The sequence below is a fragment of the Burkholderia sp. BDU5 genome (genome assembly GCF_001522845.1).
Classification (GTDB): domain Bacteria; phylum Pseudomonadota; class Gammaproteobacteria; order Burkholderiales; family Burkholderiaceae; genus Burkholderia; species Burkholderia mayonis.
The window spans coordinates 57,672-115,342 of sequence record NZ_LOWC01000067.1; the positions used below are offsets into that span (position 1 = coordinate 57,672).

General features: G+C 65.5%; 45 protein-coding genes and 2 pseudogenes (2 of these 47 cut by a window edge). 16 read left to right on the forward strand and 31 right to left on the reverse strand.

What is annotated here, in order from left to right; genetic code table 11:
- From hutG to WS69_RS33250, 6 genes are all read right to left on the reverse strand, one after another.
- On the reverse strand, positions 1–589 hold the 5' portion of the coding sequence (gene hutG, locus WS69_RS12500; protein ID WP_059471078.1) for a formimidoylglutamase. It extends 350 nt beyond the left edge of the window; the window shows 589 of its 939 coding nt (coding positions 1–589); the start codon lies at positions 587–589; the stop codon falls past the left edge of the window.
- Positions 586–1,353: an amino acid ABC transporter ATP-binding protein gene (locus WS69_RS12505; protein ID WP_059471079.1), complete on the reverse strand. Its 768-nt coding sequence runs from the start codon at positions 1,351–1,353 to the stop codon at positions 586–588. The genes hutG and WS69_RS12505 overlap by 4 nt, the downstream gene beginning before the upstream one ends.
- Complete coding sequence (locus WS69_RS12510) at positions 1,350–2,018, reverse strand: amino acid ABC transporter permease (RefSeq protein WP_059471080.1); 669 nt, start codon at positions 2,016–2,018, stop codon at positions 1,350–1,352. The genes WS69_RS12505 and WS69_RS12510 overlap by 4 nt, the downstream gene beginning before the upstream one ends.
- Positions 2,019–2,035: 17 nt before the next feature.
- Positions 2,036–2,791 (reverse strand): transporter substrate-binding domain-containing protein, encoded by a 756-nt coding sequence (locus tag WS69_RS12515; RefSeq protein WP_059471081.1) that lies wholly within the window; start codon positions 2,789–2,791, stop codon positions 2,036–2,038.
- A gap of 34 nt (positions 2,792–2,825) precedes the next feature.
- Positions 2,826–3,575, reverse strand: coding sequence for an IclR family transcriptional regulator (locus tag WS69_RS12520; RefSeq protein ID WP_059471155.1), 750 nt, complete (start codon positions 3,573–3,575; stop codon positions 2,826–2,828).
- A 163-nt stretch (positions 3,576–3,738) separates the two neighbouring features.
- Positions 3,739–3,987, reverse strand: coding sequence for a hypothetical protein (locus tag WS69_RS33250; protein ID WP_156438091.1), 249 nt, complete (start codon positions 3,985–3,987; stop codon positions 3,739–3,741).
- A gap of 1,221 nt (positions 3,988–5,208) precedes the next feature.
- Between WS69_RS33250 and WS69_RS12525 the strand changes: the two genes are divergently transcribed.
- Positions 5,209–6,147, forward strand: coding sequence for a LysR family transcriptional regulator (locus tag WS69_RS12525; protein ID WP_162499018.1), 939 nt, complete (start codon positions 5,209–5,211; stop codon positions 6,145–6,147).
- A gap of 269 nt (positions 6,148–6,416) precedes the next feature.
- On the opposite strand, the gene WS69_RS12535 is transcribed toward WS69_RS12525, so the two are convergent.
- From WS69_RS12535 to WS69_RS12570, 8 genes and pseudogenes are all read right to left on the reverse strand, one after another.
- A complete protein-coding gene (locus WS69_RS12535; RefSeq protein ID WP_059471084.1) occupies positions 6,417–7,331 on the reverse strand; it encodes a catechol 1,2-dioxygenase in 915 nt (304 codons plus the stop codon).
- A gap of 45 nt (positions 7,332–7,376) precedes the next feature.
- Positions 7,377–8,348 (reverse strand): quinone oxidoreductase family protein, encoded by a 972-nt coding sequence (locus WS69_RS12540; protein WP_059471156.1) that lies wholly within the window; start codon positions 8,346–8,348, stop codon positions 7,377–7,379.
- 28 nt (positions 8,349–8,376) lie between these two features.
- Positions 8,377–10,245 (reverse strand): asparagine synthase (glutamine-hydrolyzing), encoded by a 1,869-nt coding sequence (asnB, locus tag WS69_RS12545; RefSeq protein ID WP_059471085.1) that lies wholly within the window; start codon positions 10,243–10,245, stop codon positions 8,377–8,379.
- Between the two features lie 44 nt (positions 10,246–10,289).
- Positions 10,290–11,774: a 4-hydroxyphenylacetate 3-hydroxylase family protein gene (locus WS69_RS12550; protein WP_059471086.1), complete on the reverse strand. Its 1,485-nt coding sequence runs from the start codon at positions 11,772–11,774 to the stop codon at positions 10,290–10,292.
- Between the two features lie 25 nt (positions 11,775–11,799).
- On the reverse strand, positions 11,800–12,711 hold the full coding sequence (locus WS69_RS12555) for a TauD/TfdA dioxygenase family protein (protein WP_059471087.1): 912 nt from the start codon (positions 12,709–12,711) through the stop codon (positions 11,800–11,802).
- Positions 12,708–13,766 carry an L-tyrosine/L-tryptophan isonitrile synthase family protein gene (locus tag WS69_RS12560; protein ID WP_059471088.1) on the reverse strand — a complete coding sequence of 353 codons (1,059 nt, stop codon included), beginning with the start codon at positions 13,764–13,766 and terminating at the stop codon, positions 12,708–12,710. The genes WS69_RS12555 and WS69_RS12560 overlap by 4 nt, the downstream gene beginning before the upstream one ends.
- Positions 13,767–14,380: 614 nt before the next feature.
- Positions 14,381–14,845, reverse strand: a pseudogene (locus tag WS69_RS12565) (GH92 family glycosyl hydrolase); the annotation flags it as partial.
- The gene (locus WS69_RS12570; protein WP_059471090.1) at positions 14,835–16,751 is read right to left on the reverse strand and encodes an SMP-30/gluconolactonase/LRE family protein; all 1,917 of its coding nucleotides are present in this window, start codon (positions 16,749–16,751) and stop codon (positions 14,835–14,837) included. The gene WS69_RS12570 and the pseudogene WS69_RS12565, both read right to left, overlap by 11 nt.
- On the opposite strand from WS69_RS12570, the gene WS69_RS12575 reads away from it, so the two are divergent.
- A complete protein-coding gene (locus WS69_RS12575; protein WP_156438093.1) occupies positions 16,744–17,064 on the forward strand; it encodes a hypothetical protein in 321 nt (106 codons plus the stop codon). The two genes, WS69_RS12570 and WS69_RS12575, sit on opposite strands and share 8 nt — an antisense overlap.
- A gap of 65 nt (positions 17,065–17,129) precedes the next feature.
- Here WS69_RS12575 and WS69_RS12580 read toward each other — a convergent pair whose 3' ends face one another.
- On the reverse strand, positions 17,130–17,495 hold the full coding sequence (locus WS69_RS12580) for a nuclear transport factor 2 family protein (protein WP_059471092.1): 366 nt from the start codon (positions 17,493–17,495) through the stop codon (positions 17,130–17,132).
- 464 nt (positions 17,496–17,959) lie between these two features.
- Between WS69_RS12580 and WS69_RS12585 the strand changes: the two genes are divergently transcribed.
- Positions 17,960–18,721: an SDR family oxidoreductase gene (locus WS69_RS12585; RefSeq protein ID WP_059471093.1), complete on the forward strand. Its 762-nt coding sequence runs from the start codon at positions 17,960–17,962 to the stop codon at positions 18,719–18,721.
- Between the two features lie 372 nt (positions 18,722–19,093).
- Here WS69_RS12585 and WS69_RS12590 read toward each other — a convergent pair whose 3' ends face one another.
- Both WS69_RS12590 and WS69_RS12595 read right to left on the reverse strand, forming a co-directional pair.
- The gene (locus WS69_RS12590) at positions 19,094–19,534 is read right to left on the reverse strand and encodes a hypothetical protein (RefSeq protein ID WP_059471094.1); all 441 of its coding nucleotides are present in this window, start codon (positions 19,532–19,534) and stop codon (positions 19,094–19,096) included.
- 442 nt (positions 19,535–19,976) lie between these two features.
- The gene (locus WS69_RS12595; RefSeq protein ID WP_059471095.1) at positions 19,977–21,008 is read right to left on the reverse strand and encodes a fatty acid desaturase; all 1,032 of its coding nucleotides are present in this window, start codon (positions 21,006–21,008) and stop codon (positions 19,977–19,979) included.
- A gap of 293 nt (positions 21,009–21,301) precedes the next feature.
- Here WS69_RS12595 and WS69_RS12600 point away from each other — a divergent pair, with 293 nt between their 5' ends.
- Positions 21,302–22,126, forward strand: coding sequence for a phosphate/phosphite/phosphonate ABC transporter substrate-binding protein (locus WS69_RS12600; protein WP_059471096.1), 825 nt, complete (start codon positions 21,302–21,304; stop codon positions 22,124–22,126).
- A 242-nt stretch (positions 22,127–22,368) separates the two neighbouring features.
- On the opposite strand, the gene WS69_RS12605 is transcribed toward WS69_RS12600, so the two are convergent.
- The gene (locus WS69_RS12605; RefSeq protein WP_059471097.1) at positions 22,369–23,271 is read right to left on the reverse strand and encodes a LysR substrate-binding domain-containing protein; all 903 of its coding nucleotides are present in this window, start codon (positions 23,269–23,271) and stop codon (positions 22,369–22,371) included.
- A gap of 181 nt (positions 23,272–23,452) precedes the next feature.
- Between WS69_RS12605 and WS69_RS12610 the strand changes: the two genes are divergently transcribed.
- The 8 genes from WS69_RS12610 (at position 23,453) to WS69_RS12645 (ending at position 34,527) form a co-directional block, all read left to right on the forward strand.
- Positions 23,453–24,634, forward strand: coding sequence for a M20 aminoacylase family protein (locus WS69_RS12610; RefSeq protein WP_059471098.1), 1,182 nt, complete (start codon positions 23,453–23,455; stop codon positions 24,632–24,634).
- Between the two features lie 39 nt (positions 24,635–24,673).
- Positions 24,674–25,996 carry an MFS transporter gene (locus WS69_RS12615; protein ID WP_059471099.1) on the forward strand — a complete coding sequence of 441 codons (1,323 nt, stop codon included), beginning with the start codon at positions 24,674–24,676 and terminating at the stop codon, positions 25,994–25,996.
- Positions 25,997–26,151: 155 nt separating this feature from the next.
- Positions 26,152–28,797: a glycoside hydrolase family 15 protein gene (locus WS69_RS12620; protein ID WP_059471100.1), complete on the forward strand. Its 2,646-nt coding sequence runs from the start codon at positions 26,152–26,154 to the stop codon at positions 28,795–28,797.
- A complete protein-coding gene (locus WS69_RS12625; RefSeq protein WP_442854900.1) occupies positions 28,794–29,138 on the forward strand; it encodes a hypothetical protein in 345 nt (114 codons plus the stop codon). The genes WS69_RS12620 and WS69_RS12625 overlap by 4 nt, the downstream gene beginning before the upstream one ends.
- 497 nt (positions 29,139–29,635) lie before the next feature.
- Positions 29,636–30,886, forward strand: a complete 1,251-nt coding sequence (locus WS69_RS12630; RefSeq protein WP_059471101.1) for an ROK family protein — start codon at positions 29,636–29,638, stop codon at positions 30,884–30,886.
- Positions 30,873–32,426: a sugar ABC transporter ATP-binding protein gene (locus tag WS69_RS12635; protein ID WP_059471102.1), complete on the forward strand. Its 1,554-nt coding sequence runs from the start codon at positions 30,873–30,875 to the stop codon at positions 32,424–32,426. The genes WS69_RS12630 and WS69_RS12635 overlap by 14 nt, the downstream gene beginning before the upstream one ends.
- Positions 32,427–32,468: 42 nt before the next feature.
- A complete protein-coding gene (locus tag WS69_RS12640; protein WP_059471103.1) occupies positions 32,469–33,503 on the forward strand; it encodes an ABC transporter permease subunit in 1,035 nt (344 codons plus the stop codon).
- 76 nt (positions 33,504–33,579) lie between these two features.
- Positions 33,580–34,527 carry an ABC transporter substrate-binding protein gene (locus WS69_RS12645; protein WP_059471104.1) on the forward strand — a complete coding sequence of 316 codons (948 nt, stop codon included), beginning with the start codon at positions 33,580–33,582 and terminating at the stop codon, positions 34,525–34,527.
- 215 nt (positions 34,528–34,742) lie between these two features.
- On the opposite strand, the gene WS69_RS12650 is transcribed toward WS69_RS12645, so the two are convergent.
- A complete protein-coding gene (locus tag WS69_RS12650) occupies positions 34,743–36,122 on the reverse strand; it encodes an FAD-containing oxidoreductase (RefSeq protein ID WP_059471105.1) in 1,380 nt (459 codons plus the stop codon).
- A gap of 527 nt (positions 36,123–36,649) precedes the next feature.
- On the opposite strand from WS69_RS12650, the pseudogene WS69_RS12660 reads away from it, so the two are divergent.
- Both WS69_RS12660 and WS69_RS30890 read left to right on the forward strand, forming a co-directional pair.
- A pseudogene (locus tag WS69_RS12660) lies at positions 36,650–37,101 on the forward strand (GGDEF domain-containing protein); the annotation flags it as partial.
- 113 nt (positions 37,102–37,214) lie between these two features.
- Positions 37,215–37,388 (forward strand): ATP-binding cassette domain-containing protein, encoded by a 174-nt coding sequence (locus WS69_RS30890; RefSeq protein WP_231747128.1) that lies wholly within the window; start codon positions 37,215–37,217, stop codon positions 37,386–37,388.
- 516 nt (positions 37,389–37,904) lie between these two features.
- Here the strand turns inward: WS69_RS30890 and WS69_RS12665 are convergent.
- From WS69_RS12665 to WS69_RS12700, 10 genes are all read right to left on the reverse strand, one after another.
- Positions 37,905–38,930, reverse strand: coding sequence for a methyltransferase (locus tag WS69_RS12665; RefSeq protein ID WP_059471107.1), 1,026 nt, complete (start codon positions 38,928–38,930; stop codon positions 37,905–37,907).
- A 124-nt stretch (positions 38,931–39,054) separates the two neighbouring features.
- Positions 39,055–39,450 (reverse strand): nuclear transport factor 2 family protein, encoded by a 396-nt coding sequence (locus WS69_RS12670; protein ID WP_059471108.1) that lies wholly within the window; start codon positions 39,448–39,450, stop codon positions 39,055–39,057.
- A gap of 24 nt (positions 39,451–39,474) precedes the next feature.
- Positions 39,475–40,473 carry an NAD-dependent epimerase/dehydratase family protein gene (locus WS69_RS12675; protein ID WP_418230162.1) on the reverse strand — a complete coding sequence of 333 codons (999 nt, stop codon included), beginning with the start codon at positions 40,471–40,473 and terminating at the stop codon, positions 39,475–39,477.
- A gap of 20 nt (positions 40,474–40,493) precedes the next feature.
- On the reverse strand, positions 40,494–43,301 hold the full coding sequence (locus WS69_RS12680; protein ID WP_059471109.1) for a non-ribosomal peptide synthetase: 2,808 nt from the start codon (positions 43,299–43,301) through the stop codon (positions 40,494–40,496).
- 248 nt (positions 43,302–43,549) lie between these two features.
- Entirely contained in the window at positions 43,550–43,729 is a 180-nt protein-coding gene (locus WS69_RS33255; protein ID WP_156438095.1) for a hypothetical protein, read from the reverse strand.
- 222 nt (positions 43,730–43,951) lie between these two features.
- The gene (locus WS69_RS33260; protein ID WP_156438097.1) at positions 43,952–44,209 is read right to left on the reverse strand and encodes a hypothetical protein; all 258 of its coding nucleotides are present in this window, start codon (positions 44,207–44,209) and stop codon (positions 43,952–43,954) included.
- A 263-nt stretch (positions 44,210–44,472) separates the two neighbouring features.
- Positions 44,473–45,675, reverse strand: coding sequence for a sugar diacid recognition domain-containing protein (locus WS69_RS12685; RefSeq protein WP_059471110.1), 1,203 nt, complete (start codon positions 45,673–45,675; stop codon positions 44,473–44,475).
- A gap of 65 nt (positions 45,676–45,740) precedes the next feature.
- Entirely contained in the window at positions 45,741–47,195 is a 1,455-nt protein-coding gene (gene pyk / locus WS69_RS12690; RefSeq protein WP_059471111.1) for a pyruvate kinase, read from the reverse strand.
- 73 nt (positions 47,196–47,268) lie between these two features.
- Entirely contained in the window at positions 47,269–48,435 is a 1,167-nt protein-coding gene (locus WS69_RS12695; RefSeq protein ID WP_059471112.1) for a glycerate kinase family protein, read from the reverse strand.
- A 70-nt stretch (positions 48,436–48,505) separates the two neighbouring features.
- Entirely contained in the window at positions 48,506–49,831 is a 1,326-nt protein-coding gene (locus WS69_RS12700; RefSeq protein WP_059471113.1) for an MFS transporter, read from the reverse strand.
- A gap of 337 nt (positions 49,832–50,168) precedes the next feature.
- Between WS69_RS12700 and WS69_RS12705 the strand changes: the two genes are divergently transcribed.
- Positions 50,169–52,580 (forward strand): DNA polymerase II, encoded by a 2,412-nt coding sequence (locus WS69_RS12705; protein ID WP_059471114.1) that lies wholly within the window; start codon positions 50,169–50,171, stop codon positions 52,578–52,580.
- A gap of 470 nt (positions 52,581–53,050) precedes the next feature.
- On the opposite strand, the gene trhA is transcribed toward WS69_RS12705, so the two are convergent.
- Complete coding sequence (gene trhA, locus WS69_RS12710) at positions 53,051–53,671, reverse strand: PAQR family membrane homeostasis protein TrhA (RefSeq protein ID WP_025990539.1); 621 nt, start codon at positions 53,669–53,671, stop codon at positions 53,051–53,053.
- 1,291 nt (positions 53,672–54,962) lie between these two features.
- Here trhA and WS69_RS12715 point away from each other — a divergent pair.
- The gene (locus WS69_RS12715; protein ID WP_059471115.1) at positions 54,963–56,660 is read left to right on the forward strand and encodes a M4 family metallopeptidase; all 1,698 of its coding nucleotides are present in this window, start codon (positions 54,963–54,965) and stop codon (positions 56,658–56,660) included.
- Between the two features lie 831 nt (positions 56,661–57,491).
- On the opposite strand, the gene WS69_RS12720 is transcribed toward WS69_RS12715, so the two are convergent.
- A protein-coding gene (locus tag WS69_RS12720) for a cupin domain-containing protein (RefSeq protein WP_059471116.1) crosses the window boundary here: on the reverse strand, positions 57,492–57,671 show its 3' portion. The gene runs 1,038 nt beyond the window's last position; only the last 180 of its 1,218 coding nucleotides appear in the window; its start codon lies beyond the right edge, outside the window — the gene reads right to left on this strand; it ends in the stop codon at positions 57,492–57,494.

A 57,671-nucleotide genomic window follows, 5' to 3' on the forward strand; every position in this document is an offset into this window, starting at 1 on the left:
TATTGGCCAGATCGCTGATGCCGAGGCAGACATAATCGAAAGCGAGCCCTCGAGCGGCGCAATCGCAGGCGATCTGATCGAACGGCGTACCCGAATTTGCAGGACGCGCCTGCCGCAGATCGAAATGCGCGTCGAAATTCACGATCGTCAGACGACGCGCGCCGCCGTCGCCGAGCCACGCGCGCAAGCCGCCATACGTGCCCCACGCGACCTCGTGGCCACCGCCGAGCACGAGCGGCCGCCCGCCGCAGGCGAGCGTCTCGCACACCACCTTCGCGAGCTCGGCCTGCGCGCCCTCCAGATCGCCGTTGTCGCAGACCACATCGCCCGCATCGCGCAACGTCACCGCCGGCTTGGCCGGCAGGCCCGCCAGCGCGCGGCGCAACTCCCCGGGCCCGTGCGCGGCGCCGACGCGTCCCTTGTTCCGCCGCACGCCTTCATCCGAGCCGAAGCCCACGATCACCGCCGCATCGCTTGACAGGGCCGCGCCGGTGAAGGGCTCGATCTGATCGAACAAGCGCCGGGTGTCGCCGGGCTCCCCGTCGTCGGAACGGCCGCGCCAGACCCCGTTATCGAACGGCGCCTTCATGCACGCGACAACACGGCTTGCAGGAAAGCGCGCGTGCGCGGCTGCGATGGCGCGGAGAAGATTTCCGAAGGCGGCCCGGCCTCGACGATCGCACCGCCGTCCATCACCACCACCACATCCGCGACTTCCTTCGCAAACCCCATTTCGTGCGTCACGACCACCATCGTCATGCCTTCGCTCGCGAGCAGTTTCATGACTTGCAGTACTTCGCCGACGAGCTCCGGATCGAGCGCCGAAGTCGGTTCGTCGAACAGCATGACGCGCGGCTGCATCGCCAGCGCCCGGGCGATCGCGACGCGCTGCTTCTGGCCGCCCGACAGGCTCGCCGGCATCACGTGCGCCTTGTGCGCAAGGCCCACTTTCTCCAGCAGCGCCAACGCGCCCGCTTCGGCATCGGCCTTGCTCACGCCGCGCAGCATGCGCGGGCCCACGGTGATGTTGTGCAAGACGGACAGATGCGGAAACAGATTGAACGACTGGAACACCATGCCGACTTCGGTGCGCAACGCATTCAGCGAGCGTTCGCCGAGCATCGCGCCGCGATCGATGAGACGATGGCCGCAGATGTCGATGGTGCCGCCTTCCGGTTGCTCGAGGCCGTTGCAGCACCGCAAGAAGGTGCTCTTGCCCGAGCCGCTCGGCCCGATGACGACCACCACCTGTTGCGGCTGGATGTCGAAGTCGATGCCGTTCAGCACGACGTGCGAACCGAACGACTTGGTCAGGCCACGGATCCGGACGATGGGTTCGGACGTCTTGTTCATTGCACCATTCCTCCTGCACGCAGGCGCCGCTCGACGCGATGCAGCGCGTAATTGGTCGCCTGGGTCAGCACGAGATAGACCAACGCGATGGCCAGATACACTTCGAGCGATCGGTACGACACGCTGATGATCTTCTGGCCTTCATGCATCAGATCGTCGATCGTCAGCAGCGACACGAGCGCCGAATTCTTGATGAGCGCGATGAACTCGTTGCCGAGCGGCGGAATCATGCGGACGATGGCTTGCGGCAGGATGATCGTGCGCATCGCCTGCCCCGACGACATGCCGATCGAGCGGGCCGCCTCCATCTGGCCGCGATCGACCGACTGGATCGCGCCGCGCACGATCTCCGATACGTAGGCAGCCGAATAGAAACCCAGCCCGAGCATCCCGCACACGAAAGCGGGCAGCAGAATGTTGAATTGGGGCAAGCCGAAGAACAACAGAAACAGTTGCACGAGCAGCGGCGTGCCGCGAAAGAACGTCAGGTAGGCGGTGCAAAAGCCGTAGACGAATCGCCGCTGCGGCGCGAGCCGCCCGATGCCGATCAGCAGCCCGAGCACGCAGCTGAGCGCGAGCGCGGCCGCCGTCACTTCCACCGTGACGAGCGCACCATGCGCAATATCCGTCCAGCCGGCGATCACCGGCGAGAAATCGAGTTCCATGTGCGTGACTCGGCCGGTTATTGCGCGCCGGCGCCGAACCACTTGCGGACGATCGCCGCATACGTGCCGTCGGCCTTGATCTTCGCCAACGCGGCGTCGAGCGCGGCCTTCAATTGCGGCTCGTCCTTGCGCACGGCGATGCCGTACTGCTCGGTCGTCAGCGGCTTGTCGAGCACGCGGAAGCCACCGCGCGTACGGACCAGCTGATAGGCGGCCGGCTTGCCGGTGACGGCGGCATCGGCGCGGCCGATGCCGACGAGGTCGAACATTTCCTGGTTCTTTTCCACTTCGACGCGCGTGATCTGCGGGAAGTTGTCGCGCAGGAAGTTCACCGACTTGGTGCCCACCTGCACCGACACCTTCTTGCCGCTCAGATCGGCCACCGTCTTGATCGGCGAATCGCGCTTCACCAGCGCGACGAGACCGCCCGCGTAGTACGGGCCGGCGAAATCGACGACCTTGGCGCGCTCGTCGGTGATGTATATCGCCGAGATCGCCGCGTCGAAACGATGCGCGATCAGGCCGGGAATCAATCCCTTGAAGTCGATGTCCGTCCACTGCACGCTCTTGCCCATTGCTTTGGCGAGCGCATTCATCATGTCGATGTCGAAGCCGGTTCGCACACCGTTTTCGGTGTACTCCATCGGCGCGAACGTGGCGTCGGTCGCCACGCGCAAAACGTCAGGGGTTTGCGCCGCGGCGTTGCCGCAAAAGCCGGCGAAGGTGGTCGCCAGCGCGAAGCAGGCAAGGGACAGCAGACGTTGCAATTTCATCGAAAAACTCCTTTGAGGCTCGGGGTGAGACGGATCATTCGGCTTGCAGATGCAGGGAAATCGCGCGAGCGGTTCGCAGCGTCCCGTCGATGAACTGGCTTTCGCGGCCGATCGCGCGCGTCGAAGGCGCCATCAGCGTGATCGACGCGGAGCTGCTCACGCCACGCCATGTGCGATGGAATATCGGCGCGCTGACGCCCCAGACGCCGGGGTCGACCTCGCTATCGCTCACCGCATAGCCCTGCGCGCGAATCCGCTCCAGTTCGGCTTCGATGGCCGCGCGCCCGGCGCGGTCGCCGGCGAATACCGAGTCCAGCACTTCGCTGCGCGCGTTCTCCGCCATGAAGGCCAGCAGCGATTTCGCCGACGCGCCCGCCTTCAGCGGCACCGCGCGGCCCTTTTCGAACGAGCAGCGCAGCGACTGCTCGCTGTCGACCCTGTCGAGGCACATCGCCTGATTCTTCACCGCGACGACGAGCCCGACGCTCTCCTTCGACGCCCGTGCGAGCTGCTGCATCTCCATGCGGCTCGCTTCGACAAGCATCGAGTTGACGTCGAAGCCGAGCGCAAGCTGAAGACTGATCGGACCAGGCGCATAGTGCCCCGTATGTTCAGCGACGAAGCCCCAGCGCTTGAGCAACGCGATCTGCCGATACAGCGTGCTTTGCGCGAGCCCCGTGACGCCCTGCAGATCCTTCACCGACATGGCCTTGCCATGGCTCGCAAGCGCGGCCAGCACGAGCAGCACGCGCTCCGCACCAGTGACTGTGGTTCCTGAATTCACGACGAAAGCAATGCATGTGACAACGAAGTCAGCATGCCAGACCACTCTCAAAAATTAAAACCGAATTTCCCATGAAACGGGAATGGGATGGAGGGGTTTTCCCTCGCATGAAGCGAGATCGCGTTCCGCGCGCGCGGAACGTGAAGCAGCGCGCGCCGACGGCTCATGCGCAGCGGCCCATGGCGACGTGAGAGGCCGGATTGATGTGAAGAAAACGCGGCGAAATCGGCACGGCGACAGCCCGTCGATCAGCCGGAATCGCGTCCGCCGGACGGGCGGCGGCCAATACCGCCGCGCGCCGTCGATGCCTGTCATCGCTGGCCGGCAACCCGACATCTGCATTCAATATGTCGACACGCATCGCATCGCCGCGCCGATCGCATCGCCTGGCCCGTTGCGCCGACATGTTCATGTGCGACGTCGCGGCACGCTCGATTCACTTCCTGCGCGCCGCAATGGAGACGGGGCATTGCGCGAGCACGTGGCGCTCGCGCCTCCACCGCCTCCACCGCCTCCGCTTCGATCGGCCATTCCTGATCGCTCATCACGCCCGTCAAATGACGGACTGCTTTCGACATCGCCGATGTGTATTTTAAGCACGCATCAAATGGATCTCGCATTCACGTTATTAGTAACCCAAAGAGAACCGAATCACAATAACGATTCGTTCCCGTCAGTAACCTGCGGGTAATTTAATTCCAAAATAAGACCAGTCTCTCGGCCACCCAAGATCAAGATTTCCACATTTATCCGAACAGGATGAATTCCGCCGAGTTCGACCGAAATCACGCCATTTTTATCCGAATTCACTGTCTCACGCCCCATACCGTAGCGGTATCCCGCGTCCACACGCCATCGCGGCGCAGGTCTTGCACCGCCTGCCGCACCGCCGCTCCACCTCGAGTCCGGCGCATCGTCCGCGCTTAAAAACCACCCTCGCGGCATCACACGCCAAACATGAAGGCGCCGTAAAGGATTGAAGAAGCCGAAACAATGAATCGATTCAGTCCCAGTCGATTTGTAATTTTTCGTCAGCGATCGAGGCGATATCTTAGAGATAGTCGTCTCAGACAAAATTATTTACCATTCTTTTATTAAGATCTTAAGTCAGCTATGGAATACTGGCGGCGATGGCTGTAAAGCGTATGCGAGGGAGCATGAATTCTGCGAAATTTGATTGCTGCTGCATCGCATTGCCTTGCCGATGAACCGATTTCCGCAAGTGAAAAACAAGGGCTGCGATGAATTCTGGCTCGCTTGGATCCTCTTTCGTGGTTCGAGCATGCAAAGGAGGACGAATTTGACGGTCGTAGCCCATCGCCGTCGCGGCGACGCCGATCGCCTGATTCGCGCCGTGCCGCCGACGGCGACGCGCACGTCGGCAGCCTCGGTCCGCGACGAGCGGATCGCGCGCGGTCGCGCGCATCCCATTGCCCGCCCGACGTCGCGCCCTCCCACGATACTCCCCGACGGCACATGCCGCATGCGTCGGAACAGCCATCGTCCAGATCCAGCACCGGGTTCATGCCGCCTTATTGCAATGCAATGCCGTTGCGACATCGGCGCTCCGTCCGCAGCAGGACGGGTGCGCCGCCCGGTATTTCGAAACATGACCGTTCTTGAGGTGGGAAATATGTCCGAGGCGGGGATAAGAAATTTGAATCACCTGCGCGTTTTCATGGCGATTGTCGAGAAGGGTAGTTTCACTGCGGCAGCAGAATGTCTGTGCATGTCGAAATCGCTGGTCAGCGAATACCTGAGCCGCCTCGAAGCGGAGATCGACACTCAGCTCGTGATGAGAAGCACTCGCAGGATTGCGCCTACCGACGCCGGCAACAAGCTGTATTCGGCGTCCCAGGAGTTCGTCAGCGGCCTGTACGACGTGATCGGCAGCATCCGGTGCCTGCGCCACGAATCGACCGGCCTGCTGCGCGTCGCGGCGCCCAGCGGTTTCTCCACCGCGCATCTGAGTTCGATCGCCGCGACATTCATTCATCGGCACCCGCAGATCGAGCTCGAGATCGTATGCAACGACGAGGAAATCGATCTGGTCGGCAAGCGCATCGATCTCGCGTTCGAGACGGGCTGGCCGAAGAAGAAGGGCTTCCGGATGAAGATGCTCGGCGCATTCGACCAGGTGCTCGTCGCATCGCCCGAGTATTTGCGCAAGCGCGCGGTGCCAAGACATCCTGACGATCTGCCCAGTTCGCATTGGATCGGGCACGGCGGGCTCGCGAACCTCAGCTATTCGGTGTTCGGCAACGACGGCCGCTCGGTCCGGATCCAGACGAACGGCCGCCTCAAGGTGAAATGCGTGCTGCTCGCGCATCAGATGGTGCTCGAAGGCGCGGGCGTTAGCGCGTTTCCCGACTATCTGGTCGCCGAGGACTTGCGGGAGGGACGCCTGCACCGGCTGCTGCCGACGTGGACGATGCCGAAAGGCGGCATCTACGCGTTTCGGACGTCTTCCCGGCATGCGTCGGTTCGGGAGCGACTGTTCCTCGGCGCGGTTCAGGCGTATCTGGCCGGTCTGTCCGGCGAACAGATGCGTGCAGGCGCGGCTCCGACCTAGCGGCGAACACGTTCTGTCGCTTCATGCGGAACGGCGCTCGCTTCGATGCTCGCTCGTGTACGTCGGGCCGAGCATCGGAGCAGCGCGCCGCTCTCCGGCTTCATGCGGGGTGACGACGGGTTCAGACTGGCCGTCGCCCGCACGGATATCGCGCATCGAGTTCGATCTGTCGGCCGCGATCGTATCGAAAGCCTGCGGCATCGTGTCCGCCGCTCATGCACGCAGCGATCTCCAGGCGATCGTGCGCCGCCGCCCGCGCATCGTCCCGATCATGCGCCTGCCGCTTTCCCGTGGCGCTGCGGCGCCGCCCGCGTCCACCCGCGATCGGCCGGACTGAACCACAGATGAACGTGACCGGTGCCGATCCCGTTCTCGTACTCGCTGAAGAAACGCCCGCGCGCCGCGCACGCGTGCGCGCCGATCGCGCCCGCCATCATCAGATAGTGGCCGAAGTTCGCCTCCGGATGAAAATGCAGAAACGCCGGCATCGTTTCGATCACCCGGTCGTGCCGCCCTTCTTCGAGCCACGCGATCCGCCGCTCGTCCGCCGCGCGCGCGGCCGGCGTCACGATGTTCGACGCAGCGCCCGCCATCCGGTTGCGCAGTTCCGCGAGCGGCCAGAACACGTGCGACAGTCCGCCCGACGCGATCAGCAGCACGTTGCGGGCGAGCCGCTCGACCGCCTCCGCGACGATCTCGCCCATCCGCAGGTAATCGCCGGTGGTCGCGGTCTGGCACACGGAAACGGAAATCCAGCGCTTGTCGGGCCGGCCGAGATAGGTCCACGGATTGAGCGTCGCGTAGTGGATCGGCAGGCACGGATCGTCGACCGCGGCGATCCATGACGCGCGCCGCGGCGCCAGTTCGGCGATCGCGTGCGCGAGCTCGGGATCGCCGGCGAGATCGTACGGCAGTTGCCGGATCGCGTTCGGCATCTCGTCCGACGTGAAGCGGCCCTCGCGCCGCGCGTGCGCGGTGACGACCGCCTCGGTCGTGGTCCGCCAATGGCTGTCGAAAACGAGCACCGTGTCGTAGTCGCCGGCGTCGAACACTTCGTGCCGAAGCTGCATGAGGCCGGTCGCGAGCGTGAAGTCGCGGCCGCCGTTTTCATGAAGCCGCGTCGCCTCCGACATCATCACGACGGGCGCATGCGAAATCAGGCCTGCGCCGATGATCTTTCCCATAGATAGGCATCCTTTTCAATGAGTGAGCGAGCGGGCGCAACGGCGTCACGGCACGAGCAGCAGCTTGCCGGTGGTCCGGCGCGCGGCGAGATCGGCATGCGCCTGCCGCGCGTCGGCGAGCGGATAGATGCCGCCGATCCTGATCTCGAGCGAACCGTCCGCGACAGCGTCGAACACTTCGCCCGCGCGCCACAGAAATTCGTCGACGGTCGCGCGGAAGTGTTCGAGATATGGACGCGTCAACGTGAGCGAGCCGCCCCACAAGAGCCGCATCACGTCGACGGGCGGCACCGGGCCGCTCGCACCGCCGAAAATCACCAGCGTGCCGCGCGTCCTGAGACTCGCGAGGCTCGCGTCGAACGTCGCGGCGCCGATGCCGTCGTACACCGCATGCACGCCCTTGCCGTCCGTCAACCGGCGCACCTCGGCGGCGAGATCGTCGGCCGCGTGGTGCAGGATCACGTCGTCCGCGCCGTTGCTGCGCGCAAGCGCCGCCTTCTGTTCGGTCGACACGGTGCCGATCACCCGCACCCCGCGCTGCTTCAGCCACTGCGTCAGCAGCAGCCCGACGCCGCCCGACGCCGCATGAACGAGCACGGCGTCGCCTTCGCGGGCCTTGTATGAATCATTGACGAGATAGTGCGCGGTCATCCCCTGGACGAGCGCGGCGGCGGCCGTCTGCAGATCGATTGCGTCCGGCGCGACGATCGCCTTGTCCTCCGGCACGATCACGTGTGTCGCATAGCTGCCCATCACGGTCGTCCAAGCGACGCGATCGCCCGGCTTGAAACGCGTGACGTTCGGGCCGACCGCGAGCACGCGCCCCGCGCCCTCTTCGCCCGGCGTGCCGGGCAGCGGCATCGGATAACGGCCTTCGCGGCGGTACAGATCGATGAAGTTCACGCCGGCCGCGGCGAGCTCGACGAGCAGCTCGCCTTCGCCGGGCTCGCGCCGGGTGCGCGCCACGTAATTGAGGACGTCCGGGCCGCCCGTCTCGCGGATCTCGATTGCTTGCATCAGTTCGCTCCAAGTGTTCGTCAAAGGATCAACGCGCCGGGACGCCGTCGAGTTCGATTCGATAGAGATCGAGCCAGTCGTTGAGCCGGCTGCTCGACTCCAGCAGGATTCGTTCGAATTCCGAAAGGCTGCCGGTCGCGGTCTTCGCGGTCAGGTTGCGCAGCGCGCCGCCGTCGAGGAACGGCTTCAGCGGCGCGCGACCGCCGTCGATCGCCTGATTGAGGCGCGCGATGAGACCGCGGTCGTAGCCCGGCGCCTGAATCGACGGATATGCGGCCTTCTTGCGGTTCAGCACCGACTCCGGCAGCAGATCGGCGGCCGCCGCGCGCAACAGCGCCTTCTCCTGGCCGCTGAACGTCTTCATCGCCCATGGGATGTTGAACACGTATTCGACGAGCCGGTGGTCGCAGAACGGCACGCGCCCTTCCAGGCCGCTCGCCATGCCCATCCGGTCCTTCTTGTCGAGCAGCACCGGCAGCCAGCGCGTCAGCGTCAGATAGTGCAGCTCGCGCGTGCGACGATCCTCCGCGTTTTCGCCGTCGAGGCGCGGCACCTCGGCGAGCGCCGCGCGATAGAGATCCGCTTCGTACTCGCCGAGCTTCAGCGCGTCGATGAACCATCGATGGAACAGCGCACGCGGATCGAGGCCGCGATGCGCGCCGAGCTTGAGCCATGGGAACGTCTGCGCGCCGCGCGCAGCCGGATCGGAGAACCACAGGTAGCCGCCGAAGATTTCGTCGGCCGCCTCGCCCGACAGCGCGACCGTCGCGTGCCTGCGGACCTCGGCAAAGAGGCGATATAGCGACACGTCGAGATCGGCGAAGTTGAACGGCAAGTCCCACGCGCGCATCACTGTTTCGCGCACCTGAGGATCGAGCAGCCCGGCCTGGTCCAGCTCGATCGTGTGATGGTCGCTGCCGATGTGCCGCGCAACCTCGAGCGCAAACGGCGCATCCGCCGTCGGGCGAATCGGGTCGGCTCGAAAGTGCTGCGTGTGACCGGTGAAATCGACGCAGAATGTCGACAGCGCGCCGCCGCCGTTCGCGCGCCGCTGCTTCTGCGCGATCGCGGCGATGGTGCTCGAATCGATGCCGCCCGACAGCAGCGCGCACAGCGGCACGTCGGCAATCATCTGGCGCGACACGATGTCGTCGAGCAGCGAGCGGATCGTCGCGATCGTCGTCGGCAGATCGTCGATATGCGGACGCGCTTCGAGCGCCCAATAGCGCGCTTCGACGATCCGGCCGCGCCGCACGCGCAACACATGGCCGGGCTTCAGTTCGCGCATGCCGGAGAACGGCACCTGTCCCGGCGTGCGCAGGAACAGCAACGCGTCGCACAGCCCTTCCGACGACGTGCGCGCACGCACGTCCGGATGTGCGAGGATCGCCTTCGGCTCGGAGCCGAAGATCACGCCGTCTGCCGTCGGGTAATAGAACAGCGGCTTCACGCCGAGCCGGTCGCGAACGAGCAGCAGCTCGTCGCGCGCGGTGTCCCAGATCGCGATCGAGTACATTCCGTTGAGGCGATCGACGAACGACTCGCCCCATTCGAGATACGCGCGCAGCACGACCTCGGTGTCGCAATGCGTGTCGAACCGATGGCCGAGCGCGGTCAGCTCGGCCCGCAGCTCGCGGAAGTTATACGTTTCGCCCGCATACGAAATCGCCGCGCGCGGCAGATCGCGCGGGCCGCGCTCCGGCGTGAGCATCGGCTGCGCGCCGCGTTCGGGATCGATGATCGACAGGCGCCGGTGCCCCAGCGCGACGTGCGTGTCGAGCCACACGCCGCGCGCGTCCGGGCCGCGGCGCGCGAGCGTATCGGTCATGCTGTCGACGATCTGCGCCTCGTTGCGCAGATCGCGGGCGAAGTCGACCCATCCAGTGATGCCGCACATAATTGCTCCTTTGAGTTGAAACGATAGGGATCGGATGGCGCGATTCAGCCGTGCAGCCACGGCCCTCGCGACCAGCCCGACGCGTCGTAGTCGTCCATGCAGCGCTGCGCGAACGCTTCGCAATCGGCGAGCTGGCCGAACCGGGTCGCCCACGTCAGCGAATCGAGACGGATCTGATCGAAGTTGCCGGAGTAATGCGTTTCGTAGACCGAATGACGCGAGCCGAACTCGCTGCCCGTCGCGTCCCAGATCAGCTTGAAGAGCTTGATCCGCTGTTCCGGTTCGAGCGCCGCGCCCCGGTAGTACGCGTCGATCAGCCCCTTCACCTGCGGATCGAGCAGGTCGGCCGCGCCGGATACGGTGACGAGCGGCGAGCCGCCGAGCGCGGTTTCCATCAGCTCGCGCACGCGCTTCCAGATCTGCGGCACCTGAATTCGCAGCGCCGATGCGTATTCGAGCTTCGGCACGACGACGCCGGCCTGCGTGCGCACGGGGTCGCGCGCCATCGCGGACGTGATCGCCCTCAGCAGGTGCCACAGCGAAATCAGCTCGCCGAGCGCCGCCTGAATCCCGCGAAACTGCTGCGTGCCGTTCGCGTGCGTGCCGAGCGACAGCAGCCCGATCATCAGTTCGAGCTTCACCGCGAGCCGGATGCCGGATTGGAAGTTGTAGAGATTCGCGAAACCCGACGCCGCGTAGAAGCCGGTCGCGCGCTTCACGTCGCGATAGACGAGCACGTCTTCCCATGGAATCAGCGCGCGATCGAAGATCAGCACGCTGTCGTTCTCGTCGAAACGGCTCGACAGCGGCGCGTCGAACGGGCTCGTCGCGGCGGCTTCGTACGACGGCCGGCACATCAGGCTCAGGCCCGGGTTGTCCATCCGCGCGAAGAACACGACAGCGAAGTCGTCAGCCTTGCCGGGCTCGAGCAGCGCCGACGCGACAGGCGCGACGAACGTCGCATTGGTCAGCGCGCCCGCGGTCGCGAGCATCTTCACGCCGCTCACGACAATGCCGCGATCGGTCTCGTCGACGACGTGCACGAACACGTCGCGCATGTCGTGAATCGCCTTGCTGCGATCGAGCGGCGGATTGATGATCGCGTGGTTCAGATACAGCCCGTTCCCCGCGAAGCGCTTGTACCAGTCGGCCGCGTTCTGACGAAAGTCGCCGTAGTAGTCGGCGCCCGCCTCGAGTCCCGACATGAACGCCGCCTTGTAATCGGGCGTGCGGCCCATGAAACCGTAGGTCATCTTCGACCACAGCTCGATCGCGTCGTGCGCCGACAGCAGATCGTCGACCGACTGGCTCGGCTTGAAGAAGCGATGCGTAACCTGCCCGTGCCGATCGGGCGCGGTCAGCCGCTCGCGATGCTCGCCATGCAATGCGTCGTACAGCGAAGCAATGCTGCGGGCCGCGTTGCGGAACGCGCGGTGCGACGTGACGTCGGCGATCCGTTCGCCGCCGAGATACACGTTGCGCCCGTCGCGCAGGCTGTCGAGATAATCGTTTCCGGTCATCAGCGTCATGGTCGTTCCTCCGTCGACGAAATCGTCAGGCTGCTGCATGGGGGGTTGTCTCGGCGTCTTGCAGCTGTTTCGGCAAGTGCGGATTGCGCAGCGGCGGCTCACCGTGGATGTGAACGCGGCGCAGATGGCGACCGGTCCGGCTCGTGAAGCGCTCGCGTCCGTGCAACAGCGTGAAGTTGTCGGTGAGCACGACGTCGCCCGTCTGCCAGCGATGCGCGTAATGCGCGCGCGGATCGTAGAGCGCGCGCTTCAGGCTGCCGAGCAGCGCTTCTTTCTCGTCGTCGGCGATGCCGCCGAATACGTAGCTCGACGGATTGATGAACGTGCTGTCGTCCGCGATCGGCGGCTCGCAGAAGCGCAGGATCGGAAATTCGCGGCGCGGATGCTGCTCGATAATCGGCGCTTCGACCGTGTTGCTGTAGAGCGCGACCGTGCGCTGATAGCGTCCGTGCGCGCGGCGCCACAGCGCGCGCGTCTCCGGCGTCGCGACGCGCAGCGCCTCCGTCGTGCTCGAGAACGTCGTACGCCCGCCATCCGCTTCGCCGATCGCCTGCACGCACTGGAACACCTGAAATTCCGGCACGGTTTCCAGATACATGCCGTCCCAATGCAGCGGCACGTAGCTGCTTGCGAACACATGATCGGCGGGGTGCGCCTGCTCGCACAGTTCGAGCACCGCGCCGAACGGCCACATCATGATTTCGCCGAACGTCGCGCAATAGCGGGTCATGCTTTCCGCATCGACGAAGCTGTCGAAGCCGCGCAGCACGACGAGCTGCTGGCTGCGCACCAGTGCGCGCAGCCACTCGACCGACAGCTCGCCGACATGAACATGCGCGCGGCGCGGCTTCACCAGCACGCCGAACGAACACGGTTCGCCGCCGTCGCCGACCAGCGGCTCGAGCGACACCGATCGCTGCAGGAACAAATCGCTCATACCGCCTCCAAAGGAATCCGGGGGCTGCCGGCGTTGGCCGAAGCGCTTTCGCCGCCGGCGGCGGGAAGCGGAAGGAGACCGCCGCCGCCGATTTGCGATCGCTCGATTTCGTAGTGGCTCGGCCGCTCGTCGCGCATCACGATGCGGCCACCCAGCAGCTCGACGTCGCGGCGCTTCATCAGCACGAACTGATCGCCGAAATCGACCGCGACGCCGTGCCATGGCGTCAGCCAGTTATCGCGCGTCGGCATCATATGGACGCCGATCTTCAGGCTCGCCGCGGGCTGCGGGTGGATCGACAGGCGAATCGCATCCGGAAATTGCGTGGCGAGAAGCGCGCCCCATGCCCAGCTGCGCTGAATCACGCCGAGCGCGCGCGTCTTCGAATCCTTCTGCAGCGCGGCCTTCGAGCCGCGATAGTCGGGCGTGAAGCCGTCTTCGAACATGAAGCGGGTGATCGCGCGATACAGCAGCGTGCCCTCCTCCTCGCTCGTCAGCTTTCGCTTGATCGCGTCGATCGGATCGGCGAATTCGTCGACGAGCAGCCGCCGCATTTCGCCGAAGCTCGACGTCCGGTTCGCGAACGCTTCGAAGTTCTCGAGGTTGTACGTCGACAGATGGTCCGCATGCAGATCCGCGATGATCTGCCGCAGCGCGCCCTGATACGCGGTGATGTCGCGATCGTCGACGCGGATCAGATCGCCGAACACCCGGCCGTCCGAGCAAATGGTCAGCTTCGCGCCGGGCGCATGGAAGCTTCGAATCCGCTCGCACAGGTCATTCAGGAACGACAGCGAGAGCTTCTCGGCCATGTCCGGAAAGCGCCCCAACACCTTGTTCGGATTCGGCGATTTGGACGGGAACGCCGGCAAGACGAATTCCACCGGCCGCGCCGTATCGACGAATACACGGATTCTGGGAAGCTGAACGGCGTGAATCTGCTCGATTTCGTGACGGATATCCGAATCCGTCGTGTATTCGGGATATCGACGATGGATCTTGAGAATTTCGCCCAGGATCGCCAGGGAAATCTCGTTGTTCCGGTCGTTTTTCATGAATTTCGACCTCGCTGATCGAATAGGTTAATGGCGAGGGAAATTCTATTTTTCGTTTAAAACTTGATAAATACTGATTAATCGAAATAACCGTTCGGAGAATCTGCTTACATGGCGAATAAAAATACGGCCATCCGCGCTCATTCAGATTGATGACGCGTTTCTGGCTTATCGATTGATTAACGGATTGAAATGCTGACCAGGATTGGAATGATGGGCGATATGCGGGAGACGGAAACGAGAAACTGAATTCGCCATTTGAACGACCACGTGCATCATCTTCTGCGAACTGGATTCGATCAGAACGGATATCGATGGAGAGTCTGGAAATAGCCCATTCAAACAGCTTTTATTCAATCGATCGCGCTCGACACACTCCGATTCATCCGATGAGCCGCCGATATGACTGCGCCGGGAACAAGAAAGGGAAACGAAGCGACAATGGCCCCGACCGCTGCCGTCTCGCGTCAAGCGCGCCAAATGTGAAGCGCGGCTCATCGATCGTCGGAACGGCGTGCAGCGGCAAGCCGCCGCCTTTCGCCGGCCACGGCCAACCCGCGCATGCCTCGTGCGAGCGCCACGCATCGGCATGCGCCCGCGCCCAAGCATCTACATCAAGCCGCCACGCCGATGCCGAACACGTGCATCTTGCCCGCGCTCACCTGCCGCGGCAGCGTGACGCTCGTCACGACCTTGCCGGCCGGCACCGGAATCTTCTGCGCGAAGATGTAGGTCTTCACGTTGTCCGTCTGCCCGCTGCCGGCGTTGCGATAGGCGGCCGTCGCCGCGATCGCCGACTTCGCGCTCGCGCTGCCGCCGTTCAGCGTCCAGTCGTCGAACGACAGCGTGACCTGCGCACTCGTTCCGTCCGCGAAGTTCAGCCGCGCGATACCCGCGCTCGGCCCGTTGTTCGACGCGCCCAGCACGACGACGCTGCTGCCCGTCGAGCCCGGCGGCAACATCACGGCCTGGCCGACCGTCACCGCGTTGTCGCACATGAACGCCGGCGGCGCTCGATGCGGCGCCGCGCCATCCGACGTTCGCCCGCCATGATCGAGCGCACTGCCGTCACGGCCTCCATCGATAGACGACGATGCTCGAGCCGTTGTAGTTGTCTTTCGTGATCACGTATTCGCCCGTCGATCGCAGATAGGCTCTCAGGCCGTACATCGAATCGACGTCGTTGCCGACGTCCATCGTGCCTGTGTTCGAATTGATCAGCGTGGTGACGAGCTGGCCCGTGTTGAGATCGAAGACGTCGACGTTCGGCACGGTGTGCACGTAGCCGACGAACAGATAGTTGCCGGCCGCCGCGATCGACTTCGGATTGGGGTTCGTAAGCGTGATGACCGGATTCGGCTGGGTGACGTTGCCGGCGTTCCAGCCGTGATAGACCTCGATCCGCCCGTTCATCGCCGTCCAGTCCCAGCTCCCCGCGAACCCCTGCGCGAGGATCATCGTATCGCTCTCGGACATGTGGAGGATGCGCGCCGAAGGCTGGATGCTCGCAGGCGTCGGGATCGAAGCGGCCGCGCCCCAGATCGGCTTGCCGGTCGCATCGAAGCCCGTCAGCGGATAGTGCGCGATGGCGTTCGTCCCGTTGAGGCCGGCCCACACGTCCCCCTTGTCGTCGATCGAGAATCCGGCCGTCACCTGCAGCGTCGTATTGAACGCCTTGCCCGGCAGCGACGCATCCGGGATCGCGATGTAGCCGCTTGCCGCGTTGAAGTGATAGAAGTTGAAGTTGCCCGGATTCTGCCCCGATGCGACGAGAATCTTGTTGCCGCCGACGCTGACGAGCTGGCCGAAGTGCTGGCCGCGCTGGTAGTCGTTCATGTCGAGACGCGGATCGGAAGGGTACGTGAACGGATCGACGGTGTTCGCGACGAAGGTGCCGCCCGCGGTACCTGTGTAGATGTTCATCCCGCTATAGAAGTAAGCGCCGTCCGTCGTCGGATCCGGCGCGGCGATCGCCTCGAAGTTGAGCGCCTGGAGCTTCCACAACGTGTTGCCGAAGGTGTCGTATGCGCGAATGTCGGTGGCGCCGTTGCGGCCGAGATCCCAACCGCCGCCCCATGGATTGTTGAGCACGTATAGCGTGCCGGCGGCGTCCTTGCCGATGCCGACCACGCGCGTGAAGCGCTTGTCGCCGACCTGGCCTTTGATGCCCGTCGTGGTGTCGAGATAGCCGCCCAGCACGCCGAACGTGCCGACCTGCTTCGGAATGCCTGCGATACCGTAAAGCTTGATGTTCATGTCGGGCCCCTGATCGCCGACCATCAGTTGCCGTTTCGATGCATCGTAGTACAGCGACGACGGCCGCGACGTCGTCGGCATCTGGATCGTGTTCATCAACGCGCCCGCCGGACTGAATTCGACGATCTTGGCCGCGTTCTTTTGGGCTACCCAGATATTTCCCGCACCGTCGAGCGCGAGCGCGCCGGGATTCGCGATGCTGATGTCGCGCTGCCAGACGCCGTCGGTCGTGAAAACCCGCACGCGGTTGCCGAAGAAGTCGCTTGCATAGAGGCGCGTGCCCGCCGTCGCGAGACCGGTGATCACGTCGGCCCGGCTGACGGCGTTCCACACGCTGACGGGAATCACGAGATCGCGTGCGAGCGTCGTCCGGTTGTAGCGCGCGGCCGAGCCGCTGCCCTGCGAGGTGCTGTATTGCGACGCCGCGAAGATCGATGTCGCGTTGCCCGTAATCGCGCCGCCCTGGAACTCGGCGTGCGTGCCGATCGAACCGAGGCCCTTGCCGTTCTGGTAGATCGCGACGCCGCCTTCGTTTTCGTCCCAGAAGGAAGCCGTATAGACGACGCCTTCGGGCGAGACCCACATCGACCGCGCGTTGTTGCCGACGTGCGACGCAATGGTTCCGTAACTGTTCGCCAACCAGTCCGTCGTGTATTGCGCCTGCGCCGCGGGCGCGATCATCGCGATCACGGCGCCGACCCATGCGGCATGGATGCGTTTCTTGACCATGATTGATGCTCTCCTGACCTGGCCCGTCGAAACCGTCGAAATATGGATTGCCGGGCATGACATGAGTGAGTACGGCGAGCGAATCGCCGCCGCCCTCGCTGATTGGTCACCACGCATCTTCAGCCGCATCGCGATTTGCTTCGCGCCGCCACGCGACATGGCAGGCTCGTCGACACTCGTCTCGTGTCCGTATCGCTTGCTTTTTCGGATCGCTCCGTCGATCCGTCGTCGAATGACGATGGGTTTCGCCTTGTCGCTCGCAATTGAATTTGTTAAGGAGTCTGGATCGACGCCCTATTTCTTGATTCGGTAAAACCGTCAGCAAGTCCGATTCGAAAGCGGTAGAAAATACAGCCGCCTCGATGCCTCGCTAGTCGATTATCCGGCGTAATGAGCAAACGCTTTTGCGACTCGCCGATCCGGCCCGAAGTGAAACACTTCGAGCGCCAGCCGCCCTTTCGCGCCACGGTAATGAATCGCGACGCTGTCGACGCCGGCCAGCGTTGCAATCCATTCGAAATGCAAATCCGGAATCATGTGCAGCGCCTTCGACCAGTACGCGCCGACCGCGCCCTTGCCGCAAAGACACCCGCTGGGCTCGCCAGCGATCTGTGCGATCATCGGCGACGACATTTCGAATCCGTCGGCGTAGTGCGACAGGATCCGGTCGAGGTCGTGCGCATTCCAAGCGTCGATCCATTCCCGGCCGAATTGCTGAGCGAATTCCTGCGTGATGGGTTCCATTGGGGGCGAGTATCGAGGATTGCTTGAGATAAGCCGGCGGGCGTCAACCGTCATTCAACGGCTTGCGTCCCTGGCATCGTTCGGTTTGCGAATCGTTTTCGCTTCGCATTCGGCATTTCATCCATGATTCCGACTCAAGGCTAGCACGCAATCATGTCATGACGATATTCATTTGATATGGCTCGCGTCCTGATCGAAGACGGACGATTCCGCTATGGACCGGGTTCATCGGTCGGCAGTTCATCGGTCGGCATTTGCGCCAAGTTGGTGCCGACGTTAGGATACCGGCTCATCCGGTCATCCTGCCGCGCATCGCCGATCCGGCTGCCGACGGGATGACCGCAACGGCCGGCCGTTCGACACGCGTCGATCGATTGGCCGAGCGCCGCTGAAACAGATCGTCGGCCATCGCGTCCCGCATCGCGCAGACCGCGCATTCAGTTCTCTTTATTTTCCGAATCGATATGGTCACTCGCTCTTCTCAATTACCGGCTGTTCGCGCAATCGTCACCGGCCACACGCGCGGACTCGGCGCGGCGCTCGCCGCACATCTGCTTCAACGGAACATCGCGGTGCTCGGTCTGTCGCGCAGCCGTCATCCGTCGCTCGGCGCGCAGGCGGGCGACCGGTTCGTCGAAGCCGAGCTGGATCTGTCGGACCCGGCGCGCGTCGAAGCGTGGCTCGCCGGCGACGCGCTCGGCGATTTCGTCGCCGGCGCGAGCAGCGTGCTGCTGTTCAACAACGCGGGGACCGTCGAGCCGATCGGCCCGCTCGACACGCAGGACGCGGCGGCGATCGCGCGCGCGGTCGGCCTGAACGTCGCGACGCCGCTGATGCTCGCGAGCGCGATCGCAAAGATCGCGTCCGAAACGGCCGAGCACCGCATCGTGCACATCTCGAGCGGCGCCGCGCGCAACGCGTATGCAGGCTGGAGCGTCTATTGCGCAACCAAGGCCGCGCTCGATCATCACGCGCGAGCGGTCGCAGCGGATGCGAATCGCGCGCTGCGGATCTGCAGCGTCGCGCCGGGCGTCGTGGACACCGGCATGCAGGCGACGATCCGCGCCAGCAGCAGCGACCGGTTTCCGTCGCGCGAGCGGTTCGAGCAGCTCAAGTCGAGCGGCGCGCTCACGACGCCGGACGACGCCGCGCGCCAGCTTGTCGACTACGCGCTGAGCGACGACTTCGGCAAGGCGCCGACGGCCGACCTGCGCGATTTGGGGTGAAGCCGGGACGCGAGCCTGAATGTGCGGCCTGAATGTGCGGCCTGATACGCGTCGCCGGCATCCTGTCCGGCGCGCCGACACGGCAGCCGACTGCCGCGACTTTTTCTGCGGTGCCGCCGATCGAAAACGCGAGCCCTTCGATTCACCGAAGGCCGCCGAATGGGCAACGCGGACGCAGCGTCGGTGAGGGAATCTCGATGCATGCGCGCGGCGCGAAGCCGCACGCCGCCATCGTGCATGAGAGCCTTGGCATGATCCGCCCGGCAACGATTTCGCATCGCACGAAAATCGGCCGACGCGCGCTGAAGCAGGCATTCCGCGCCCAGCGCGCGACCTCGGATCGAATCACGCCAATCGGACTCGCTTCACTGCTCAGTGGCGATGGTGATGCTTGCCGTGACGGTTGCCCCGGCGATAGCCGCGGTCGTAGTCGTCTTTGTACGAATTCGAGCGCGAGATGTTGCCGCCGAGCGCGGCACCCGCGCCGCCGCCGACGGCCGCGCCGACCAGGCCGCCGCCGCGGCCGCCCATCGCGTTGCCCGCCGCGGTGCCCGCACCGCCGCCGAGCGCGCCGCCGATGATCGCGCCCGTGCGCTCGCGGCGATTCGACGTGACCGCGCCGCCGGCGCCGCCGCCGACCGCCCCGCCGATCACCGCCCCCGTGCTGCCGCCCACTGCGCCGCCGACCGCCGCGCCGGCCACACCGCCGAGTGCGCCGCCGAGCGCATTGTTCATGTCGCCGGCGACGGCCGGCAGCGACGCAGCAGCAGTCAGCGCCGCGATCGCAACGATCTGGATGAGTTTCTTCGACATAATTGAAAGGTCTTCTTTCGTTTTAGGTTTGAAGCAGCGGCGAGTATACCGGGGCAATGAAAGGTATCTGTTTCCTTTCGGTGCGGCTGCGGTAAGAGATGTAACAAAGTGATCCGGCCGTGCGCGGCTGGTATGGCGCGGCTTGGCGGCGCGCATGGGCACGGACGCGAGCCGCAAAAGATCAGGAATTCGGGGAACGAATCAGGGACCGCCGGACGACACGCGAACCGCGCCGTAGCGTTTTCGTATGACGCGGAATCGGATGCGGAAAGCGTGCGTCTAATCCCGCCGACGCATCGGTCACGCGCGCAACGTAGGTGCGAGACCGTCGGTACCGGACGACGACATTGCCACGAATCGAAGGCGTCGCGGCAGCGTGCTCCGACGTCGCCGTTCGCCGGACATCACGTCCGCGTAGCGCACGATATCGTTCAAGTAGCCATCATCCGCCGATCTGCACGCAATCGTCGATCACCGCGACGCGCGCGCCGCGTCTCGCCAGCGCCAGCGCCGACGCATCGTCGTGCGCGAACGGATGAGCGGGCGCATCTGTCTCGCGCCACGCATGGCGTTTCAGCAGTTCCCAATAGCCGCCGCGAATCACGAAGCCGCCGCATTTTCGCGCATACGCATCGCGTCGCATCCGGTAGGCGCGCGGCAGGTGATACCAGGGCAGTTTCGGCAGATCGTGATGCACGAGATGGTAGTTGTTGTTCAGGTACAGGAGGCGCATCACGGGGCCGGCTTCGTTGATCGCGATGCGCGCCTTCGGATGCGCGGCTGCGCGATGCTCGTACAACGAACGAATCATCGCAAGCGACTGCGCGGGCCACGTGATCGCGAACAGGTAGTACCACCACGGCACGCCGACCGACAAATGCAGCCACGCGAGCAACATGACGACGGACACGCCGTGCGCGGCCCACATCGGCGCGTAGCGCCAGTCGCCGCCGCGCCATGCGTGCAGCGTATCCGCGCACATCGCGGCGACGCTCGCCGGCGGCCCGACGACGAACCGCCCGACGAAGCTCTTGCGCGCATGCCACAGCGCGCGCCGCCAGTGCGGGAGCCGCACCCACTGCGCACGCGGCACGTAATTGCTTTCCGGATCGATGCCCGGCACCGTCAGGTCTTCGTCGCGGTGATGCTCGAGATGGGTATCGCGATACAGCGTGTACGGATACCAAACCGCCAGCGGCGGATAGCCGAGCAGCTTGCTCAAGCGCGCGGAGCGCGTCGGATGGCCGTGCAGCAGCTCATGCTGCAGTGACGTGTGCCATGCGCACAGCGCGATCAGCGGCGGCGTCGCGGCCGCGAGCGGCAGTCGCCCGGCGCGCACGCACAGCAGCACGCCGAGCCAGCCGCCGTAGATGACGACGATCAGCAGCCAGGTCGGCCACTCGGTGCGCGCGGCGAAACGGCCGCCGAGCGCCTCGATCTCGCGCGCATGATCTACGTCGAAGTATTCGGCCATGTTTCAGTAATGACGGAGGCCGAACGTCGACAAGCGCGAACGACAACGTCGTCGCCCGCGATACGCACGGCGGAACACGCACCGTAACCAACCGCCGCCGCCGGACCAACCAATGGATTCGCATTTGCTTATGCGGCGGGATCGGCGTTCGATGTGGCGAAATCGCGAAAAGGACGGTGCATCGGTTCCGGCGATGTCGATGTCGATGTCGATGTCGAAGCAGCGATGCGTTCGCAGACCCGGCAAGCGGGACGCGCGCCCGCCGAATGCGCTGAAATCCGTAGAATGTCGGGATGACTCGATGGATCGCCGGACTGCCGATGTATAACGTGACGCCGCGCCACGCCGCGCTGTGGCGCGCGCTGCTGCGCGATGCGCTGCGCAGGTTCGCGCGCGCGGGCGGCCCGGCCGACGTCACGCTGCTCGACGAGCCGTTCGGCGAGCTGCTGCCGCTATGGCGCCGCGACGATTTGCTGCTGTCGCAGACGTGCGGCTATCCGTACCGAGTGCTCGGCGTCGCCGACACGGTCCATCTGATCGCATCGCCCGTATTCGACGCCGACGGCTGCGACGGCGCACGCTACCGAAGCGCGCTCGTCGTATCGCGCGACGCACACGCGCGCGGCGCGACGACGCTCGCCGCCTGCCGCGGCCTGCGCGCCGCCTATAACGGAGACGATTCGCACAGCGGAATGAATGCGCTGCGTCACGCGGTCTCGCGGCATGCGCGCGATGGACGCTTCTTCTCGACGGTCACATGCACCGGCTCGCATCTGGGCGCGCTGCGCGCGCTCGACGCGGGCGAAGCGGATCTTGCCGCCATCGACTGCGTGACGCTCGCGTACGTGCGCGATGCATTGCCCGAGCTGCTGCGCGGTGTGCGGATCATCGGCGCGACGGCATCCGCGCCGAGCCTGCCGTTCATCGCATCGCGCGCGCTCGGCGACGAGCAAGCCGCGTCACTGCGCGACGCACTCGATGCGGCGGTCGCGGCCGACGTCGAACGCGCGCACGTGTTGCGACTACGCGGCTTCGAGCGGCTCGTGCCCGACGATTACTCGGAGATCGAACGATTTGCGCGCGACGCGGCCGCGCTCGGCTATCCGGCACTCGCGTAACGCGCAACGCGCCGCGCGAGCGCGCAACCGGGGCAACTGGAGCGGACGCGATCGGCATGGAACGCGCGACGAGCGTCCGCCTCGCTTGCCTTTCGACGAGATGCGAGAGGCGAGAGGCCGGGGGCCGAGCATGTCGATCGACCCGCAGCAAATGCCTGACCCACCCGCGCCGCGCGACAACCCAACCAAGCGCCACCGCGTGATACGGCAACCGGAACGAACCGAGCCGCACGCGTCCAGCGTCAACGCAATCCATGCCGCCGCGCCGCATCGCGCATGCAATCGACCAGCATCGACGCAGCCGGCGTCAGCGGGCTGTCACGGCGCGTCACCACCTGCACGGTCACGGCCGGAATCGTCTCGCGTATCGGCAGCACCGCGATCCGGTCGCGCGACCATTCGACGTCGAGCAACTGCTCGGGCATCGCGGCAATCAGATCGGAGCCCTGAATGAGGCTGTGCGCGATCGCATAGCTCGGGCACTCGACGACACGCATCGGCGTCGGCAAGCCGTGCTCGGCGAAGCAGTTGAACATGAGCTGCGTCGAGCTTTCGGGCGACGGATTCATCAGCCAGTCGGCGTCGACAAGATCGGCGAGCGACGTCGCCGACGCGAGCGGATGATCTTTGCGCGCGACGATCACGTGTCGGCTCGCATACAGCTCCGAGTGATCGAACTCTGCGGCGAGCAGCTCCGGCACCACCACCGACACGGCGAAATCGAGCGATCCGTCGTGCAACTTCGGCAGCGCGACAGCCGGAAACCCTTCGACGATGCTCACGCGCGCGACCGGAAAGCGCCGCCGAAACGCGCGAAATGCGTCCGGCAGGATCGTCACCGCTGCGGCAGGCGTGATGGCCGCCGCGACAGCGCCCGTCGTCGCGCCTTGCGCCTGTTCGATGTCGTCGCGCGCACGCTGCATTTCGGCGACGATGAGGCGCGCGCGCACCTGAAGCTGCTGGCCGAATCCGGTGAGCTGCACGCCGCGCGCCGTGCGCACGACGAGCGACACGCCGAGCGCGAGCTCCAGTTCCTTGACCGCCTTCGTCAACGCCGCCGGCGACACGTTCAGCCGGCGCGCGGCCGCGCGAATGCTTCCCTCGTCGGCGACGGCGACGAACGCTTTCAACTGATGATATTTCATACGGAACGCGCGATTCGGAGAAGCCTTTCATTCGCTGCACCGCAGTGGATCAGGGTGTTCCCTAGAGGCAACCCGCAGTGAGCACCGACGCAATTTATCAGCTTATGGTGCGCGAAAAAAATTCATATGCTTCGCCGACAAGTCCGCGCAAGCGCGCACCCATGCCCCACAAGGAGACAGCATGCAGCCCGAGAATCCCGTCATCCCCGGCATCGCCGCAATCGCGCCCGATCTGATCGACGTGCGCCGCCGGATCCACGCGCATCCCGAACTCGCATTCGAAGAGACGCTCACGAGCGATCTCGTCGCCGAGCTGCTCGCCGGCTGGGGCTACGACGTGCATCGCGGGCTCGGCAAGACGGGCGTCGTCGGCGTGCTGCGCGAAGGACAAGGCGCGCGCACGCTCGGCCTGCGCGCCGACATGGACGCGCTGCCGATCGCCGAAGCGACGGGGCTGCCGTACGCGAGCCGTCATACGAACAAGATGCATGCATGCGGACACGACGGCCACACGGCGATGCTGCTCTGCGCAGCGCGCCACCTCGCCGCGACGCGGCGATTCTCCGGCACGCTGAATCTCATCTTCCAGCCCGCCGAAGAGAATTTCGGCGGTGCGAAGGCGATGATGGACGACGGCCTGTTCGAACGCTTTCCGTGCGATGCGATCTTCGCGATCCACAACATGCCCGGCCGCGCGGCAGGCGACATGACGTTCCGCGCGGGCGCCGCGATGGCGTCCTCCGACCGCGTGACGATCACGCTGCGCGGCTTCGGCGGCCACGGCGCGATGCCGCATTTCGCACGCGATCCGATGTCGGCGGCAGGCAGCATCATGGTCGCGCTGCAGACGATCATCGCGCGCGAAGTCGATGCGCAGCAGGCGGCCGTGATCACCGTGGGCAGCGTCCAGGCCGGCGAGACGTTCAACATCATCCCCGAGACCGTCGTGATGAAGCTGTCGGTGCGTGCGCTGAACGCCGACGTGCGCGAGCTGCTCGCGCGCCGCATCGAAGCGCTCGTGAAGGGCCAGGCGGAAAGCTTCGGCGTTGCCGCGGACATTCAGTATGACTACGGTTATCCGGTGCTCGTCAATCATCCCGAGCCGACTGCGTTCGCATTGGACGTCGCGCGCGCGATGCTCGGCGCGGATCGCGTCGAAGCGGACGCCGCGCCGCTGATGGGCAGCGAGGATTTCGCATACATGCTCGAGGCGCGCCCCGGCTGCTACGCGTTCATCGGCAACGGCATCGGCAGCAAGGGCGGCTGCATGGTGCACAACCCCGGCTACGACTTCAACGACGACATTCTCGCGATCGGCGCGAGCTACTGGGTCCGACTGGCCGAAGCCTGGCTCGTCGCCTGACGCCTTCTCGCCCGCCGTCTTGCGTTCTTCGGGGATCACATGGAAACATCCACGCTCAATTTCGCCGGCGCGCCGGCCGACGCGCGCGCCGCCGCAAAAAAACGCCGCCTGATCGCCGCAGCCGCGGTCGGCAACGCACTCGAGTTCTACGACTTCACCGTCTACAGTTTCTTCGCGATCCTGATCGGCAAGCTGTTCTTTCCGGTTCACTCTTCGTTCGGACAGCTGATGCTCGCAGTCGCGAGCTTCGGCGTCGGATTCGTCACGCGCCCGCTCGGCGGTCTCGTGATCGGCATGTACGCGGACCGCGTCGGGCGCAAGCGCGCGATGATCGCAACGCTGCTCATCATGGCGCTCGGCACCGCGACGATCGCGGTCGCGCCGACTTACGCGCAAGCCGGCATCGCGGCGCCGCTGCTGCTCGTGATCGCACGACTGCTGCAAGGTTTCGCGTCCGGCGGCGAAGTCGGCGCATCGACCACGCTGCTGATCGAGCAGGCGCCGCAGGCGCAACGCGGGTTCTACGCATCGTTCCAGTTCTCGAGCCAGGGACTCGCGGCGCTCGTCGGCGCGCTGACGGGCGTCGTGCTGACGTCGACGCTCAGCGCCGCGCAGCTCGAAAGCTGGGGATGGCGCGTGCCGTTCGTCATCGGCACGCTGTTCGCGCCGCTCGGCTACTGGCTGCGGCGCACGGTCGACGAAACGCCGGCCGCGGCGCGCTCCGCATCCGCTTCGCGCGAAGACGCCGCATCGCTGCCGCTCGCGGATGTACTGCGCCACCACGGCAAAGCCGTGTTCACCGGCCTCGGCATCACGATCGGCGGCACGTCGATCCATTACATCATCGTGTTCTACATGGCGATCTACGGCGTGCAGGTATTGCATCTGCCGAGCTGGCTGTCGATGATGGCCGGCTGCATCGCGGGCGCGACGCTCGCGATCGTGACGCCGATCGGCGGCTGCCTGTCGGATCGCTACGGGCGCAACCGGATCGTCTGGTGGACGCGCATCGCGCTGATGCTCACGATCTATCCGGCATTCGTCGCGCTGAACCGCTGGCCGGGCGCCGTCTCGCTGCTGACGATCATCGCGGCGCTCTCGTGCGTGCATGCGATCAACATCGGCGCGATGAGCGCGATGCTCGGCGAATTGTTCCCGCGCGCGGTGCGCGCGACGGGCGGCGCGCTCGTCTACAGCATCGGCGTCGCGATCTTCGGCGGATTCGCGCAGTTCTTCGTCACGTGGCTGATCGCCGCGACCGGCGACGCGAACGCGCCCGCGTACTATGCGATCGGCTGCGGCGCGCTGACGTTGATCGCGCTGCGCTCGATGGACGACAAGGCGGGCAAGCCGCTCGATTGACGTTGAACGCCGCGGCGCTGCCGAGCGGATGTAGTATCAATACATAGTCGACTACAAGACATTGAAAATATTGACTCTTTCGGCTTCTCATGAGATATAGCGCATGTTGTTTTGCTACAAGAACGACAGCATACGAACTCATAACGGAGACGAAAATGTCGGCAAAGCACTTCAGATTCAAACAGGCGGTGCTGGTTGGCAGTTTGGCGGTAATGGCGGGCGTCGCAGCGTTGCCAGCGTCCGCGTCGGCCGCCGAAGCGTTCGGTTCGCCCGGCGCGACGCCGGTGAGAGGCCCAGCGGCCAAGTCGTTCCTCGGCACCGCGGTCAACGGCGCATCGCGGGTCTACTTCACCGGCTATCGCGGCATCCTGTCCGAGGTCTACTATCCGGTCCTCGACACCCCCGAATCCGTCGACTTGCAGTTCCTGGTCGGCGATAGCGGCAAGACCTTCGTCGACGAAGAAAAGCTGCAGGCCTACTCGGCCGCGCAGACTGACACGCGCACGATGAGCTGGCAAGTGACCACCAGCAACAGCGCGCACAACTGGCAGATCCGCAAGATCGTCTTCGCCGATCCGAACTACAACGCGATCGTCCAGCGCGTCACCTTCACCGCGCTCAACGGCCACAAGGTCGGCGACTTCAACCTCTACATGCTGTCGAAGCCGTACCTCGACAACGCCGGCAGCAACAACACCGCGCAAACGGTGTCGGGCAGCGGCGGCACTGCGCTCGTCGCCAATCACAACAGCCGCTATTCGGCGCTCGTGACGAGCCGTCCGTGGAAGGCGGTCAACGGCGTCGGCATGACGTCGAACGGCTTCGTCGGACAGAGCGACGGCTGGACCGACCTGCTCGGCGGCACCGCCGGCAAGACGATGGACTGGACCTTCTCGTCCGCCACCAACGGCAACGTCGCGCAGATGGGCTGGATCGACCTCGGCGATCCGACCGCGACGAGCGTGTCGTTCGACGTCGTGCTCGGCTTCGGCGGCACGCAGGACCAGGCGCTCGGCGAGGCGAACACGGTGCTCGGCAGCGATCTCGCCGGCGAGCAGCAGCAGTACGACGCGGCGTGGCACAACTACGCGGCGGGCCTGTCGTCGCAGAACGGCGCCGCCGACGACGGCTACTATCTGGCCGCGATGACGCTCAAGACGATGCAGGACAAGAGCAACGGCGCGATGATCGCCGGCATCGGCACGCCGTGGGGGGAAACGCAGGGCGACGCGAATGCGGGCGGCTATCACCTCGTCTGGCCGCGCGATCTGTTCAAGTTCGCCAACGCGCTGACGACGGCGGGCGACACGTCGACCGCCACGAGCGTCGTCGATTATCTGTTCAATACGCTGCAACAGACGACCGACTGCGGCGCCGCCGAATACAACGCATCCGGCTGCTCACAGGGCTACAGCCGCGTCGGGCGCTTCCCGCAGAACGCGTGGGTGAACGGCTGGCCGTATTGGCAAGGCACGCAGATGGACGAGCAGGCGATGCCGATCATCCTCGCGTGGCGGCTCGGCCCGAGCGTGTTCAATCCGTTGTGGCCGAAGATCAAGCTCACCGCCAACTACATCGTCGACACCGGTCCGTGGACCTATCAGGAGCGCTGGGAGGAGAACGCCGGCTATTCGCCGTCGACCATCGCCGCCGAGATCGCCGGCCTCGTCACGGCAGCCGACATCGCGACGCAGAACGGCGACACGACGAGCGCCGCGCGCTACCTCGCCGCAGCCGACTACTGGCAGGAGAACGTCGCGGCGTGGACGTACACGTCGACCGGCTCGTTCGGCAACGGCAGCTACTACATCCGGATCAATCCGGCGAGCCGCTCCGGCACCGGCACCGATCGCGCGAGCTTCGCGCCGACAGCGGGCCCGGACACGCCGCAGACGCTGTCCGTCAAGAACGGCGGCGGCAGCCACGACGCGCGGCGCGTCGTCGACGGCGGCTTCTTCGAACTGGTCCGGATGGGCGTCAAGCGCGCGACGGATTCGACCATCGTCAACACGATCTCGGTCTACGACAGCGTGCTCGGCCAGTCGCTGAGCCTGGCGAACACGCCGGCGCTCTCGCCCAACGCGTGGTTCCGCTACAACTTCGACGGCTACGGCGAGCACAACGACGGCAGCAACTTCGACGGCGCCGGAGCCGGCCGCTTGTGGCCGATCTTCACCGCCGAGCGCGGCATGTACGAGATCGCGCGTCAAGGCAGCGGCGGCGCGGGCAGCGCGTATTTCTCGACGCTCAAGCAATTGACGACGCCCGAGGGCTTCCTGCCGGAACAAGTGTGGTCGAATTCGACGACGCTGCCCGACGGCTGGGCCGTGACCACGCCGGCCGGCTACGCGCCGGGCCAGCCGACCAAGTCGATCGCGCCGCTGAACTGGGCGATGGGCGAGTACATCAGCCTGCTGGCGTCGATTCAGGCCGGCCGCATCGTCGACATTCCGTCGGTCGTCTGCGCGCGCTACAACAATTGCGTCGCGCCGCTGCGGAGCGGGCAGGTGTCGGTGGCGATCAACGTCAACGCCAGCACCCAGCTCGGCCAGCAGGTCTACGTGACGGGCAGCGTCGCCGCACTCGGGAACTGGAACACCGATCTCGGCATTCCGGTCGACCCGACCCATTACCCGGTGTGGAGCAACACCGTCAACATGCCAGCCGGTCAGGCGATTCAGTACAAGTACTATCGCAAGAACGCGGACGGCAGCGTGACGTGGGAGAACGGGTCGGGCAATCGGCAGCTCCAGACGCCGACGAGCGGCACGCTGACGCTGAACGATCAGGTGAACTGGTGAGCTCGCGCGCGAGTTGGCTGGCGCTTGCTGCGGCGATGCTGCTCGGAATGGCTGCGGCAGGTTGGCGCTATGGACTGCTTGCGAATCGGGAGCCGATGCCGGCGGCCGCGCCTGCGCCGACCTCGCTTGCGCCCGGCCATGCGCAGCCCGCGCCGCCGCCTCCGCCCGCGCCGCCGAACCGGCCGCTCGTCAAGGCGCTGCCGCCCGTCAAGGTCAAGCAGGGCGGGACCGGTTGGAGCGCCGATCCGGCGACGACGCGGGCGCCCGTCGAAGGGCAGCGCGGTGCGCCCGACATCCCCGGCGCTCAGCCGTTGCGGCCGCCGGCGGCGGCTTCGCCATGAGCACGGCTTGAACGGCCCAGGCATCGCCTGATGTTGCCGGGAACGTCCGTCGATTGAGCCATGCATGCCCGGTCGACGGACGGACTGACGCCGGCTTTCCATCCATCGGAAAGTCACCGGTTCGGTCATATTCGCCGCAACATCTCGAATTCGCCCGATGCCTCGATGAAGATCGAGACCATACGATTTCAGCCACGCCTTCATCCGGTACGCGCGACGATTCATCCATTTTGGATGACGAATCAACGCCATCCCCGATGACGACATTCCATTCAGAAATGCGATCGAACCGCCCAAGCGCTCGGCCATTCCGGACGCTCGCAAGCGGCGTTCGACAGCGAGCACACAGCCTGCTGAAAGCAAATCGTCATCGACGACACCCCCATCCCCGGCCCCCGGGAATCCCCTAGGCAGACACGTCCGACGTCTCGCAGTTAAATAAATCAACTTGATTTATTTAACCTCTGGCGAATCGCGCCAAACCCGGAGGAGACATCATGAGGAGTCCGCACATCGGCCAGGGCAGCAATTCGGCCAACGTGCGCCGCTACAACGAGCGCCTCCTGCTGAAGGCCCTGCGGCGCGCGGGCAGCGCGTCGAAGGCCGATCTCGCGCGGCTCGCCAATCTGACGGGCACCGCGGTCGGCGGCATCATCGCGTCGCTCGCCGACGCGAAGCTGATCGAATTCGCCGGCCGCCGCGTCGAAGGCCAGCGCGGCCAGCCCGCATCGCTGATCCGCCTCGATCCGCGCGGCGCGTTCGGTATCGGCGTGCGCCTCGACCGGATGCGCATCGAGACGGCGCTCGTCAACTTCGCCGGCGACGTGCTCGGCCGCCGCTCGCACGATACGCTGCTCCCGCCGCCCGCCGTCGTGCTCGACATCGTCCGGGAAGACGTCGACGCGATGCAGCAGCTCCTCTCCGCGCACGAACGCGAACGCCTGACGGGCGTCGGCGTCGCGCAGCCGTACAACCTCGGCAGTTGGCTGCGCGAGCTCGACCTGCCAGCCGACGCGTTCGGCGCGTGGGCCGAAGTCGATTTCGCGAGCGAACTCGATCGTGCGATCGCGCTGCCCGTCTTCAGCGAAAACGACGGCAACGCCGCCGCGATCGCCGAGCTGTTCTACGGCTGCGGCCGGCAGCGCGACGATTTCGTCTACCTGTTCCTCGGGCCGGCGATCGGCGGCGGCATCGCGGTCGACGGCGACTGCCTGCGCGGCGTCACCGGCAACGCCGGCGACTTCGCGATGATGCCGGTGCCGCCGAGCCGCCTGCCTTCGGCGCCGAATCCGCGCGGCGCGTGGGACATCCTGATCACGCGCGCGTCGCTCAACGGGCTCATCCGGCATCTGCGCTACTGCGGCGAACCCGTCGAGAATCGCGCAGATCTCGAAGCCTGCATCGCGCGCGGCGCGAAGGCCGTCGACGAATGGATCGACGATTGCGTCGACGCGCTCGCGCCCGCGCTGCGCGCGGCGCTCGCCGTGCTCGAATCGCCCGTCGTCGTGCTCGACGCCGACACCGACGCCGGCCTGATCGACACGCTGATCGCACGCCTGCACGCGGCGCTCGCGGCAAACGCGCCGGAAGCGCGCGGCACGCCCGCGCTGGTGCGCGGCTCGTTCGGCTCGGACGCCGGCGCGATCGGCGCCGCGACGCTGCCGATGTTCTTCAACTTCTCCCCCCGCGCCGGCATCCTCAGAGGCGCAAGCGCGGAATCGCAGGAGGCCAGATATGCGGCGTTCTGATCCGTCACGTCCGTTGCTCGAGATGCGCGGCATCAGCAAGACGTTCCCCGCCGTGCGCGCGCTCGTCGACGTGAGCCTCACCGTCCGTCCCGGCGAAATCCATTCGCTGATGGGCGAGAACGGCGCGGGCAAGTCGACGCTCATCAAGATCCTGTCGGGCGCGTACCAGGCCGATCCCGGCGGCGAAATTCTCATCGACGGCGCGCCGGTCGCGATCGACGACCCGCTCGCCGCCCGCGATGCCGGCGTCGCCGTGATCTACCAGGAACTGTGCCTCGCGCCGAACCTGACCGTCGCGGAGAACATCTACGTGGGCCGCGAGCTGCGCCGCGGCAACGGCCGCTGGGGCACGATCGACCGCGCCGCAATGGCGCGCGGCTGCCAGGACGTGCTCGAGCGACTCGGCGCGGACTTCGGGCCGAACACGCTCGTCGGCACGCTGTCGATCGCCGAGCAGCAGCTCGTCGAGATCGCGCGCGCCGTCCACACGAAGGCGCGCATCCTCGTGATGGACGAACCGACCACGCCGCTGTCGTCGCGGGAGACCGAGAACCTGTTCCGGCTGATCCGGCAACTGCGCGCCGAAGGCCTCGCGATCATCTACATCAGCCACCGGATGGCGGAGATCTACGAGCTGTCCGACCGCGTGTCGGTGCTGCGCGACGGCGCGTACGTCGGCACGCTCGACCGCGACGCGCTGTCGGCCGAGCGGCTCGTCGGCATGATGGTCGGCCGCGACATCTCCGGCTTCTACAAGAAAGCGCACGCGCCGTACGACCCCGGCAATCTGCTGCTGTCGGTGCGCGACGTCGCGGACGGCGGCCGCGTGCGCGGCTGCAGCCTCGATCTGCACGCGGGCGAAGTGCTCGGCATCGCGGGCCTCGTCGGCGCGGGCCGCACCGAGCTCGCGCGGCTCATCTTCGGTGCGGAGCCGCGCGTGCGCGGCGAAATCAAGCTCGGCGGCGAGACGTTCGATGCGCATTCTCCGCGCGACGCGATCGACGCCGGGCTCGTCTACCTGACCGAGGATCGCAAGCGCCAGGGCCTGTTCCTCGACATGAGCGTGCGCGACAACATCAACATCTCGGTCTGCGGGCGCGACGCGCGGCTCGGCGCGCTCGATCTCGCGCGCGGCGCGCAGCGGGCGCGCGATGCGATCGCGTCGCTGTCGATCCGCGTGCCGCATGCGAACGTCAACGTCGGCGCGCTGTCGGGCGGCAACCAGCAGAAAGTCCTGCTGTCGCGCCTGCTCGAGACGAAGCCGCGCGTGCTGATCCTCGACGAGCCGACGCGCGGCGTCGACATCGGCGCGAAATCGGAGATCTACCGGATCATCAACGATCTCGCGCGCGCCGGCGTCGGCGTCATCGTGATCTCGAGCGAGTTGCCGGAGATCATCGGCGTCGCCGATCGCGTTCTCGTGATGCGCGAAGGCAGGATCGCCGGCGAGCTCGGCGGACACACGGGCGAGCGGATCACGCAGGAAGCGATCATCGCGCTCGCCACCGGCTCCCGCACCGAAGCGGCGGCCGCGCACTGAGCGGCCACCGTCGACTTGTCATCTCACTTTCAGGTTATCGCCATGACCCAACAGATGAAGCAAAGCGAGATCGCTTCCGTGCCGCCCGGTCCGGCGCAGCACCGCGCGCCGCAGCGCGCCGCCGACCACCGCGCGCGCATGCAGGCGCTGATGCGCACGGCCGGCATGCTGCCCGTCCTCATGCTCCTGTGCATCGGCTTCGGCTTCATGACTGACGGTTTCTTCACGCTTCAGAACCTGTCGATCGTCACGCAGCAGGCGTCGATCAACATCGTGCTCGCCGCCGGCATGACGTTCGTGATCCTGACGGGTGGCATCGACCTGTCGGTCGGCTCGGTGCTCGCCGCCGCCGCGGTCGCGTCGCTTCTCGCATCGAACATTCCCGGCTGGGGCTGGCTCGGGATTCCCGTCGCGCTGCTGGTCGGGCTCGCGTTCGGCGTCGTCAACGGCGGGCTGATCTCGTTCCTGCGCCTGCCGCCCTTCATCGTCACGCTCGGCGCGCTGACCGCCGTGCGCGGGATCGCCCGCCTGATCGGCAACGATGCGACGATCTTCAACCCGCAGCTGCCGTTCGCGTTCATCGGCAACGGTTCGATCCTCGGTGTGCCGTGGCTCGTCGTGATCGCGCTCGCCGTCGTCGCGATCTCGTGGTTCATCCTGCGCCGCACGGTGCTCGGCATGCGAATCTATTCGGTCGGCGGCAACCCGGAAGCCGCACGGCTGTCCGGCATCAACGTGCGCGGCATCGAACTCTTCGTCTACGCGACGTCGGGCCTGCTCGCCGGCCTCGGCGCGCTAATGTCGGCCGCGCGGCTCTATGCGGCCAACGGCCTGCAGCTCGGCCAGTCGTACGAGCTCGACGCGATCGCCGCGGTGATCCTCGGCGGCACGAGTTTCGTCGGCGGCGTCGGCTCGATCGTCGGCACGCTGATCGGCGCGCTGATCATCGCGGTGCTGTCGAACGGGCTCGTGCTGCTCGGCGTGTCCGACATCTGGCAGTACATCATCAAGGGGCTCGTGATCATCGGCGCCGTCGCGCTCGACCGCTACCGCCAGCACGAATCGGCCCGCACCTGACGCAGCGAACCGCCATGCGGCGCGCGCGCAGGTCCTCGCGCGCGCCCTCCATCACGGACCATACGGAGACAACGACATGTTGGAGATCAAGCACAAGCTCGTTCAGACCGGCCTCGCATGCGCGCTCGCGTTCGCGGCATGCGCCGCCCACGCGGCCGACAAGCCGCTCAAGTCAATCGGCATCACCGTCGGCTCGCTCGGCAATCCGTACTTCGTCACCGTCGTGAAAGGCGCCGAAGCGCAGGCGAAGGAAATCAATCCGAACGCGAAAGTCACCGCGGTTTCCGCCGATTACGACCTGAACAAGCAGTTCACGCAGATCGACAACTTCATCTCGGCACGCGTCGACATGATCCTGCTGAACGCCGCCGATCCGAAGGCGATCGAGCCCGCCGTGCGCAAGGCGCAGGCGGCCGGCATCGCGGTGGTGGCGGTCGACGTCGCGGCGGCCGGCGCGGACGCGACTGTGCAGACGAACAACGTGAAGGCGGGCGAACTCGCCTGCGACTACCTCGCGAAGAAGCTCGGCGGCAAGGGCAACGTGATCATCGAGAACGGCCCGCAGGTGTCCGCGGTCGTCGATCGCGTGAACGGCTGCAAGGCTGTGCTCACGAAGAATCCGGGCCTCAAGCTGCTGTCGAGCGATCAGGACGGCAAGGGCTCGCGCGAAGGCGGGATGAACGCGATGCAGGGCTACCTGACGCGCTTTCCGAGGGTCGATGGTCTCTTCACGATCAACGATCCGCAGGCGATCGGCAGCGACCTCGCCGCGAAGCAGTTGCATCGCAACGGCATCGTGATCACGTCGGTCGACGGCGCGCCCGATATCGAGACCGCGCTCAAGAGCGACACGCAGGTGCAGGCGTCGTCGAGCCAGGACCCGTTCGCGATGGCGAAGAAGGCCGTCGCGGTCGGCTACGGGATCATGAACGGGCACAAGCCCGCCAATTCGATGATCCTGCTCGAACCCACGCTCATCACGCGCGACAACGTGAAGAGCTACAAGGGCTGGAGCGCGCATTGATTCGTCACGGCCGCTCGCGCCCGGGGGCGATGCGCCCGATGGTGCGGATGCCTGAATGATGTGCGGTAGTCGCAGGCCGGCGCAACGCGTCGGCCCGAACGCCGATGCTTGCGCAACGCCGGGGGCTCAACATCCGGCTCTCGGCCATGAGCGGAAGCTCGCTCGATCGGGAACAAAGCTCCGCTCACGCGTGCGTCCCGGCGATCCCCCCAACGCTATTCCAGCGGATGCAAATCCTGAAGCAGCGTCGGCACCAGCTCGGACACGGTCGGGTGAATGTGCATCGCGCGGCTGACCGTCGTGTACGGCGCTTTCGCGTACATCACGTCGAGCAGTGAATGCACGACTTCGTCGCCCGTCACGCCGAGGATCGACGCACCCAGAATCGCTTCGCTGTCCGCATCGACGATCACCTTCATGAATCCCTGGCTCTCGCCTTTTTCCATCGCGCGCCCGACGCGCGTCATCGGGCGCGTGCCGACCAGCAGCCTGCGCCCCGATCCAACCGCTTCGGCCTGCGTCATTCCCACGCGGGCGAGCGGCGGATCGATGAACATCGCGTAGGCCGGGATGCGGTCCGACACCCTGCGTGAGTCGTTGTCGAGGAGGTTGGCCGAGACGATCTCGTAGTCGTTATAGGACGTATGGGTGAATCCGCCGCGGCCGTTGCAGTCGCCCATCGCCCAGATGCCCTCGACGTTGGTGCGCAACTGCTCGTCCACTTTGATGTAGCCGCGCGCGTCGGTTTCGACGCCGGCCCTGTCCAGTCCGAGATCGTCGGTGTTGGGCACGCGCCCGACGGCGAGCAGCAGATGCGAGCCCGCTACTTCACGCGCGCCGGCGGCGCAATCGAGTCCGACGACCACGTTGTCCGAGTCGCGCCGCACGCTCAGGCAATCGGCGTCGAGCCGGACGTCGATTCCCTCGCCTTCCAGAATCGCCCGCACCGCCTGCGACACGTCCTCGTCCTCGCGCTTGATCAGCCGCGCGCCTTTTTCCACGATCGTCACGCGCGATCCGAAGCGCCGGTACATCTGGCCGAACTCGAGCCCGACGTAGCTGCCGCCGACGATGACCAGATGCTCCGGCAGGAAGTCCACGTCCATCATGCTCGAGTTGGTGAGATAGGGCACCTGATCGAGTCCCGGCATCGGCGGAATCAGCGCCCGCCCGCCGACGTTGATGAAGATCCGGTCGGCTTCCAGCAGTGCGTCGCCGACGTGCACGGCGTGCGCGCTCTCGAAGCGGGCATGGCCCTGATAGACCGCGCCATTCTCCAGACCACGGACCCACTGTTCGACACCATGGTTCGAACGCGCCGAGATCTCGTCCTTGCGCGCCTTCACCTTTTTCATGTCGACCGTGACGGGCCCGCCGATCGCCACGCCGTATTCGCCGGCCCGTCGAGCCAGGTGCGCCGCGTACGCGCTCGCGATCAGCGTCTTGGTGGGGATGCAGCCGGTGTTCACGCACGTCCCGCCGAAGCGCGCCCGCTCGACGACGGCCACTTTCATGCCCGCGCCGGACAGCCGGGCGGCGAGCGGGGGGCCGGACTGACCGGTGCCGATGATGATTGCGTCGAAGCGTCGAGTCATTGCGCTCTCCTTCGTTGCTGCAGCACGGAATGCATGCCGCCTCGCAAGCGATCCGCGTGCCTTCGAGGCCGCGCCGCGGGCAGCATCCGGACATCCCGGATATGGTAGGCCTGCTGATCGACGATGGCGATCGGCCCTGCAACATTTGCAACGCAGGCGTTCGAATCGCGGGCGAGGCATCGGCGTCGAATTCACGCGTCACGCGGGCTCGGGAAATGAAAACGGGATACCGGCCAGACGCCGAGCACCGCGCGCTTCATGCGCCCGCACCGCGTCGCTCGCGGCGTCAGGCCGGAAACGAACTCGCTCCGTCGAAGCACGCCACTTGCGCAAAGCCTTTGACGCACCGCACCGACGATCTCGTCGTCCGACACTCGCTCGCGCGTGCGGCAATCGAAAAAACGCATTCATCCATCGCCGCGCGACGCACATCGCACTCGAATGACGATGCGTCCCGAATCGACTAAAGTAACGCAACGACGCAGCGGTTCGCGGAATACGAGCGCTTCGAAAAGACCCTTCGCCATGCGAATCGGCACAATCAACCGAGCGCACTCGTGATAGTCGACGTCGATCATTTCAAACACTACAACGACGCATTCGGCCATTTGCAAGGGGACACGTGTCTCGTCGCCGTCGCGGCCGCGCTGTCCGGCGTGGCGAGTCATCCTAACGATTTTGTCGCGCGCTATGGCGGAGAGGAATTCGCCGTCGTGCTGCCGGGCACGGACGAACGCGGCGCGGCGACGATCGCCGAGCAGGTGCGGCAATCGGTCGAACGCCTGCGTATCGCCGCCGACATGACGCCCAGCTACGTCACGGTGAGCGCGGGCTATGCGACGAGCAGCGGCAATCCGTTCGAAACGCCGGAAACGCTGGTCGCGGCCGCCGACGCGCGCTTTATCGCGCGAAGATGCTGGGCCGGAACATCATTGCAGCGCCGCACTTCGAAGCGCCCAAAGCAGCGCTGCGCCGCTGAATTTCAGGTCGCGCACGTTCTCGCGGTCGCGAACCGGTCGTCCGGGACATCACGCCGGTCGAACCGAGTCGCGCGCAGCGACGTTTGCATGGCGAGCGCTCGTTGGGATTCTCGTGGCCGGACGTGACATCGCCGCTCATGGGCTCGGCAGCAACGGTTACGGCAAGTCGACGTTCCTGAAGTGCGTGGTCGGCCTCAACCGGCCGACCCGCGGCACGATCGAGGTCGCCGGTCGCAACCTCGCCGACCTCTCCGGCGAGTTGTTCGGCGCGCCGTGCGGCGCGTGACAGCGGATGCGTGCCGCACGAACGATCGTCGTCGCCGCTGGTTTCCTTCCGCCTGCGCGGCTGCCGACGAACTCGTGGAATCGATGAGGCGCACGAGACGCGATGCCGACCTGCGGCCGATGCCGACGGATACAGGCAGCGCCACGGTGGAGGTTTATCGGGGCTTTCCGGCTACGTGTACTTGTCGCCGTCCGTGCTGCGGATCGGATTGGTATCCATAGACGATGATCATCCGCTCGATGGGCCTATCCGCATGGTGATGAAACCTCGCGCATAGAGCCGCGCAGCCGGCGCTGCGCATCGTGCGCCGGCATCCGGCCTCGAACCGAGCGCCATCGACGTCGCACCGCGCGCTTGCCGTTCGCCATCGGTCGTGCGCACAGCATCGGCCCGATCGGATCGAGCCGCGCGCCCATTACACGCGCATGTGCGCGCTACCGACCGTCGAGCACACGCCGATTGCCGGCGAGCCGAACGGCCGCGGACCGCGCCGATCCGCGCGGTCCGCGGCATGCGTCACGCCTTGACGCCTTCGATGACGCTGTGCATGCCTTCTGCCGGATGAACCGCCGTCATCGAGAGCCCGGCTGCCTCGTAGAGCCGCCGATACCCGTCGGCCGTGCGCGCATGTCCGCCGGAACTCATGATGAGCATTTCCAGATCGTGCAGCTTCGCGAAATGCGGCTCGCCGGGCGGCGTGAGCACGGCCTCCACCAGCAAAAGCTTTCCACCCGACGGCATGGCTTCCGCGCAGTTCTTCATGATCCGAATGGCCTGCTCGTCGTCCCAGTCGCAGATGACATGCTTCATCACGTAGATATCGCCGCGCGCGTCGATCGACCGGCTCGCGTCGCCCGGCACCACCTCCACGCGCTCGGTCAGCCCGTGCTTCGCGAAAAGCCGCCGCGCGCCATCGCAAGCGTGCGGCAGTTCGAAGAGCACGCCTTTCGCGTTCGGGTTCGCGAGAAGGAGCGTCGCCAGCAGAAAGCCGTGTCCGCCACCGACGTCGACGATCGTTCGGGCTCCGGAAAAATCGTACGCGCGGGCCACCGTCGGCGACTCCAGTTCGCTGATGCTCGTCATCGCATCATTGACGAGCTGCGCGACTTGCGGGTGCGCGCCGATGTACTCGAAGCCCGGTCCGCCCACGACGTGCTCGAACGCGCTCCGGCCGGTCTTGACGCTGTAGAGCAGTTGCCCCCACGCCTGCCAGCCCACATCCATGCCCGCCATGCGCGCCATCCCGCGCATCGAGCCCGGCACGTCGCGCCGCAGCGTGTCGCCGAGCGGGCTGTTGCGAAACCGCCGCCCGTCTCCTTCGACGAAAACACCCAGATTGCCGAGCGCGCGCAGCACCCGGTAAAGCGCTTCCGGATGGGTATCCGTCGCGGCGGCCAGCTCGTCCGCCGTCCGTTCCTTCTCCGCCAGCAGATCGGCAATGCCCAGCTCGGCGGCGACATACAGCGCCTGTGCGTTCCACTTGCCGGTGATCATCTGCAGTATCGCGATATGCGGTGCCGGGTTCGCTTCCACTTCCGCCATGAAGTTGCTCCTTTGCATGAGATATGGGTTCGGCCTGTCGTCGTGCGCTCGCGCGGCGACGCGAAGAAACGCGGCGGGCCGGACGGCGCCCGAAGCGTCGTCGTCGCCGCGCGAGCCGCGACCGTCAGGCCGCGATCAGATTGATCATTTCGGCCGTATCGAAATGGTCTTCGAACGTGACCGCCTTGCCGTTCGCGAACTTCCATACGTGCACGAACTTCAACGTGCCGCTGCGACCGTTGACTGCGGTGACGCGGCGCGTGCCGAGCACGACGATGCGGTCGCCGGACTCGATGAACGCCTCCGGCGCGAGCCGCATCTCGGCGATGTGCGTCGGCACGTGCTTGATGAAGGCGATCACTTCGTCGTGACCTTTCTTCGTTCCGCCGAGCCCGTACGGGCTCATGCCGTCCGGGTGGGTCCAGAGCACGTCCGGCGCGAGGGCGGCCAGCACGCCGGGCAGGTCGCGGTTGTGGAAGGCCTCGTACGAGGCCCGTACGGTCTGCATGTTGGTCGACATCGCAAAACTCTCCTGTCTCGCCCGTTACGATTGCACGGCCGAGCGCGGCTTGACCGCCCCGGGGAAGTGGGTTTCGATGGTCCGGCGCACGCCTTCTTTCCAATGCACGATGCAATCGCCGATGAGCGCGCGCCGCTTCGTGTTGTCGAACGCGTACGTTTCCCGCGTCACGTCGCTGCGCTCGAAACGCGCATCGACGCCCGTGATGTCCGCGATGTATTGGAGGCAGTCCTGAATGCCGACGGCGTCGTCCCCGCCCCAGTTCAGCACGAGCGCGGGCGACGTCGCGGCGTCCCACAGCAGCGGCACTTGCCGGACGAGATCGTCGGTATGGATCAGCGACGCCCAGTTCTGGCCTTCCTGCGGGATCGGAACCGGCTTGCCGGCGAGCAGTTGCCGGTACAGCAGCACCGGCACGCCGCCGTGGCCGTACGGGCCGTACGCGACGTTCAGACGCGCGATGACCGTCGGCAGGCCGAGCACGGCCGAGAACGCGCGCACGACGCCTTCGCATGAAATCTTGACGATCGGATAAGCGGGCAGCCAGTGCGCGACGCCGTTGAGCGGGTCCGTCTCCGCATACGGATGGTCGAGCGCCTGACGCGCGTACAGGCTGCCGCTCGACACGTAGATGAACGCGCCGGCGGTCCGGCAGTGCGTCATCAGGCGGCCGGTGGCGACCGTGTTGACCTCGATCGCCTTGTCGAAATCGCCGTCCTCGCCGCGCCGGACTGCCGCGTGCAGCACGTGCGTGAAGTCGTCGGGCAGGCCGTCGAGCGTGTCGCGCTCCATGTCCCACCGCCATGTGTTGACGCCCTTCGCGCGCAACGCATCCTCGACGCTCGCATCGCTGAAGCGGCCGATCGCCCAGACTTCGTGCTCCGCCGCCAGCGCCTCGGCGACGGGCCGCGCCACCTGGCCGGTCGCGCCCGTGATCAAGATTTTCTTCTCCGCATTCTTCCGCTTCGCGTCAACGCGCGTATCGATGCCTGACACAGTCATGAGAATCCTCTTTTCGGTCATCCGTCACATGAAACGCGAGGTTATTTGCCGCCGAGCGCGCGGTCGAGTTCCGAGCGCAGCACCGCCTGGAACGTGCCGACGTGCGCCGGCCCCATCAGCGTGTAGTGTTCGCCCGCCACGTCGATGTAGCGATTCGGCGCGCGCGTAAACTCGTCCCAGCGGCGCAGCTCCTTGTTCAGCCAGTCTTCCTTGGCGCCGCGCAGCGGAATCGCATAGAAGATCGACATCGACTGCACGTTGCCGGACGGTGCGTACGAACGTCCGAGCGTCAGCAGCGACTGTGCGAGCCCGGCCCATGCGCGGAACTTCAGCAGATCCAGATCGAGTTCGGCGAGCCGCCCGGGCGGTGCGTTGTCGATCAGATACGCGAGCGGGTCTTGCTCCGGCATCGCGGCGCGCAGTTGCGGGGGCAGCGTCAGGGATTGCTGCTTGTCGATCAGCGACAGGAAGAACGCCAGGTTGACGGCCCCTTCCACCTCGTCGAGCTCGTCCATCCGATACTTGATGTGCGGCGGCAGATTGAAGCTGCCGACGAAGTCCACACGCTCGCCTTGCGATTCGAGCACCTTCGCAATTTCGAACGCGACAGCGCCGCCGTACGAATAGCCTGCGACCGCATAGGGTCCGTGCGGCTGCCGCTTGCGGATCGCTTCGACATACGTGTTCACCATCTCGTCGAAGCTGGAGAAGTACGTCTCGCCTTCGTTGAATCCCCGGGCGCGCAACGCATAGAACGGACGTTCGTTGACGAAGTACTTCGCGAGATTGACGAACACGAGCACCTCGCCGACGCCGGGATGCACGCAGAAGAGTGGCGTCTTCGCGCCCGTGAGCTGAAGCGGCACGACCGGATCGTATTCGCCCGCCGCGACGCGCTCGCCAGACGCGAGACGTGCGGCCAGCGCGCGCACCGTCGGGTTCTGGAGGATCGTCACGATCGGCAGATCGACGACGTGCAGCCGCTGCTCGACGTGCCGTTTGAGCTTGAGGATGTCGAGCGAGGTGCCGCCGAGATCGAAGAAGCTGGCGGTCGCGCTGATGGCGTCGGGCGCGACCTGGAACATCTCCGCGAAGATCGCGGCGACCGCGGTCTCGGTCTCGCCGGCGGGCGCCACGTAGCCGCCGATCTGACGATTCGTCATGTCGGCGACGGACGCCTTGTAGCCGTCATATCCGCCCGCCTCCAGGCGCTTGCGCATGATGGTGCGCTGGGTCTTGCCGAGGCTCGTTTTCGGGAACGCGTCTTCCGGCAGCGGCAGGATCAGTGCGGGCCGGAAGCCCCACAGCAGGATCGTGCCGTTGCGGATCGCGATGATCAGCCGGTGCAACTGATCCTCGTCTTCCAGCGGAAACGACGGCGTGAACGTCACGACGAGCTGCTCCGATTCGTCGCCGCTGTTGCGCGTCGGAAATGCCGCGACGAAAGAGCGCTTGATGCCGTCCAGCTCCTCGAGCGTCGTTTCGAGTTCGTGGCTGAAGTAATTGACGCCGTTGACGATGACGCTGTCCTTGCTGCGGCCGACGAGCCAGAGCCTGCCGTTCTCGATGCGTCCGAGATCGCCGGTGCGGAACCAGCCGTCATCGGTGAATGCGGCGCGCGTGGCTTCGTCGTTGTTGTGATAGCGATGGAAGATCATCGGGCCGCGCAGCTGGAACTCGCCGGGCTCGCCGTCCGGCAGCAGATTGTTGCGATCGTCCGCGATGCGCATCTGCAGTCCGAGGACCGGCAGGCCGAGCGACGCGAACTCGCGATCGGCGTCGCCTTCCGGGAATTCGCGCGAATACACGGAGCCGGCGCACGTCTCCGTCATGCCGAAAGCCGGCCACATCGCATTGGGAGCGAGTCCGCAAGGCGCGAGGAGATCGAGGAAGCGCTGCCCGGTCGCGACGACGATGGCTTCGCCGCCCGACACGATGTGCCGCAACGGCGACAGATCGAGCGTGCGGCGCAAGGCCCCGAGCGCTTCGTCGCCCATCGATTCGAGCGCGGCATTCAGTTGCCCGAACAGAAAATTCGGGGAGAACGTCATCGTGACGCGATAGCGGCTGATGAGGCGCAGGAACAGCAGCGTGTCGGTCAGGATCGCCGCGGACTCGACATGAAGCTGCACGGCGCCGACATAGAGCGGCAGCAAGTGTGCTTCCAGAAGCGCGGCGACATGATCGAACGAGATCCAGTTGAGCGTGACGTCCGTGGCGGTGAGCTGCTGACGATCGTTCTTGCCCGCCATCGACGCCAGCAGGTTGCCGTGCGTGAGCACGACCGCCTTCGAATTGCCGGTGGAGCCGGACGTGAGCACGAAGACCGCGGGATCCGACGGCTGCGCGGCGTGAACCGACTCGTCGGGCACCCCCGCGCGCAGCGCGTTCAGGTTGACGGCGAGCGTGCCGCACGGCAGATCGCTCTTCAGCGCCTCGGTCGTGACGAGAAGCGGGTGATCGAGCAGCGTGTCGACATGCGCGAGATGCTTCGCCCAGCGTTCCGGGTCGTTGCGAATCGGCACGAGCGGACACGGGACGAATCCGCCGAGCGCGCAAGCCCAGAATGCCGGAATGAAATCGTTCGCGTGCTCGAGCAGCAGCGCGACCTTCATGCCGGGCCGATAGCCGCGCGCCCGAAGGCCGCCCAATATGCGGCGCGCCTGGTCGAGCAGTTCGGGATACGTCAGGAATACGCCCTTTTCCGCGGACTCCGCCGAAACGAAACGGACGCCCGTGTGCGGATGCAGCCGCGCGGCCCGCAACAGCAGATCGGCCACGTGCCGCGGTGACGGGGTGCGCGCCTCGTGTTCGGAAAGGCGCGGCGAATCGAGGGTTGATGTCGTCATGGTGCAGGTACTCCATGCTTATGCTGCAAGTTATGAGCAAGCGTCCGTGCGCGTTCGCACGGACGCCTCGATGGACAATTGCGGATGAATCCCTACCTGACTGGCCGCCGATACATCCGAAGACGAATCGGCAGCCGATTGACACTCGACTGCGTGAGACGATTCAGTTCATCATTCAGCAAGGGCTCGATTGTTCGCACGAATCCGAACACTGCTCGCCGCCACAACCTGAAATGCACGAATTCATCTCAAATCAGGCGCACCATCGGTTTGGATTGGTGAAATAATCCGTCGATTACCTTGATGGAAGAGGCTGAACGATTCGATTTTTTCCGTGCGGCAATGATCGACGCCTGGATTGCGCAACGCCATTCATCGACCGTGAGCGGACGATTACAGCCAACGACCGGCGAGACTTTGTGGGACAAACGGATGATGCTCCGGCGCCGTTGACGCGCTGGCACCGGTTCAAGCAAGAGGCATTGAAACGAAACCGGAAACGTCCGGCGCCGTCATCAAGCGCCGCCAGTTGCGGATGATGACATCCCTGCATTAATCGGGATAATTGAACCGAAGCGAAGTCTACGACAAAAATAATAAATTTGAAACTTGATTAGTGTGAGTATGTTTATATAGGAGTAAGTGTTTTGTTACAAAACAAACCCATCTGCACACCAATTCATCGAGTCGTTCATTTCCACGAAACCATTCAATCCAAACCGAAATAATTCACCATCAGAAAACGACATCAAAACAACATTTTTTAAATGGATAGTTTCATAAAAAATATCCGTATTTTTTACGGATATTATGAAAATCGGGAAATTACCGAATCGGAATATTTGTATCGGCCAGGGATGCGAGCGGATCAGACGCGGCAGGGCATGGCCCGACAAGTGCAATTCCATGAAGTGCGCCTAGCAAGCCGAACGGCCGCGTGTGGACGCGCAATTGCGCGCGGACCGGGCGCCATGCAACGATGCTGACGCTCGCGCTCGAACTATCGCGGCGCCGCGACACATTCGATTTCGTGTAGCCATCAAGCAGAACGACACGCGCCGTTCATTCCGGGCGGGTAGCGCGTACGCGCGGTTCCGTTCGACGCGCCGCCGCGCTCTTTGCCGGACGGCGGCTCGCCCGCCCCCTCATGGCCCGGACCGATCCGCGCCGCTCAAGTCGACGAACGCTTGTCGTCGGGGTCGTCCCCGGAACCGTCAGGGCTGCTCACCATCGTCTGCAGCGCGATATACAGCCAGAGCCGATCGTCCATCGCCCCGAGATCGAGACCCGTCGCATCGCGAATCTGCTGCAACCGGTAATCGAGCGTGTTGCGATGGATGCCGAGCGCCTCCGCCGTCGCGCTCGGGTGGCCGTCGTTCGCGTACCACGCCTTCAACGTTTCGAGCAGCGCGCCGGAACGCCGTTCACGCGCGAGCAGGCGCGTGAGCGGCAAGCGGAGCTGCTGGGCCTGCCAGCCCTGCGACAGCGCCGACAGCAACACGGGCAGCACGAATTCGTAGTACGAATGCGCGGCCCTTTGCGGCATCCGCACCGCGCCGACGCGAAGCGTCGCGAGCGCGCACTGATGCGAGCGTTCGAAGCCGCCGATGCCTTCGAGCGCAATGCCGAGCGCAAGCGAGAACGGGTGCGTCGCGACCTTGCGCAGCGTGCTCTCCAGCGCGGCGAGCCGCTTGCCCGCATGCCTCGCCAGCGCGCTGTCGTGCACGGCGCGCGTATCGATCGTGTCGAACATCACAAGCTCCCGATACGACGTCTTCGCGGTCAGCAACTGCGGCCACTCGTCCGCCAGTTGCGACTGCATCGTTTCGATCTGGCTGACCCCGGCCTCCGGGTCCGCGTCGACGTCGATCAGGCGGCACACGATCGCCGCATGCGCGAGGCGCACGTCGATGCCGAGCCGATCGGCCCATGCCTCGAGCTCGGCGGACGTGGCGGTGCGTCTCAGAAGCTGGAGGACGAACTCCTCCCGATGGCGCGCGTTGCGGCGCAATTCGAGCGTCAGCTGCTCGCGCTCGAGGATCAATTCCGCCGTGACGCGAAGCAGCTCGCCGAACCGGCGGACAAGGTCCGGCTCGCCGGTGACGCCGATCACGCCGCAAACCCTGCCGCGCACGCTCAGCGGCAGGTTGATACCGGGCCGCACGCCGCTCAGATTCGCGGCCATGACGTCGTCGATCTCGACCGCGCGCTCGCGGGCGAGGGCGAGCTGCGCGCCCGCGTGGATCTCGCCCACGCGGCCGGCGTCGCTGCTCGCCAGGATCAGGCCGTGCGCGTCCATCACGTTCACATCGAACGGCATCACTTCGACGGTGCGTGCGACGATTTCAGTCGCGAGCCGGGCATCGATCATCATGGCGGTCAGGTCGAATAGCAGGAGCGGCGTCGAGGCGGCCCCGGGACCGGCGCGGACCCCGAAGCCTATCGTCGCGTCATTTCGGTCGGCCAGACGATGCGCATCAGGTTCGTCGAGCCGGGATGTCCGAAGGGTACGCCTGCGGCCACGACGATCGGACATTCGTCCGTCGGGAACCCTTCCGCGTGTGCGGCTTCGATCGCGATCTCGACGATGTTCTCGATACCGGCCGCCTCTCCCGCCACGCGCGAGTGGACGCCCCATGCGAGCGTCAGCCGGCGCGCGATGTCGGCGCGCGGCGTGAGGCTCAGGATCGCCGTGCCCGGCCGCAAGCGCGACAGGCGTATCGCCGTGGCGCCCGACGCCGTGTACGTGACGGCGACGCCGAGCCGCAGTGTATCCGAAACCACTTCGATCGCCGCGCCGATCGCATCGGTCGCGTTCGGCGCGTGCGCGGCGCCGATCGCCTTCATCAACTGCGGCTGGATCGGATCCGCCTCGGTCGTCGCGACGATTTTCCGCATGAAGTCGACCGCCTCGACCGGATACTGGCCCGACGCCGATTCCGCGGACAGCATCACCGCGTCGGCGCCGTCGTAGACGGCCGCGGCGACGTCGGACGCTTCCGCGCGCGTTGGCGTCGGCGCGAGCGTCATCGATTCGAGCATCTGCGTCGCGACGATCACCGGCTTGCCCGCCGCGCGCGCGAGCCGGATGATCCGCTTCTGTACGCTCGGCACGTCTTCGAGCGACATCTCGACGCCGAGATCGCCGCGCGCGACCATCACCGCGTCGGCGGCGTCGACGATGTCGACGATGTTCTCGACCGCCTGCGGCTTTTCGATCTTCGCGACGATCGCGGCGCGCGAGCCGATCAGCGCGCGCGCGTCGTGCACGTCCTGCGCGGTCTGCACGAACGACAGCGCGACCCAGTCCACGCCGAGCGACAGCCCGAACGCGAGATCGTCGCGATCCTTCGTCGACAGCGCCGGAATCGCGAGCGTCGCGTCGGGCACGCTGACGCCCTTGCGGTCGGACACGATTCCATCGAGCAGCGCGACCGCCTCGATGCGTCCCGCCGACACGGCCTGCACCTGGAACCGCAGCTTGCCGTCGTCGACGAGGAGCAGATGGCCCGGCCGGACGGCGTCGAAAATCTCGGGATGAGGCAGCGCCACGCGATGCGCGTCGCCGGGCGCCGAGTCCATGTCGAACGCGAACGGCCGGCCCTTGACGATCGACGCGCGCCCGCCCGCGAATTGCCCGACGCGCAGCTTCGGGCCCTGCAGGTCGAGCAGAACGCCGATCGGATGTCCGAGGCGCGCCTCGATCGCGCGAATGGCCGCATGACGCGACGCGTGGTCGGCGTGCGTGCCGTGGCTGAAATTGAGGCGGAAGACGTCGGCGCCCGCGCGCGCGAGGGCCTCGATGACGGTCTCCGTCGAGCTCGACGGGCCGAGCGTGGCGACGATCTTCGTCGAACGGCGGCGCGCGCGGTCGGTGTGGCTTTCGTTTCGCATATCCGTGTGCAGAGCAGAGAAGTGGATCGGATGAATTCGGCCGGCCGGCGACCGGGCGGCCGATGCGTGTGCGCTACGCGACGCGCCGCGACGACGCGTGCCGGCCGAGATGCCAGCCGACGCGAATCGCCGCCGCGACGTTGCGGGCAGCGAAGCGAACGTTGATCGCCGCGTCGCGGAGGGCTTCGTCGATCGTACACGCGCGCCTGACGGACGCGAAGATCGCGTCGATACCGTGCCGATACAGCGCGTCGGCCTGGCCCGTCACCGCGCCGCCGATCGCGACGACGGGCACCCCGCATTCCGCCGCGATGCGCGCGACGCCGATGGGCGCCTTGCCGCGCAGCGTCTGGCCGTCGATGCAGCCCTCGCCCGTCACGACGAGGCTCGCGCCGCGAATCGCGTCGCGCAGCCGCAGCGCGTCGGTCACGATCTCGACGCCCGGCCGCAGCGTCGCATTCAGGAACGCGGACATCGCCGCGCCGAGACCGCCCGCCGCCCCCCCGCCCGGTAGCTGCGCAACGGCCCGGCCGACGTCGCGCTCGACGATCGCCGCGAAATGCGCGAGGTTGCGATCGAGATGCGCGATCATCTCGGGCGTCGCGCCCTTTTGCGGGCCGAACACCGCCGACGCGCCGTTCGGCCCGACGAGCGGATTGTCGACGTCGCACGCGACTTCGAACGCGCAATCCGCGAGCCGGCTGTCGAGACCGGCGACGTCGATGCGCGCGAGGCGCTCGAGCTGCGCGCCGCCCGCGCCGATCGGCCCGCCGTCGGCGTCGGCGAAATGCGCGCCGAGCGCTTGCAGCATGCCCGCGCCGCCGTCGTTCGTCGCGCTGCCGCCGAGACCGACGATGAAACGCCGCGCGCCGGCGTCGAGCGCCGCGCGGATCAGCTCGCCCGTGCCCCGGCTCGACGTGATGCGCGGATCGCGCAGGTCGGGGGACACGAGATGCAGGCCGCTCGCTTCGGCCATCTCGATGACCGCGGTGCCGTCGGACAGGATGCCGAACGCGGCGCGCGTCGCACGGCCGAGCGGATCGCCGACGTTCGCGACGCGGCGCTCGCCGCCCGCCGCCGTCACGAGCGCGTCGACCGTGCCTTCGCCGCCGTCGGCGATCGGCAGGCATCGGTAATCGGCGTCGGCGAACACTTCACGGAACCCGGCCTCGATCTGCCGCGCCGTTTCGACCGCGGTCAGGCTTTCCTTGAACGAGTCGGGAGCTATCACGATCTTCATGAGCGAACCTCTTCGATGACGCACGCTGTCGCGTGCGAATGCAATGGCGAAAGGCGCGGCCTTCCGCCCTTCAGCGGCCGGTGCGACGCGCGTGCGTGCGCATCACGAGGACGATGCCCACCACCATCGTGCTCGACAGGATGTAGAGCGCGAGATCGGTGCGCTGCGTCGCGTCCTTGATCCAGCCGACGATGTAGGGACTCACGAAGCCCGCGACCTGTCCCAGCGAGTTGATGAGCGCGACGCCGCCCGCCGCCGCCGTGCCCGTCAGCACCAGGGTCGGCAGCGGCCAGAACATCGCGAGCGCGGTGAGCGCGCCTGCCGTCGCGAGCACGAGGCCGATCATCGCGGGCACGATCGCATTGCCGGACTGCGCGGCCACCAGCAGACCCGCGACGCCCACCGCCATCGGAACACTCAAATGCCAGCGGCGCTCCTGGCGCGCATCGGCGGATTTGCCGACCGCGATCATCGCGATGCTCGCGAACAGATAGGGGATCGCGCTCAACCAGCCGACGGCGCCGCTGCCGCCGACGCCGAGCGAACGGATGATCGACGGCAGCCAGAAGTTGATCGCGTACACGCCCATCTGGATGCTGAAATAGACGATGCCGAATTTCCAGACGGCGGCGTTGCACAGGATGTCGCGCATCCGCTGCGGCTGTCCGGACGACGACCGGGCGGCATCGGTCGCGGTGATCGTGAGCGCGCGGCTGAGCGCCGCCTTCTCGTCGTCCGACAGCCAGCGCGCGTCGTCGATCCGGTCCTGCAGGAACGCGAACACCGCGACGCCGAGCAGGATCGTCGGCGCGCCCTGCAAGAGGAACAGCCACTGCCAGCCCGCGAGTCCGCCTTGCCCGACCGAGAAGTGGTCGAGCATCCAGCCGGACAGCGGGCCGCCGATCACGCCGGAGATCGGAATCGCCGACATGAAGAGCGCGATCGCGCGACCGCGATGCTCGGCGCTGAACCATTGCGTCAGATAGAGCACCATGCCCGGAAAGAAGCCGGCTTCCGCGATGCCGGTAAGGAAGCGCAGCGTGTAGAACGATGCCGGCGTCTTCACGAACAGCAGCGACGAGGACAGCGCGCCCCACGCGACCATGATGATCGCGATCCACACGCGCGCGCCGACGCGCCGCAAAATCAGATTGCTCGGCACGCCCGCGAGCACGTAGCCGACGAAGAAGATGCCCGCGCCGAGACCGTAGACGGTTTCGCTCATCTGCAGGTCGCTCAGCATCTGCAGCTTCGCGAAGCCGACGTTGACGCGGTCGAGGTAGTTGAACAGGTAGCAGACGAAGATCAGCGGGATCAGCCGGAACGTGACCTTGCGATAGCCGTCGTTCAGCGGATCCGACGCGGGTCGCGCCGCAACGGAAGAAGAGTGGTCCATACGCGTCTCCGGATCATTCATATCGTGTGAGTCGTATGGTATGGATGTCGCGCCGGGGATTCATCGGGCGGATGCACGAGCCCGATGCGCGTTGCATGCGATATATCGTGCAAGCGCATAGAGCCTGTCGTGTATGCGGCTTCATGAACCTTCGCGGCAACGGCCCCAGCCGGAACCCTCCGGCAGCCGCATGTGGCATACGCCCGCCGTCACTGACGACGAGCGCCGCCTCGCCTCGCAATCAGCCGACGAAATCCGAATCCGCGCGCCGTCGCGTGCCGCGCCCCGCCGCCGGCGCTACAATCCCGCGGCTGCGTGTCGATAGCGAGAGTATGGTTTGACGGAATTCGAACAGGGCTTCATTCTCACCCGCCACTGGCGGGATACGGCAAAGGGCACCGAGGTCGAGTTCTGGCTGGCGACCGAGCGCGGCCCGCGCCGGGTCCGCTTGCGCACGCAGGAATCGGTCGCGTTCATCCCCGCCGAGCAACAGGAACAGGCCGAACGCACGCTGAACGGCGACACCGACGCCGTGTTGCGCCCCCTCCCGCTGCGCGACTTCCGCCGACGCCCGGTCGTCGGTCTCTATTGCCGGCGATACCGCCATCTCGCCGCCCTGAAGAAGCGCCTGAACCAGTCGGGCGTCGACGTCTACGAATCCGACGTCCTTCCGCCGGAGCGCTATATGATGGAGCGCTTCATCACCGCGCCGGTCCGATTCCGCGGCGTGCCGGACAGCGACGGCACATTGCTCGACGGCGAGCTGAAAACCGGCAGCGACTATCGCCCGACACTGCGATGCGTGTCGCTCGACATCGAAACGAGCGCCCAGAGCGAACTCTACTCGATCGCGCTCGAGGGATGCGGACAGCGGCAGGTCTTCATGCTCGGCCCGGCCAACGGCGATGGCGATGGCGATGGCGATGGCAACGGCAACGGAAACGGCAACGGCAACGGCAACGTCGATTTTCTGCTGGAATACTGCGAAAGCCGGCCCGCGCTGATCGAGCGGCTGAACGACTGGCTCGCGCGGCACGATCCCGACGTGATCATCGGCTGGAATCTCGTGCAATTCGACCTGCGCGTGCTGCATGCGCACGCCGAGCAGCATCGGGTTCCGCTGCGGCTCGGACGCGGCGGCAGCGTGCTCGACTGGCGGGCGCACGGCCAGCAGCCCGATCATTTCTTCGCGACGGCGGCCGGGCGGCTCGTGATCGACGGCATCGACGCGCTGAAATCCGCGACCTGGACCTTCCCGTCATTCAGTCTCGAATATGTCGCGCAATCGCTGCTCGGTGAAGGAAAGGCGATCGACAACCCGTACCAGCGCATGGACGAAATCCAGCGCCGGTTCGATCACGACAAGCCCGCGCTCGCTCGCTACAACCTGAAGGACTGCGAGCTCGTCACGCGCATTTTCGAGAAAGCGGATCTACTGCCGTTCATGCTCGAACGCGCGACCGTCACCGGACTGCCGGCGGACCGCATCGGCGGATCGGTCGCGGCGTTCACGCATCTGTACATGCCGAAGATGCACCGGCTGGGCTACGTCGCGCCGAATCTCGGCGACGTGACCGGACAGACGAGCCCCGGCGGCTTCGTGATGGATTCGCGGCCCGGACTCTACGATTCGGTCCTCGTGCTCGACTACAAAAGCCTGTATCCGTCGATCATCCGCAGTTTCCTGATCGATCCGGTCGGGCTCATCGAGGGCATCAGCCATCCCGACGACAGCGAATCGGTGCCCGGTTTTCTCGGCGCCCGCTTCTCGCGCAGCCGCCATTGCCTGCCGGACATCGTGCGTCGCGTCTGGGAAAGCCGCGAGCTCGCGAAGCGCCAGCGCAATCAGCCGCTGTCACAGGCCCTGAAGATCATCATGAACGCGTTCTACGGCGTGCTCGGTTCGTCCGGATGCCGGTTCTTCGATCCGAGGCTCGCGTCGTCGATCACGATGCGCGGTCACGAGATCATGCACGAGACGCGCAAGCTCATCGAGGCGCAGGGTTACGACGTCATCTACGGCGACACCGACTCGACGTTCGTCTGGCTGAAACGCCCGCACGCCAGCGAAGAAGCCGATCGCATCGGCCGCGCGCTCGTCGGCCACATCAATCGCTGGTGGCGGACGCATCTGCAGGCCCGCTTCGGACTCGACAGCGCACTCGAGATCCAATACGAGCGGCACTACCACCGATTCCTGATGCCGACCGTTCGCGGCACGGAGGAAGGCAGCAAGAAGCGCTACGCCGGTCTAACCGTCGCACCGGACGGCGGCGAGGAACTCGTGTTCAAGGGCCTCGAGACCGTGCGGACCGACTGGACTCCGTTGGCCCAGCGGTTCCAGCGGGAGCTATATCGGCTGGTCTTCAAGCGGGAGCCGTACCATGACTTCATTCGGGAATACGTGCGCCGCACGCTCGCCGGCGAATTCGATGCGTTGCTGATCTATCGGAAACGACTGCGCCGGCCACTGGGCGATTACCAGCGCAACGTCCCGCCGCACGTCCGCGCCGCACGCGTTGCCGACGCATTCAATCGCGAACAGGGACGCCCGCTCCAGTACCAGCATGGCGGATGGATCAGCTACGTGATGACGGCGGCGGGTCCCGAGCCGCTCGAGACGCCGCGTGCGCCGATCGATTACACGTTCTACGTGAGCCGCCAGTTGCAGCCCGTCGCCGACGCGATTCTCCCGTTTCTGCGCGATGATTTCGAGTCAGTGATCTCGGGGCAGGGGCGGTTGTTCTAGCGGCCGGACAGTCACGCGGCGCGAAGCGTGCGATAGGCTGGCTCCCGGCACGCTATCGGCGTTGGGGCTTTCGGAAAAGTCGTCTTCGGCATTCCATGAAGCGCCCCATTAAACATCTTCTCCGAGGTACGCCGGCTCCGCTCGCCTCAAAACAGATGTCCTTGGACGATGAAACGCTCGAAGAAGTCGTTCTTGGAAAGAAACATCGACAGGCAACCCCTGACCCGCATGCGGCGTGTCGTATCCCGCCAATCCCGATCTCGAGATCGATGCCATTCCCGTAAGCGGCCATTCATCGCATGCGGCGCGACGTCGCTCGCACACGTCCGCCCACATCGATGACCTCCCGCCGCGTGAGGTCCGCTTCGTCCCGAGACCGACCGTTGTCGCCGTCACGCGGGCAAGGACCGTCAAAGCGGACGACAGCTTTTCGTCAGGCAGCCAACCCGGCGTTCATGATCGCCGGTACGTCATGCAACGTAGCGCGCGACGCTGACGAATTGACACAGGCTGCCCGCCAGCACGAACAGATGCCAGATGCCATGCCCATGGCGGATGCGCTCATCGTTGATGAAGAAGTAGATGCCGGCGCTGTAGATGACGCCGCCAGCCACGAGCCAGGCGGTGCCCTCTGCCGGTAACGCATGGATCAGCGGGCGGATGGCGACGAGCGCGAGCCATCCCATCAGGACATACAGCGTCATCGAAACAATGCGGGTGCGCCGCCCGAGCGTGAGTTCCTGCGCGATGCCCAGAGCGGCGAGCCCCCAGCTGACGCCGAATAGCGACCAGCCCCACGGTCCGCGCAACGTGACGAGCGTGAACGGGGTATAGCTGCCGGCGATCAGCAGGTAGATCGCCGAATGATCGCATTTCTGCAGAATGGCTTTCAGGCGCGGGCTGCGCACGCTGTGGTAAAGCGTCGAGATGGCATAGAGCACGCACAGCATCGCACCGTACACGCTGAAGCTCACGACCTTGTACGCGTCGCCGTCGAGCGCGCCCATCGTCACGAGCGTCACCAGCCCCACCACCGACAGCACTGCACCAACGAGATGGGTAATGCTGTTGAAACGCTCACCGACATGCACGACGCTCTCCTCCCGCACGGATTCAACAAGGTATGCCATCGACATGATACCGGGCCGGAACCGACAATGAGTTTTCATCCGTAGACAACGCGCGGCGGTATTTCGACTCGTTCGCCAGTGGCCACGAGGATCGGTGGCGATTCGGAACCCGCCGCGGCGATTGGCCCGGCAAGTCTCCCGCCGTACTCGCGCATTGATTCGGCATTCGTTGCAACGACGCCCGATCGAACCGTTTCCGCTCGATTTTCCCCGCGAGGAGCGACAGGTTGTCGCGCAATCGCCTGCTTTACATGCTGCATCGCGGACCAGCACTCCGTTCACCATCGCGAACTGCGTCACGCGAGGCATCTCGCTTGCCGGACTGCGGTATCCCGCTTTACTCATCGTCACATCTACGACGGAGACGTGCCATAGGTATTACCGTCACACCTGGATTCGCCAGTGCCGCTCGCCACGGAGACCGCCTGTCCCGCGGTCTGTAGCAAGCAGCTCGCTGACCAGCTATCCCGCGACGGCAGCAGCGTGAAGATCGGCGAGCGCAGCGGCATGCAGTCGAATTCGACGCGACGAAGCCGGCCGCCGGCAAGGTGTAGCTCAAGCCGAACCCCTGCGGTGCGCTCAGCATCACCGGCAGAAACTGACCTTCCCCGCGCTGGACGCATCCGGCGCGGGATCTCACGTGTGTCTACGGATATTCCCTCGGTGTCCGCCGTTGACGGCCATCGCGTCATGCGATGAGCCGCATTTTTTGCATGTCATCGGACGCCGCGCCGTTTCGCGCTTCAAATCAATTTCGCCATTCGTTCGCCGGCCAGTTCGCCGGACATCCGCCGCCCATTCGAAAATCAAGGCCGCCTGAATCGACAAACGCGCCTTTATAAGTCAATTGAATATTCACTAAATACCATTAACAATTGAAATGAATGTCCAATGAAATAAAACATGACCGCCGTTATTGGTCTGCAAGCACACCTGAAGTTTCGCTCGAGCCGCATCGCACGCAACGCCACTCCACGATCGAATCGCCTGACGCTCGCTCGGCGCATGCCGCCGACTCCGTGTCACCGACGCGCCCGCCGCGCCCGCCGCACCGCACGAGATCATTTCAAATTTCTCACCAACACCTGACTCGATTCATTCCGGCACAATGAAAATTTAATTTATTGGTAATTATCTTGTAAATATTAATTTAACCTCCTAGCATGCCTTTGCAGTTCGCAGCACCCCTCATGTTTAGTACTTGCTCTCAATACGTTTTCAATAATTACGTATTCGTTATCTGGAGGACTACATGAAGAAACTATCTTGCCTGCTGTCCGTCACTGCGATTTCCCTCGCCAGTCTCAGCGCGTTTGCGCACGCCGGCGACCAACAGGCCGCAGTCGACCGGGCGCTGCAACTGATCCAGCAGAACCCGGTCGCTTTCAACCTGGCCGCAGGCAGCGCCGCGCGCACGCTGAAGTTCGCGGCCGCGCAGGCGAGCGCGCCGGTGGAGGGCGACCAGTTCCAGGTGCGCGACGTGATCATCGACCCCGACGGCACCGAGCACGTGCGCTTCGACCGCTTCTACGCGGGTCTGCCCGTGATCGGCGGCGACGTCGTCGTCCACTCGAGCCAGGGGCAACTGAAGCAGGCGAACCTGACCCAGCCCACGCCGATCAATCTCGCCGGCAAGATCGGCAAGGTCGGCGACCGCTTCGTGGTGCGCAACGCGCCCGACGTAGGCGCGGACGCGGCCCGACGCGTCGCGTCCGCGCGCTTCGGCGCGGATGTGCGCCGCGTCGAGGGCGCGGATCTCGTCGTGTTCGCGCGCGACGTCGCGCCGACGCTCGCCTACGCGGTGCGCGTGTATGGCAAGGCGACCGACATCCACGGCGAAGCCGTGCTCTACTACGTCGACGCGCGCACGGGCAACGTGCTCGATGCGCAGGACCTGATCAAGACCGCCTCCGCGACCGGCACCGGCCGTTCGCTGTACTACGGCGACCTGTCGCTGACGACCGACCAGACCGGCGCGAACGCGTACCGGATGCTCGATCCGACCCGCGGCAGCGGCTCGGTGTACGACGGCCGCGGCCTGAGCTCGGACGACGTCGAGCGGGCCACCGATCTGCCGATCTTCACGAGCAGCACGAACGTGTGGGGCAACAACACGACCAGCGACCGGCAGACCGTCGCAGCCGACATCGACTACGGCCTCGCGCTGACCTGGGACTACTACAAGACCACGCACAACCGCAACGGCATCTTCAACGACGGCCGCGGTGTGAAGAGCTACGCCCACGTGGTATTCAACACCGGCAGCGGCACGACCGGCGCGAACGCGGCATGGCTGTCGTCGCGCGTGATGGCGTACGGCGACGGCGAGCCGGGCAGCCGCCTGCCGAAGCCAGTCGTGTCGATCGACGTGGCCGGGCACGAGATGAGCCACGGCGTAACCGAAGCCACCGCGAACCTGAACTATTCAGGCGATGCGGGTGGTCTTAACGAGTCGACGTCCGACATTTTCGGCGCGCTCGTCAAGTTCTACGCGGCCAACCCGAACGATCCGGGCAACTACGTGATCGGCGCGCGCGTGACGAGCGGCGGCCTGCGCAAGATGTACAAGCAGGATCTCGACGGCCGGTCATACAGTTGCTATCCGTCCGGCGGCTTCTCGTGGTTCAATCCGCGCCACGATCCGCACTACTCGTCGGGCGTCGGCAACCGCTTCTTCTATCTGCTGTCGGAAGGCCCGGTCGCGCCGGCGACCGACACCGGACTGTCGAAGAGCCAACTGGTCTGCAACGGCGACACCGGCTTCAGCGGCGTCGGTCGCGACAAAGCCGGCAAGATCTGGTACCGGACGCTGACCGTGTACCTGACCACCAACTCCAGCTACCCGAGCGCAAGGCGCGCATCGATCCAGGCGGCGAATGACCTGTACGGCGTGAATTCGGTTGAGAGCGCAACGGTCGCGCGCGCGTGGAGCGCCGCTGGAGTGAACTGACGGCGCTGCGCTTGCGCGCCGAGGGCCCTGCCGATCGCGACGATCACGCGACTGCACGTCGATCCGGACGAACGCGAGCCGATCGAGGTCGAGCGCCGGCGGGGCCTGGGAAGAGTAGACATCGATCAACCGCCTGCAATCGCAAGCGGCTGATCGAAGGGCATTTCATCAGTGCGGTGGGACTGCGTGTTCGAGAAAGTCGTGGAAATACGCTCGTTCATGAAGCCGGTTGTCCCCTTCACGCATATTGGCGTTGGCGGCTGAGTACCTTGACCTCGGCACGGCACGGAACCATTCCCGATTCAGCAATTCGCCACGCACCTTGCCCATCGGCGATACGTCTATCTCCTGATTGCAGGCCATCACGATAGACACGGCTGCATGCCTGCCACGTGATTGCCGGCCGGATTCAGCTCTGCAACCATCGACGTCCCAACAAGCGCTGAAGATGAAAACGCCGGGGTGGTATTCCCGTTAGCCGCTTAGCCTGCGCAGGTCTCGCAAATCATTACAGAACCGCCCCTCATCTCCGCAGGCAAGCCGCGCAAACCGATACCTGCCCTCAGCACGAACAGGACGTCCGTCAATACCGCCAGGTCCAGCACTCGCTTGCGGCCCGGGTACTTGAAGCCGCACGGCTTCGCTGGCGGCAGGAGCGATTCGATCAGCGCCCGCGTTCGTCGCCAATAATTGGCTTATCCGTCTCCTTGGTCTGTCTATCCTGAAGATAATGCTAACCGGCTCCATGAAACAGAAGCAGTCCCTTCACCTCTTCTTGGTCCAACTGCCCGAATCCGCACGCCCCCCTTACGCCCCAACCCCATTGAAACATCACGTGCCCGTCGGCTCTAGCTCCGCTGCGACGAACCCTGCAAGAAAGAGCGCGTGCGCCAACGTTACGGAACCGTCCATGCCGAGTCCGGACGCCAGATCCCGGACCAGAAACGACTCGCTTTCCGTGATGGTGGCGATCGCGTCGCGCACATAACCCGGCAAAGTCATCGATTTGCC

Bases quoted from the DNA above. Each gene is read 5' to 3' on its own strand.
- WS69_RS12505 (WP_059471079.1), bottom strand. From the start codon at position 1,353: ATGAACAAGACGTCCGAACCCATCGTCCGGATCCGTGGCCTGACCAAG.
- WS69_RS12510 (WP_059471080.1), bottom strand. From the start codon at position 2,018: ATGGAACTCGATTTCTCGCCGGTGATCGCCGGCTGGACGGATATTGCG.
- WS69_RS12515 (WP_059471081.1), bottom strand. From the start codon at position 2,791: ATGAAATTGCAACGTCTGCTGTCCCTTGCCTGCTTCGCGCTGGCGACC.
- WS69_RS33250 (WP_156438091.1), bottom strand. From the start codon at position 3,987: ATGAACATGTCGGCGCAACGGGCCAGGCGATGCGATCGGCGCGGCGAT.
- WS69_RS12525 (WP_162499018.1), top strand. From the start codon at position 5,209: ATGTCCGAGGCGGGGATAAGAAATTTGAATCACCTGCGCGTTTTCATG.
- WS69_RS12535 (WP_059471084.1), bottom strand. From the start codon at position 7,331: ATGGGAAAGATCATCGGCGCAGGCCTGATTTCGCATGCGCCCGTCGTG.
- WS69_RS12540 (WP_059471156.1), bottom strand. From the start codon at position 8,348: ATGCAAGCAATCGAGATCCGCGAGACGGGCGGCCCGGACGTCCTCAAT.
- asnB (WP_059471085.1), bottom strand. From the start codon at position 10,245: ATGTGCGGCATCACTGGATGGGTCGACTTCGCCCGCGATCTGCGCAAC.
- WS69_RS12550 (WP_059471086.1), bottom strand. From the start codon at position 11,774: ATGACGCTGATGACCGGAAACGATTATCTCGACAGCCTGCGCGACGGG.
- WS69_RS12555 (WP_059471087.1), bottom strand. From the start codon at position 12,711: ATGAGCGATTTGTTCCTGCAGCGATCGGTGTCGCTCGAGCCGCTGGTC.
- WS69_RS12560 (WP_059471088.1), bottom strand. From the start codon at position 13,766: ATGAAAAACGACCGGAACAACGAGATTTCCCTGGCGATCCTGGGCGAA.
- WS69_RS12570 (WP_059471090.1), bottom strand. From the start codon at position 16,751: ATGGTCAAGAAACGCATCCATGCCGCATGGGTCGGCGCCGTGATCGCG.
- WS69_RS12580 (WP_059471092.1), bottom strand. From the start codon at position 17,495: ATGGAACCCATCACGCAGGAATTCGCTCAGCAATTCGGCCGGGAATGG.
- WS69_RS12585 (WP_059471093.1), top strand. From the start codon at position 17,960: ATGGTCACTCGCTCTTCTCAATTACCGGCTGTTCGCGCAATCGTCACC.
- WS69_RS12590 (WP_059471094.1), bottom strand. From the start codon at position 19,534: ATGTCGAAGAAACTCATCCAGATCGTTGCGATCGCGGCGCTGACTGCT.
- WS69_RS12595 (WP_059471095.1), bottom strand. From the start codon at position 21,008: ATGGCCGAATACTTCGACGTAGATCATGCGCGCGAGATCGAGGCGCTC.
- WS69_RS12600 (WP_059471096.1), top strand. From the start codon at position 21,302: ATGACTCGATGGATCGCCGGACTGCCGATGTATAACGTGACGCCGCGC.
- WS69_RS12605 (WP_059471097.1), bottom strand. From the start codon at position 23,271: ATGAAATATCATCAGTTGAAAGCGTTCGTCGCCGTCGCCGACGAGGGA.
- WS69_RS12610 (WP_059471098.1), top strand. From the start codon at position 23,453: ATGCAGCCCGAGAATCCCGTCATCCCCGGCATCGCCGCAATCGCGCCC.
- WS69_RS12615 (WP_059471099.1), top strand. From the start codon at position 24,674: ATGGAAACATCCACGCTCAATTTCGCCGGCGCGCCGGCCGACGCGCGC.
- WS69_RS12620 (WP_059471100.1), top strand. From the start codon at position 26,152: ATGTCGGCAAAGCACTTCAGATTCAAACAGGCGGTGCTGGTTGGCAGT.
- WS69_RS12630 (WP_059471101.1), top strand. From the start codon at position 29,636: ATGAGGAGTCCGCACATCGGCCAGGGCAGCAATTCGGCCAACGTGCGC.
- WS69_RS12635 (WP_059471102.1), top strand. From the start codon at position 30,873: ATGCGGCGTTCTGATCCGTCACGTCCGTTGCTCGAGATGCGCGGCATC.
- WS69_RS12640 (WP_059471103.1), top strand. From the start codon at position 32,469: ATGACCCAACAGATGAAGCAAAGCGAGATCGCTTCCGTGCCGCCCGGT.
- WS69_RS12645 (WP_059471104.1), top strand. From the start codon at position 33,580: ATGTTGGAGATCAAGCACAAGCTCGTTCAGACCGGCCTCGCATGCGCG.
- WS69_RS12650 (WP_059471105.1), bottom strand. From the start codon at position 36,122: ATGACTCGACGCTTCGACGCAATCATCATCGGCACCGGTCAGTCCGGC.
- WS69_RS12665 (WP_059471107.1), bottom strand. From the start codon at position 38,930: ATGGCGGAAGTGGAAGCGAACCCGGCACCGCATATCGCGATACTGCAG.
- WS69_RS12670 (WP_059471108.1), bottom strand. From the start codon at position 39,450: ATGTCGACCAACATGCAGACCGTACGGGCCTCGTACGAGGCCTTCCAC.
- WS69_RS12675 (WP_418230162.1), bottom strand. From the start codon at position 40,473: ATGACCGAAAAGAGGATTCTCATGACTGTGTCAGGCATCGATACGCGC.
- WS69_RS12680 (WP_059471109.1), bottom strand. From the start codon at position 43,301: ATGACGACATCAACCCTCGATTCGCCGCGCCTTTCCGAACACGAGGCG.
- WS69_RS33260 (WP_156438097.1), bottom strand. From the start codon at position 44,209: ATGGAATTGCACTTGTCGGGCCATGCCCTGCCGCGTCTGATCCGCTCG.
- WS69_RS12685 (WP_059471110.1), bottom strand. From the start codon at position 45,675: ATGATGATCGATGCCCGGCTCGCGACTGAAATCGTCGCACGCACCGTC.
- pyk (WP_059471111.1), bottom strand. From the start codon at position 47,195: ATGCGAAACGAAAGCCACACCGACCGCGCGCGCCGCCGTTCGACGAAG.
- WS69_RS12695 (WP_059471112.1), bottom strand. From the start codon at position 48,435: ATGAAGATCGTGATAGCTCCCGACTCGTTCAAGGAAAGCCTGACCGCG.
- WS69_RS12700 (WP_059471113.1), bottom strand. From the start codon at position 49,831: ATGGACCACTCTTCTTCCGTTGCGGCGCGACCCGCGTCGGATCCGCTG.
- WS69_RS12715 (WP_059471115.1), top strand. From the start codon at position 54,963: ATGAAGAAACTATCTTGCCTGCTGTCCGTCACTGCGATTTCCCTCGCC.